This window comes from Desulforamulus aeronauticus DSM 10349 (assembly GCF_900142375.1).
Classification (GTDB): Bacteria; Bacillota; Desulfotomaculia; order Desulfotomaculales; family Desulfotomaculaceae; genus Desulfotomaculum; species Desulfotomaculum aeronauticum.
Genome location: NZ_FRAR01000021.1, coordinates 1 through 57671 on the forward strand (window position 1 = coordinate 1; position 57671 = coordinate 57671).

Sequence of the window (57671 nt, forward strand, 5' to 3'; positions counted from 1 at the left end):
CCCATTCCCATGCCAGGCCCCATTCCCATGCCAGGCCCCATTCCGGGGTAGCCAGGTACCGGGCATTCAGAACCAGGGCAAGCACCGGGGTGGTGACCAGGACTTGCTGAAGCCGCAAAGGCTCTACATACTTCCGCACAATGACAACAAACACGACCACAGTATTGAGACTCCTGATCCGGGTGCCTTAAGCAATGATTTCCACATACTTCACAAACCTGTGCACAAAGAGCTGCCATTTCCCTGGCAAAGGTACTACACCGGGCTATCAGTTTCGCAGTTAAGGTACAAACGTCAGCGCAGTCATGTAGTAATTGCAATTGCTGCGTACGCATGTGAACATCTTGTCTTCCCAGAATGACGGTATGGGTATACTCACATACCACTTCACAGTGTTGTACAGCAGGCAATACCATTTGACTAGTTGGCTGAACCGGATGTTGATTGCGGTAAAACATGATTCATTCCCCTTTCTGAAGGGTTTAACTGATGCAGTTTAAGATTCGCACCAACCCTTAATGCCATAATATTCCATGTACAAATAAAGTGTTACAAATTGAATGCCAAAGAATACCCTATAAAAAAGAACCGGCAACAAAATGCCAGTTCTTGCTATGATTTACCCTAACACACCTATTACCCTATTGTTTTTTAAAGGTGATGCCGTTTGGCCCTTTGCCTACTTGAATGTTCTTGACCACTTCATTTTTATTTGTATCAATTACGGAAACCGTATTTTCATAGATATTGGTGATATAAGCAAACTTCCCGTCGGGGGATACCACCACTCCGTGGGCCCCTTTGCCGGTTTCTAAGGTTTTAACTACCGCCATCTTTTGGACATCGATGACACTCACTCGGTTATCTGGATCTTCTTTGGTTCCCTGGTTGGCCACGTAAACATATTTATTATCCGGGGTTACAAAGAGCTGGATTGGTACTTTTCCCACAGGTATGGTCATGGTTTTCTTCCAGGTGCCAGTGTCCACCATTGCTACGGCATTTTCCGCCGTTAAGGAGACATACAATTGTTTTCCATCTGGGTCGAAGGCCACCTGGGCGGGTTTATTACCTACCTTCACCTGAGTGACTTTCTTGGTAGTTGTATCAATAACCGATACGGTGTCTTCCTTCAAGTTGGCCACAGCCACCACCTTGCCATCCGGCGAAGGGCGCAAACCGTGGGGGCCCATGCCTACTTGTACCGTTGACTTTACCTTGTAGGTGGCGGTATCAATAACACTAACATTATTGTCCACCCCATTGGTTACATAGGCTTCCTTGCCATCCGGCGTTAAAATAACATGGGCAGGCCCATTGCCAATGGTAATTTTCTGAGTGACTTCATTGGTTGAAGTGTCAATCACCCATACTTGCCCGGCCATGCCCGTTGCCCCATGCTCCATACCAGACATGGCTTCCATACCTGGTTGTACCACTGCCACCCATACTTCTTTCCCATTGGGCGATATTTGCACATTATGGGGCATACTCTTGACCTCAACGGATTTCACTACTTTATTTTCCGTTGTATCAATTACACTGACGGTATTACCATCCTCATCGGCTGTGTAAATACGGCCAGCCGGATAAGATACTTCCGCTGCTTTCTGTGGTGCCGGTGTTTCTTGCTTTTTCTCCTGGGTTTGAGGTGCCTCTTTCGCACAACCAACCAAAGTTATGATGAATAGGGTAAGTAAAATGAAGATAGCATTGAATTTCTTAAGATTGTACAATGACAAGCCCCCTTTCACAGAAAATTATGCTACAAAAATACAAGCTTTATGCAAAGCAAACAGCTATTGGCTAATCAATATAATACCTGGGTATATTTACCTATGTAATTTTTTACCCAAAATGGGTAATCTAATTCTGCCTTCGAGGCATATAAAACTACTCTCCGTTAGAGAACCCAGTCCTTATTAGACTGGGTTCTAAAAAATTACAACAACATCCCTATTACCCCAAAAACATCAATGGTACGGATAATACCAATTAGCTTTCCTTTTTCTAATACTGGCAAAGAATTAACCTTTTTGGTTAAAAACAAATCCACCGCTCTGTATAGGTCATCCTCGACATCCACAAACACAATTTTAGTGGCCCGCATTACACTCTTAACGGGCATATTGGAGCCAGAAGAACTAACCGAGTAAATCCATAAATAACTCTCTGGCAAATCATACTTGGTTAGCACTGCTTTAAGAATATTTCGCAGGGTTACGATCCCCACCAGTTCATTTTTTTATTGGTCACCAGCAAAGAACGGTGACCCACAATACCACCGTTTTCATCCTTGTAGAAGGACTTTTTCAAGACCTTGATGGCCTCTCGAACCAATGAGTTTTCATCTACCACCGAATACTCAGAAATGGGAACCATAATTTCTCGTATGGAAATCATGTCAAGTCACCCTTTACTACACAGTAACCAGAGAGTTTCTTACCAATAATGGCTGTTTTACAACCTGCGGTGCTGCTTTTTGAATAGGAATGAAATCGTGGCATACGGTTGGAAGCACTGTCACATCAGTAATAATAATATATTCCAACTGGTGGGAAAATTACCTTGCTGTTACAGAACCCAGTCTCTATTTGACTGGGTTCTGCTAATTCATTATTTATTTCGATAGATTTTCTGAATGATGAACGCCTAACTAAAAAAAGAAAATGCAGCAACATATGATCAACACAAAAAACAGGAACAGTAAAAAGCAACAGCAAACGGGCAGCCAGTTGTGTCCTCCTAAGCCCTCAATTTGGTTAGTCATCGTGCAACGGCCCCCTTTCTAGTATCAATGCTTCACTAATAACCGTTACCTCTCACGCAATTTAACGAATAGAGATAGTTCCATTTTGTTGCGTGTTTCAACTCATCGGTATAAATTTCTGTAATCATATTCCGATAGGGTAAGAATTCCAAGCCAAATAAAATCTTGCGATATCTTTCTACGGCGGACAATTCTCCAAATAAAGCCCGGACAAGTCCATCACAATAGCTTTGAGGTTGTTGAAAGGGTTCCTCCTGGGCTGGTAGTATGTCTTGCCCGGTTAATTCCCAATACAACTCCCTAAGCATTTTGTTATGTTTGATTTCATCATCCCGAATGGCTGCGATAATTTCCTTTTGACCCGGCGGTGCCACATTGAGCATGTAGGTATAAAACAATTCATCCTCCCGCTCCCCGCCAACGGATTGAACTATTAAGTTTAACGCTTCGGGATAGGCGTATTGTGCCACAAACATATAGGTCGGGTAGTACTTATAATTTACACAGGGATATCCCGGATAGGGTGGTTGTAAAGGATTCGCTCCTGGGCCGCAGGAGGGACAAAAATAGTTGGCAGCATTGGTTTTAATGGGGCCATTCTCCTGACTTTTTGTCTTAATATCCTCTGTCATTGGCAAAACCTCCTCTTGTTTATTCCATATTATGTAATTTAATTAGAAAGGTTCCAGCATTTAACATATCATTTCCGCTACTATATAGTTAATTAAAAAAAGAGGCAAATCAAATGCCTCCTTTTTAGCTGATATTATTAAATTCCTAATCTTCCTGGGTGGCAAGCTTTATACAAAAGACATCTCAGCACGTTACTGACTGCCCAAAAAGCAACAGAAAAGCTATCCTTTATCAGCATCTGCTTTGTAATACCGAATGGCCTGCAACCCCAGAATGCAACCTACCAACCAGAAGCCACCCGCAGCAAAGCCTGCCAGCACGTCACTGGGATAATGGACCCCCAGGTAAATACGGCTGATTCCGATGGCCACTGCCAATAGGACAAGGGTGCAGGTTAGCAGGTAGCGCAGGAGCGGTTGACGAAGGTTAATCCAGGCCAGATAGGCCAGCAGACCAAAGACAGTCATGGAAACCATCGCATGCCCGCTGGGGAAGCTGTAGCCAGTGGCCTCCACCAGGCGAGCAACATTCGGCCTGTCTCGCCGAAAAATCCATTTCAACAATTCATTGAGGCTGTAACTGCCAATTAACGCAACTGGCACCATCAGGGCATCCCAAAAATGTCGTTTTACCCACCAAAGCAGTAGTGCTGCCACCAGGGCTACTCCAATCATGACCGTTGACGAGCCTATGGTACTAAGTCCCTTCATTACCTCCGTGGTAAGGGGGCTGTCCAGCCGATGAACCAAATCAATCACTGCATTATCAAACCATTTTAGTTCATTCTCCAACAGTTCACTGGCCAATTTGGCAAAGAGGAGCATACTGCCGATTCCCAGCACTGAACCCACCAGCAGGTAGTTACCAAAGGCACCCAGGGGGGACATCTTTTCGTTGTAATATCGTTCCAAACGTTCCCGTAACTTTACCCAAAAACCATTTAAATACTGCATGGTTTTGGTATGTCGTAAAACAAAATAGAGCAACAGTATCACCAGGGACAGACCGATGGTCAGTATTTCTAAATAACTGCTTAAAAAATGCTTGGCAGCCGACCCCAGATAGAAAATCAGTAAGCCTTCCAGGAAAAAACGGGCACTTCGGCTGAGAATAGACGCCACCACAAATACCGTTTTTTGAATCTGAAAGACCCCTGCCCCAATGGTAAATACCTTGTAGGGGATGGGTGTAAAGCCAGCAATGGCAACAGCCCAACCACCGTAGCGTTGAAATAGCGACTCAATCTGGGCCACTCGCTTGGCAGGCACCCAGCGGTCTAGTAGAGGCCGACCTGCCTTAGCCCCAATAAAGTAGCCGAAGATACCACCCAATACCGAAGCCACCGAGGTAATCAGGGCGTACCACAGGGCTAGCTTGGGCTGGCTTAAGGACATAGCAATCAGTAAAATATCCGGTGGCACTGGAAAAAAGGAAGACTCTGCAAAGGACATCAAAAACAAACCCACTGTGCCGTAAATTTGAAAAAACGCTACGGAGCTCTGAAACAACTGGCTAAGCACCCTTTATCCCCCCTGGTACCTTTGTATTGGGTAATTCTATAGTAAATACCGTGCCGCTTCCCGGTGTACTGGCCAACCAAAGAACTCCCCCCTGCCGTTCCACCAGGGTTCGGGCAATGCTAAGCCCTAGCCCCGCTCCCCCCAGCTCTCTGCTACGGGATTTATCCACCCGGTAAAAGCGATCAAAGAGTTGGGGCTGATCTTCCAGGGGAATACCTACACCGTTATCCCTTACTTCGATCAAAGTTTTCGCCAACTCCTGCCGTGCCACAATCTCCACCAACGAAGCATTGGCATATTTAACGGCGTTGTCTAACAAAATTTTGAGGACCTGCTTCAGTCGGTAAGGGTCAAACAGTACTTGCATTTCCTCGGGAATTTGACTTTGAAACTGCATCTCGGGTGCCAAAGTCGTAAATGCCTGAAGGCTTTCCTCCGCAACTGGCTTTAATTGCACCCACTGGTTATCCCAGGAAGGGATTCTTTCCAACACAGATATCTCTAATAATTCATTGGCTAAATGCCGCAGGTGCTCGATTTCTTGATGAATGGTTTGAAAAAATTCCGCCTTCGTGGCTGCGTCCAATTCCCTTCTCTCCAGGGTTGAGATAAACCCTTCTAGAACCGTCAGGGGTGTCCGCAGTTCGTGGGATGCGTTATCAATAAATAGCTTTTGTTGTTCAATGGAGTTGTTTACTCTTTTTAATAGATAATTAAAGGTTTCTGCTAACTCATAAATTTCATCCTTCGAGCGTGGCAGTGGCAAACCCTCGGATAATTGTGTAAGTTCCTTTTGCTTTACGCTGCGGATTAAAGCATGTACCGGAGACAAGGCCAGCCGTGATACCATATAGCCACTGACCGTGGCCACTATTAAAAAAACGCCACTGATCATGGCAAGCAAAGACCAAACCTTCTCCATCACATCACTAAAGTACTCGTTTTCTGAAAGAATCTCCAGGCTATAGGCATGGCCCCCTACATCTAGCTGCCTTCTCTGTATATAGAGGGAATCTCCTTCCTTGCGAAAGACTTGGAAATTCCCTTTACGATCTAGGGGAAAGTCATACTCAGCGGATTCAAAATCGTCTTCCCCTGCGGCCACAATTTGTTGCTTTCCATCTAAAATGCGGATTTGCTGGTGTGGCTGCAGAAAGGTTTTGAGGGTATTGCCAGAAGGTAGCTGGCCTGTTTCAACCATGTTCTTTTCTAATAAGCTGAGCTGAATTGTGAGGATTCGCTGCTCATAGACCGTATCAAAATTACTCAGGACAAAGTAAAGGACCACGGACAATACTAGAATGGCCAGGAGAGAAAAGAGTGAAGCAATTAGCGTAAGTCTCCACTTAATTTTCAAGGCTTCTCTCCTCCAGCACATAGCCTACACCACGGACGGTGTGAATAAGCTTGGTTTCCTGGGCAAATTCAATTTTGTTTCTTAGGTAACGGACATATACATCCACCACATTGGAATCGTAATAATCATAGCCCCAAACCTGCTGTAATAATTGATCCCGGCTGAGAACGGTCCGTTGATTTTCCGCAAAATATTGCAGCAGATTAAATTCCCTGGGGGTCAGCTCGATTTTTCTCTCATTCCGGGTTACTTCTCTGGTTCGCAAATTGATGGTTAGATCCGCTATTTTGATCGAGATGTCGTCTGGCACGGGAAGTTTATTTTCTCGAAAGTAAACCCTTACCCGGGCCAGCAGTTCTTCGATGGAAAAGGGTTTGGTGATATAATCATTGGCCCCGGAATCCAGCCCGGCAATTTTATCCGGCACCGCTGCCCGAGCAGTTAACATCAGGATGGGCGTGTTTTTGACCTGTCGAATCCTACGGCAGACCTCCAGGCCGCTTAATTCCGGCAGCATAATATCCAAAAGGATCAGATCCCAGGCTTCCTCCACCGCTTTCTTTAATCCTTCCCTGCCAGTATAAGCAGATGCCACCTCATAACCTTCCAGGGTTAGTTCCATTGTGACAAACCGTTGGATATTCTTATCATCTTCGATTACTAAAATTCTTCCCATTCCAATATCCCTCTCCTGTTTATTGGCTCTTTTCATTATAGCCAATACAGCAATGCTGAAACATTAGAAAACTCTCATTTTTCAGGTTAATATAGCTGTACTATCAAAGGTGCGTCTGTGAACTCAAGTGATTTAAATAAAAATGCAGTAGCTGAACGAAAAAGCCAAGCCCGGTACCATAATAGCACCGGGCTTGGCTTTTTTTCTAACATTAACTGTTTACAGGAGCAGCGGCACTGGATTGTGTTTCAGAACCTCTAGTTTTCAACATTTGGATAACCACCTGATTTAAAGCGTCTGCTTTAGGGCTCTGCGTACCTTTGAGGTCTGCTTCTCCCTTAAACTCATGCTCCCTCTCGTCATCATGTCTGTCTTTGCCATCCTTTTTCACCCTAACATCACGATGGTCCTGCTTATTCTGTTCTGACACTGCTTGGTATTGGTCGGGGGTTAGGGTTTGGTAAATTTGTTTAGCTAAATCGGTTCTGGAAGTGGCGTCCGAGGTAGTGGATATTTTCTCTACCAGTGGCAAGAGAGTCTTTGCTTGGTCCGGGGAAAGCTTCAGTGTTTCCTGCTTTTCAAGATAGAGTAAATCTTCTACGGCCTCCCGACTAGCCTGCAGACTCACCCTTTCGGTCTTTGCTGCAGCAGCTTGCTGATCGAAATAATACTCTGCCCCTGCACTTCCCGTCGCCCCTATGACCAGGATGGCGGCCAATGTTAGGTACCACTTTTTGTTGATCTTTTTAAGTTTTTCAAATAATTGCATGTTACCTCTCCTTTCCTTTTCCTCAGTATAAACAGCAAAACTTAAAATTCCCTTTGAAAAAACTACTATTTAAAGGTGATTTAAAGGAATTTGTTATATCATAAGCATGGGGTGATGTGATGAGACTACTATTGGTGGAAGATGAAAAAAGGTTAGCGGATGCTCTAACCTATATTTTAAAGAAAAATAATTACGGCGTGGATACAGCCTACGATGGGGAAACCGGCCAGGCTATGGCCGAGACCGGCGTATATGATGTCATTATTCTGGATCGGATGTTGCCCTACAAAGAGGGTGTGGAAATCGTCAAGGCTTTACGCACGCAGGGTATTAGCACCCCAGTGCTCTTATTAACGGCCAAAGATTCCGTGGAAAATCGCATCGAAGGGCTGGATGCCGGGGCTGATGATTATCTGATCAAGCCCTTTTCCACCGGGGAGTTACTGGCCAGGGTGCGGGCTTTGGGCAGAAGAAAGCTTGCTCAACTGGGAGGCGAAAAAATTGAGGCCTATGGCTTGACGTTGGACCCACTCCGCTGCGAGCTAACCAAAGGTGAAGAAGTCATCAAACTCACTTTAAAGGAGTCCTTGCTCTTGGAGCTTCTGATGCGCAATGTCGGCCAGGTGATTACCAAAGAACAAATCCTGGATCGGGTATGGGGCCTAGACTCAGATGTAGAAATCAGCAATGTAGAAACTTATGTCCATTACCTGCGTAAGAAGTTAACTTTTTCGGAGGTTTCCATTGGAACGATTCGAGGTGTTGGCTATTGTTTAAAGGGGATCTAATGTTTCGCAACCTTCGCTTAAAGCTTACTTTGATCAACATCTTGATCATGGGCATTCTTTTGCTGCTGTTTATCCTGGGCACCTATTTTCTGATGGAGCGGCAGATTATCAAGCAGTCCGAAGGGGTCCTGCGGAACCTAGTGGCAGCCATCGAGTCTGGTTCAGCGGATCGGTTAGCGGAATTTGACCGTACAGAATATTTTTATGTAACCACCAACCAATCGGGTATCATCCTTAAGACTTATTTTGCTAGGTCGGATCTAGATCAGAGAAAGTATAGTGAAATTGTGCAAAAAATAGTTTCTGGCAAAAGAGACAAGGGTGATTTTGACTGGCACGATCATTCCTATAGCTTTTTAAGGGTTCCCCTGCAAAAAGGGTCGGGATTTTTGGTGGTCTTTGTTAGCATTGAGCGGGATATGGAAATCCTGGGCTTTCTTTTAGCAGCCCTGGCCATTGCCGGTTTGGTCTGTCTGGCATTGGCATTTTATAGCAGTCTGTTTCTGGCGGATAAGGCGCTGGTCCCCATAAAAAAATCCTGGCAGAGGCAGAGGGATTTTGTGGCTGATGCTTCCCACGAGCTGCGTACCCCTCTGGCGGTGATGCAAACAAACCTGGAATTAGTGCTGGGAAATCCCAAGGAAACGGTGGAGGAACAAGCAGTCTGGTTAGAAAATATTGGCACAGAAGTCACCCACATGGCCAAGTTGGTGGATGATTTGCTTTTCTTAGCCAGAGTGGACTCGGAACAGCAGTTACTGGAACTCAGTCGGTTCTCCCTGGACAGGGCCATTGGCGAAGTCATTAGACCGTTGCTTCCCTTAGCCGCGGCTAAAGGCATACAGTTGAAGCAAGAAATCGAGGCAGACGTGGATTTTAGTGGGGATGAAAAAAGAATCAAACAGCTGGTTGTTATCTTAATTGACAACGCCCTGAAGCACACCCCTGCTGGCGGTGAAGTTACCCTAGCGTTAAGAACCCGTGGCACCTGCCTGGAGCTTCTGGTAAAGGATACCGGAGTGGGCATGGCCTCCGAGCATTTAAGCAAGATTTTTGAACGTTTTTACCGCATCGACAACGCCCGCTCCAACAACCTGGAAGGCACCGGCCTTGGGCTCTCCATCGCAGATTGGATTGTGAAAAGCCACCACGGCTCCATCCAGGTAAAGAGCTCTCCTGGCAAAGGAACCTCTTTTCTTGTTACTTTGCCATTATAAAGTGAGCTAGATGAGAAAACTCTCATTTTTCTCCCCCTGTTTCTCCGAGTATTCTCAGAAACCCCTGCTAGAATGAAGGAGAATCAAAAAACAGGAGGTCATCCATAATGAACAAAAAAATGTTAGGTACCATTGCCGGTTTAGGTCTCGTTGCTTCCAGTATGCTTGGTGGCATTGCTTATGCTGATAAGGGCATGGGACAAGCTAATTTGTCCGAGCAAAATGCCCAGGCCATTGCCCAGAAGGCACACCCCGGAGCAAGCATTCTGAATGTCGAGCAGGAAAAGGAAGCTGGTAAAGTGATCTTTTCCGTAGACTTGGCCGACCAGACCCAAAAGTACGAGGTTACCATAAATTCCGTTGATGGTAAAATTCTGCAAGACAAGGCTGAAAAGTTGGCATACCGCTCCAGTGTTCTGGTACAGGAAGCAGCCGGTCAGGAGTTAAACGACCAGGAAGAATCCAAATTACTCCTGTCCCTCACTAAAATCAACCTGACCGATGCCATCAATAATGCCTTAACCGCTTTCCCAGGCCAAGTTGTGAAGGCTGAACTGGAGGAGGAAGATGGTCAACTAATCTACTCCGTAGATGTTCTCACCAGCGCTGGTCTGCAGGAGGTTGTTGTAGATCCTGGTAATGGCAAGGTGCTGTATAACGAATTAGAGTCAGCGGATAAGGAAGATACTGATATCCAAGATAATGACAGCCAAGATAACGATAGCCACGACCAGGACACCGAACAAAGCTCCAATGAGCAAGGCGACCAGGAAGATGATGATGATCAAGACTAGCCTAATCGGTTAAAACAGTACGCATAGGCTATCATTTCTTGCCGAAATGATAGCCTATGCTTCATTTTACATATAACAAGGAGACCGCTACCATGAAGTCCCTAAGCAAAAAAATCCCCCTCTTATTGGGCGTTACATTGGCTATCATTTTTCTTCTAGTGGGCTACTACACCTGGCAACAGGGCAAGGAAGAAATTGATACAATGGCCCAGGAACAGGCCCAAAGTATCGTGACTGCTTTAGATGCCAGTATTGGCTCGGCCGACCGCATGGCCGACCACCTTTGGCTGCAGGGTTTAGTGAAACGGCTGGCCACCAGAGGCATTGTAGAAGAAATTAGCTTGCATGAAGCAAATCATAACTATGAGGTAACAGCTAGTTCCGACCCTAAAAAAGTTGGTGAAAAGGCCGATCCGGAGGACATTGCTGCTGCGAAGAAAGACCAAGTGGTGATGCTTGAGACGGTAGAAAACGGTCAACGGATCATGGATATTACCGCTCCTCTCCATGAGGGCAACCAGTTAATTGGCTCAGCTGGCATTAAAATTAGTATGGCCTCCGTGGCACGCAAAACTTCAGCGATTATCAGAGCCACCTTTATTACCATGACCCTGGGCTGGATTGTATCGATTCTTTTTCTTTCCTGGCTGATTTTAAAATTAGTGGTTAAGCCTGTTCAGAATTTAAGCCTGCTGGCCGATCACGTTGCAGCTGGTAATCTAACCGTAGGGGATATTCATCTTAAGGGACACCCAGATGAAATAGGCCGTTTAGCACAGTCCTTTAGTAAAATGAAAAACAGCTTAAAGGATATTATGAGTCAGCAAGTTGGCATGTCTAAAGCCCTCACAACCTCTGCCCTGGAGCTTACACAGCAGGTCAGGTATATTAAAGAAGGGGCAACCAGAAATGAAACCGTTTCCGAGGAAATTTTATCTACAGTGGTTCAGGTGGCTCAGGATGCTAATCAAGTTTCCTCAACTGCCGAGGAGGTTTCTCAAAGTGCCAATCGAGGCATGCAAAATATGGAGCAGGTGAATCAACAGATGGACGCCATAATTCAGTCCAGCGAAGAAACGGTTCGAGTCATTGGTGATCTAAATAAAACCCTAGGGAAGGTAAATCAAATTGTGGTGGTTATTCAAGAGATTACCGAACGAACCAACATCCTAGCCCTAAATGCCACCATTGAGGCCGCTCGGGCCGGTGAGCATGGCTATGGTTTTAGCGTAGTAGCTGAAGAAGTTAAGCGGTTAGCAGAGCAATCGTCCACAGCAGCCGGGGAAATTGACCAATTGATCGCAAGGGTTCGCCTGGATTCCCAAAAAGGGTTAGAAACCATAATGGGTGGCAATACCCGGGTAAAAGCTGGAGTCACGGTTATGCGAGAAGTGGGTCAAGATTTTCAAAATATTATCCAACTGATGGATCAAGTGGTCACACAGTTTCAAAGTTTAGCGGCAGCTGTTAAGCAAATCCCTGAAGGAGTCGAAAACATTGTCGACAGCACCAGGGAGCAGACCGCCGCATTAGAGAATGTGGCCTCTGCTTCTGTGCATCTTTCACAAATATCAAATGAGATCGATCGGGCAACGGAAAAATTTAAAATTTGACATACGACGGATCACTTCCGAAATATAAACACGAACCTCTTTTGAAAGGATGTTCGTGTTTTATATTATCGGTCATACGCATAGAACGTTAATTCCCCCTACGCCAGCTTTTACCAGGGTATCTATTCTAGAACCTTTTTATCCTCACCATCATGTTAGTTTCTTTCATTTCCATCGGTCACCTGCGGCAGCGTGCCTTTTAGGGTATTTCCCTGGGTCTGACACCCTGCCTTTCCTCCGGGTCCTGGCCTTCGTGCCAGCCCACGCTGGCTGGTCTTCTGGGTCGGCACAAAGGCTCACAGGTCGGCAGACATTGGGGGTGGGGCAGCGGTAGCGCTATTCACCAGTACTGGTTTTCCAACTGGCAGGTGAAGGATTTCAAGCCTACTGACTAACTCCCCTTGAATGAGCAACCTACCACAACATCGGCAAGCCAGCTCTCCTTCTGTAAAGTGGGGCGATAGCTGCTGGCCGGGTTTAGCTTTCTTAGCTACTTCCACTGCTCCCTCCTAGAGGTTATCGATCAATTCGTTAATCTCTTTCATGTCCATTTGCCGGGCGATGGTGATACTTAAGAGGTTAATACTTTTTTGCAATTCCCGAATGGTGGTTCCAGGCGGAGTAGCAGGTAACCCACCACCACCATTGGGAAACCATAGTTCGAGGCTAGTCTAAAAAGTTCCTCCATTGCTTTTCCCTTCTTTATTGTATATTCCGCCGTGTCAGAGCCACCCATTAGCTCATTTTAGCCCGGAATGTTGTTGGTGATCATTCAAGCTGATCTAGATTTGGACTATACACTACAGTGTCAAAGTTCCCTTTTGGAGATTTCTTCAATAAATAAACAGGTCTACCCAATTCTTTTGTTAAATCATCAAAGTAGACAAGAATTCTGTTTTCTTTTTGTACATAAGATTGACAACGCTTATAAAGTTTAAGGAATGCCCATGCTAAAACGTTATTAATTGTTAGCTGGGCAGTATTATAATCTATATCCCCTTCAACAAATTGTTTTTGAATACTATATATATATCCTATACAGTTTTTGTCAGGTATGTAAGAACCTTCATCTATTTCTTCCGGGGGCCAATTTTCAGGTTTTTTATCAATGCGATAAAATCTATCTTTCTTTTCAACTATACATCTGAAATAGACATAACTGAACGGTTCTAATATAATTTCTTCAGTTCCCCAGGTTGTAATATTATGTAAATATCTCTGGTGTTTTTTATTGATAATTTGTTTTCTTATAAATCTGCAAACCGATTTATATATTTTCCAATAACAATCATTTATATCTATGTATTGACTCTCATTTAGTCGAGCCGAAAACTTATTGCGGCCAGTTTTTACATTAAAATATATTATATTAGAACCAACTTTAGAGAAATAACTATTCACTGCCCAACTAGAACTCTTATCAATAACTAATTCATTGTCAAGCAACAATATATTATGAATAAAGAATGAAGTTGTTTTTGAAGCTATACGGTCTTCAAAAGAGGAGGGGTTTTTTATGTTTTTAACATTTGATAAGGGTCCAAAACAATTTAAGCAGATGTTTGTACACTCTTCCATTGAATCAATGCTTAACTTATTAATAGCTTTAATGTTATAATTATTTATTATATATGGAATAGGTTTTTTGCAAGTGGGACATACTGAATGTAATTTTTCGTTATGAATCAAGCAATTCTTAACAGATTTAGTCTGAAAATAGGTATAGTGATGCCCCATTGACATACAAATTGGGCAATACCTAAGATTATGATCTGTGTAGTTATTTAAAAAATTTGATTGAAATTCCCTCACTGGTCTATATCTTCCTAAATAATAGTTATTTTCCTCTAGATATTCTAATATTGGGGCATAACTACTATTCCTTATTATTTCCAAGTCAAAATTAAGTCTTTCAAAAAATGCAATATTTCTAGTGCCTATTTTCAAGCACATCTCCTCTTCAAAAGGATCTTTTGCATTTAGTATTAGTTTTCTAAGATCCCTAACATTCCACATGTTTGAAAACGCTAATTTTATGATTATATTTCTTAGAGATTCCCCATTTTTTACCCATGCATTATTCCATGTAATTGAACTTTGATTACTGCTAGATGGACTTATCAACTTAAAGAACATTTATTGCTTCACTACCTTACCCTTGGAGTCCTAGTTCTGCCTGAATATAACCAGATTGCCTTATGGATTCTTCAAGCATACTGTGATTAATCCATTCGGATGGCTTTTTACTGTGCAGTCCGTATTCCTTGAAGAGATACTCAATCGTACTAGTGAGATATTTCATGGGTATCTCAGGTTTTCCACTTAACTTTACTTCAATTCTTTTATTAGTAAAAATATTGAACATTTTTTCAGAGAATGTACTAATTCTATGCCCAGTACTAAAAGCCTCCGGAAAGAAGTAATTTGTAAAAGAAATATTACTCCCTTCTGGATATTCAGTCAATTCATCGTAGCCTTCGAGTAATTCTTTAATATCTTCTTCAGTTCTGATACCACTAAATGCATACTCTCTTACCATGAATCTACCAACTATCTGTTGGCGTTCTTGCTCAATAAAAGTACTTCTACGGTGTCGTAATTCTTTTTGACCCACCAAAAGGTAGAACACGTAATACCCCTTAGATTCTAACGCATTATAGATATCCATAAGCCAATAATAGTGAGGTTCAAGAAGATGTTGGGCTTCATCAATAAACAAAACCATCATACCCTTTTGACTTTTATCAATTTCATTAGAAAGATGGTTTATTAACCTTCTCCTTTTTTCATCGGAGTTTCCTTTACTTATCAGGTCATGTCCTGAAGAAGCTAGCAAATCTTCATAAAATCTTTTTTCTCTTGCATACTGCTGCCATGTTTGGTTTATGGTGAAAATTGGAATATCACCATAGCCATCCTGTAAATATACCTTTAGAGCCCTCAATGCAAAAGTTTTTCCTAAACGTGGTCGTCCGTATATTATTGCACCTGTGTCTTTTTTATCAATACAGGCAGATATATTCTGGATAACTTCATTGACAGGAGGAGTTGATAGGATATATCTTTTGGTATTAATCGGATGAAGTTTAGGGTCTAGTAAATCTATATTGATTCCGTTTAAAATGCTTGGTTTTACCAATCGAATCTCACCTCTTTAAAATACTATTGCTTTTTTCAACAATCTTAACTTAGGTGTATTAACCGAATTATTATCACCGTTGTCTATTTTGTTAAAGTTTGTTTCATTTGATCTCTCACTTGCTTCATCTTTTGTAATATTATTTTCTGTATTTGCTTTTTTGGATTTATTATTAGCGTTAGTGGGGGTTAGGTTGTCTTCATGGACAATATTATCATAGTCTCCAGATTCTTCCGCACCTCTTATTAAAGTGACCAATGCATTAGCGGAAGCTCTATCTTTTTTGCTTTTCTCGCGTAGAAAATTTTGATATATTATAATAGGGTCATCATTTGAAAGGTAATGTAGTTGTTTTTCATTATATAGCTGTATTATAGTTTCTCTAGTTTTTAAACTGTGTTTAGTTCTCCCCCACCCACCTACAGCATATAATTCTCCAAGTTCTGCGCCACTAGGTAAATATGCACGAATTCTTCTTACATCGTCAATATCAATCTCCAGACTCAAGGTTTTGCCAATTAGATCTGGGGAATCAGCTAATATTGAACTGGTATATCTTGCGTTCTTCCAATTAATATAAGGTCTTCTGCCTTGCTTAATATTACCTACGACTTTTCTCTTATCAGTCATTGTGAAAAACCTAAGATTATCTCTCTCAGATTCAGGCAATATTCTTATCTCAAATCTGGGTTCCTCAGATTCATACGGTGTTAATCTTTGTTTTAAAGTCTCAAGTGGGGAATGCCAATACAGTTCAGAATGGGGCTCTCCATTATAATTTGCTATAACTACATCTGATAGTTCTTCCAATTCATCGTGGGTTATTTTATATTGTAAAGCCATTTTTTCGGGATTCTGTCTTCTTATATCACTTGTTGAAGATCCTGTAGTGCTTGGCAACCTATGACCAAAACTTTCCTCCAACGTTCGGTAAAAGGTCTCTTGTATTGATCTAAATTCCGGCGTTTCAACAGGACCTCTAATTACGGATGAATATAAGTAGTTTTCTAATCTGTCTACAACGATCTGAGAAATATTTGATTTTGCATTATCATAACTTATCTCATCCCATAGGCCCCAAGCACATTCTTTAATATCCGATGGCATGCCAGCATCTTTATTATATGTAAGCCCAGGTATTTGAAGTTCCTTTTTTTTCCACGGAACTATTGCATTTTGAATGCACCTTAACACATCTTCAGATGTGTAATTTTCGTGAAAGGAAATGTATTTACCCAATATGCACCGTGTTGCAGTATCTATAATAGTTAAAATCCATAGTCTTTTTAATAATTGAGTTTGAGTATCTCCGTTGGGTAATTTGAAAATTACCATCATTAAGTAATCTATTCTATGAGCGTCAAATTCCACTCTATGATATGGACGGTCAACATAGTACCTCTCTTCTTGCGGTACATTTCGGGCTAGTCTTCCAGCTCTTTCTCCATAACGTGATTTGGCAGCAGTTGCGAAATGTCGTTCTTCAAGAAGTTTACAAAAAGTTCTTAATGAACTCCACGCGATTTTTTTAGTATTAAAAGGATACATATGACTCTCAATACCAAGCGCCCGGCATTTATCCCTAAACCTTCTGTGCATAACCTTAAAACTAATTCTATTCTCTAAAAGAAGTTCAGGATCTTTGTGCTTTTTAATTCCGAGCCATTCTTTTTTTATATAATCTTCTAATTCTGGATAAGAGTCTAATAGGTTTCTAAATGCACCTGACAGGCCTCCATATTTCGAATGCGGTTTGCATTCTGATAAATCTTTGCTTTTTCTCTCTTTAACAGTTGTGTTTGGTATTAATGCACGATATCCCCAAATATCCCCATCTGGATGTTCCATTAAACATCTATTTACGAGTGTACTTAGCCATCTTCTGGAGATCCCGTGTATTGTAGCAATATCCTCCACTTTCCTTTTTCCCTGGAGATAATCATCAACAGCACTTTTTCTATTTAAATAAATTTCCCTTTCCTTTTCTGGTAATGAATCAGGAAAAACTTGTTTCCAAACGGAAGTATCTATTCTGTCAATGCTCATTAAAGCTTTAGAAGTTACTCTTGGTTTTGGCACAATCTAACCTCCGTTCTAGGTCCCAGTGGTTGATTATCTAAATCTGCTTGAAGTCTTCTTTTGTAAAGCAGGTAATATACGGCGTATTTAAGCGATTCTTCATTATAATTGATATTCTTGTATAATTTATAAATGCTGAGTTGCTCGAATTTCATCAACTCTTTAAGAACTAGCTTTTCAGCTTCTTTGCAACGTCTTTCATCCCTACCAAATGGTATTAAAAACCTCAAATTAGTAATGAGTAGTCGTTTATCTCTAATATTTTCATCTGTAAAGACTTCGTGATTGTAAGAGTTTCTAGAGCAGTATTCTTTTTGTGCCGATATTTGCCGGAGTGCTTTTCCAAATTTTTTTGAGGAAGGTTGTAGATCAGCAGAGTATTTTATTTCACGATACACTTCTGTTCCATCTGCATATAACAACCAATAATCAATGATAGATTCAACCAACTCCCCATTCACGACTCCCTGTATTCTTTCGCACTGTTCACAAAAATCAATTATTTGGGGAGCGGTTTCTACTAACACAAAATGATCTCTTTCCAGTGAACTGTATGAACGAACAATTCTTTTTAACTTTGGACTATAGTCTTCATATATGGTACTCCCATACTTACCTCTTGGGGGTATCCAAACAGGGATCTTTCGGCTCATTCAATACCTCTCAAATTTTGTTTTTCGACTTGATATGACTTTTTATATGCTATTTCGACTTTCAATTATACAGACGTTAAAATTATCCAAAATGTTCATAACTTATTGGAATTTTTTATAAAACTCTGTTTTAATACCAAACATATGGGAATAAATTTACTTATTTTTTACGCTATGGGAACATATTAAGTTATTCGGTTTTATAAGAAATATATTCTCATATAAAAACTAAAAAATCCTCAACCCTTGATATTGCAGGGCTGAGAACTTTCGTAAACGGGAACGGTTTTACTAATATGATGTACTCATTAATGCTCTGTATACCATAAACTATACCAGAGACAAAACCTCCAACGATGGAAATATAATAACAATAAAAAACTAAGGAAGGCTTACCCCGGCTCACACAGTTATTTGCGCCTTCCCTTCCACCCTGAATAAACTAAAAAATACGCACACAAAATATTGAAATTATAAAACCTCAAGACTTGATCCTATTAATCCAACTAGATCTTATTGTGATACTTCTAGAAGCTCATTGAATCATTTTTTACAAGAAGTTTTGTGTCGTCACCCATATGCCCAATGACACAAATAAACCACTTTTGTTCATTAGTTAATAATTAATCCGTAAATGTTCCAGCTTATCGTTCACTTATATCTTTCAGTTCTTTAATTAAATAATTTTTAGTAAGCACCCTTTCCTGTGCATTTTGATTGTCTAATGAAAGTTGTTCAATAAACTCCCAGATATCTTCCAGTTTTCGTCTGACCTGATAAAACTGCAGGGCATCAGGATTAATTTCAAAAGAATCATGGAATTTCCGATAAATATTTAAAAATTTATCATAGTATGGCTTGTCAACTAAAAACATCAAATCAGCTTCAACAGGTGCTAATTTCAGCCCTTCCCAGTCAATCAATATCAGTTGTTGCGCGGATTGCATCAGATTCCAATTATGAAGATCGGTATGGCACAGGGCCATTCTTACATAACTGTTTTTTAAACGTACGGACAGTTTTTCTAGGATATCAATAAGGCCATTGATTTGGTCATTATGGGAATTTATCAATTCCCATACATCATCCGGAATAAAGTTGTGTTCTTTACACAATGTGCTCCTTAGCTGCTGCAAAAACGGAACATAAAAATCTTCCTTAACGGCATCCGTGTCTAGCGGAACATCTTCTCCATATAAATGAAGTTCGGCTAGGATCTCAGAGAGCTCTCCTACTTGCTTTTCTGTTAATTTGTTTTCGCCAATTGTTTCTCCGTTAATATATTCATAAAGAAGATAAATTCCATCAACATCTTCACACTTATAATCGCCGTTTATTGTTAACAAAGGTACTGGAATTTTACCTTTCAAGCCAGTATTATCCAGCAGCCAAGCCATGATTGGAACATAATGATCTATTAAAGCTGTCCATTTTAGTGTGGACACTCTACTTTTCTCATATACCTTTAAGAAGTAGCTATGCTTGTGATTAATCACTTTAAATGCGAGTGCTGACCAACCTCCTTGCTCCGGTGAAACGGTGATATGATCTAGAGCATAGTGATCTTTCAAGATGGTCTTTATCTTGTTCATAAGATAGTCCTCCATTTAAAACCCTGTCTTTGTAACCTTTTTAATAGTCATGAGCATATTTTTCTTATTCGACGTTGTGTTTTATACTCCTTGCCGTCTACCCTGCCAGGTAATGCTGTAGATAGTTTGTTTCTTAAGTACAAAAAATCCCGCACCACTTTTATACAGTAATACGGGATTTTTTTTGCATCTTTACATTCTATGAGCCATCGGCAACAGGAACAGGTAGATGTTAAAGGCTACCAGTACCAAGATGAGGACGGAATAAGGAATCACGGTACTCCTAACCTCTTCTCCTTTGTAGTTAGCCTTAGCAATACGGTATGCTGTATAGATAGAGGCTAGAGTACCCAGAGCCAGTAGAGCATACTGCAAGAATACAATAGTTTCCATACCCACTAGGGCAGCAGATGCCCCCTCGTTCTTGATACCCAATAAAGCCAATCCAGTGAATAGCACGGACTTTCCTTCAGCCAGCAGGTGGAACAGATTGTGAGCCATATGACCGGCAAAGTCCAGCGGGATTAACGCATATCCAAATTTGGTTAAATTCATCAACGCATTGTCAGAGTTCTTTAAGGAAGCAAACCAACTTGTTAGGTAGAGAATAAGTGCTGGGATAGCCATTGCCACAATAAAGGTGACGGTAAAGATAACATCGTTATTGCCGGTACCCAGTAGGTTACCCATCCACTGCTGAATTCCCCCCCACACTTCTAACATGGTGATGTTCTGTACGAACACAATACCCATGATAACAATAGCCAGGAAGGATTCTTCTAGCTTAGGTTTGCGAATAAACCATAGTTCCTTGGTAGGAATTCTTGTAGAAACAGTGATCGAATCATTAGGGCAGTTTTTTACACAATCACCGCAGAAATTACAGCGGGCACTATTATCCATTGTTTTAGGGAATTCAAACATGGGACACCCTGGAGCCTTTTCACTGCCTTTATAGCAAGCAGAAACGGTACACTTGGCGCAGATTTCCGGTGTACCCCGTAGCTGAAGTGCACCAGCACGGGAATAGTTGCCCGCCAAACCACCGATAAAGCATAGGTAGCGGCACCATGTTCTCCTTTCAAAGAAGGCTCCAGCTACAATGACACCGGTAGTAAGCATTAGAAGCAATACCCCGGAACCTCTGGGAGACCCTACAATACCCCAAATATGGTCCGCCCAGGTAATCAAAATGAATAGCGCATCGATAATCCAGATACCATATTTTTTCAAAAACTTGGGTACCGGACGCTTATTACCAACAAACTTTTGAACCAAATCACTTACAGTGGCAAAGGGACAGATGGCACACCAGAAACGACCGACCAATAGAAAAATCAACGGAATAATGGGCCACCACAAGACCCAGGTCATGGCTGTACCAAAGTTGTCGTGGGCTACCGGAATGCCAATTAATAACTCATACATAATTACAGCAAACACAATTAGCGTAGGCCATTGGAAGATTCCCGGATACCACTTACTCTTTAATATATTTTTCAGTAGTTGACTGCCTTTATGTTGACTCAACTTAATTCACCCCATTTACACCCTTGTTTTTCAATAACGCAGCAGCAATAATCACCATTAAGTTAAAAACACCAAAACCATAAATCACTGGCCAGTTAGGAGGCGCGTTGGGGTCTTGGGAATCATGACCACCATTGCCACCTATGTCATGGCTGTCGTGAGAGGAACCTTGGTCTCCTCCTACATTTCCTCCATGCTCACTTGCAGAAGTATCATGGGTCATGCCTTCCATATCATTCATATCATTCATATCATGTTCGCTCGTTTGATCCGAGTGGTTCATAGTACTCATATCATGGCCAGCATGGGGATCCGCGTGATCTCCTGCCGCCATTGCGCTGCCTACTAAGGGACCCGCCGCCAGCATAAATGCTAGCAATAAACTAAACCATTTTAACCTCACATCTTGCCACCCTTTCTATCCATTTTCTTTTTCTAACTAGCTATCCGAGGGCTCGTATATTTTCACATGGCTATGATACCTGATAAAGTTCACAGGGCTGTTACAAAAGTTTCACGTTTTTGTGATATAAATAAAAATTCGATTGTAGAATACTTTGTTCTCTGATAACAATTGGCAAAAGTTTTACAAAAAGAAAAAACGTCCTTTTACAAAGACGTCTCAGACTGTCAAAAAGCCAGCTTTCATCTTAATACAAAGCTGGCTTTTCCTATTTATGAGAGAAAACATTGTACTATGCAAAGAAGCCGAGCGTTTCAAACGCTCGGCTTCTTTGCATAGTACAGGCTATTATTCTACTGATTCAACGGGAAATCCCATCGTTGTCCAAGCTGCAATACCACCCGTCAGCTCAAGAACATCATAGCCATTCTCCAATAGTATAATCGCTGCTTTGGCAGCCATGTTGCACCATGTTTCCCAGCAGTACACAACAATTGTTTTATCTTTCGGCAGCTCACCCAGCTTTTCCGCAAGTTGGGCCAAAGGAAGGTGCTTTGCTCCCGCAATTTTCTGCTTCATAATATGTGGCGGCGCATTACGCACATCAACCAGCAAGAACTTGTCTGGTTCGGCCTTTGATGCATGGGTAAAGTCCATAGGACTGATTGTAGCCTCAACTTTTGCTTTGAAATAATCCATTTTACTCATTGCTTCCTACTCCCTTTCAATTTTATCTAACAATTTAAATAACTGTTCGATTTCATCCTGATTGAGCTTTTGCAGAAAAGTAGCCTCACAACGCTTCATGTCGGCCCACAATGATGTAATCAAATCTTCGCCAGCATCAGTTAAGACGAGGCAATAGGCTCTCCTGTCCGTTGGATGCTTCACACGCATTACAAACTGCTTTTTTTCAAGCTGATCGATTATCTGTCCCATTGTTGTCTGGTCAACCCGTTGAATGTTGGCAACCTCTTTTTGCGTTAAGTTTGGGTATTCATGGATAATCAGCATAGCTCCATTTTGCTTGGATGTGATGTCGGCCCGTATTAGATAGTCTTCAAAAAGCCCAAACATACGCTGTGATGCTTTTGCCAACTTAAATCCCAGAGATTCTTCTATTTTCATCTGCATTAATCACCATGCAATATAATAAGTATTACTTATTATAAGTATCACTTATTATATTTGCTTTGTCAAGTTTTTGGTTTCAATCTAGTAATGCCCTCCGTAAAAATTTCTATTTACACAAATAACTGTATATAGAAATTGTATAGAAATATCTACCTTTATTTATTGATTAAGGTTTTAAATATCACAAAAAAGTAATCTTCCTGTGACAGGATTGTAACAACCTTGCTATATATTTAAAAATGTAAGACCTCCGTTACCATCTTTCATATGAGTTGGCCCTTGCATAGGGCCATCTTTTTAAAACAACCCAGTTGGGTAAACAATAAATATCCGACAAATATAAACGGTTAAAAGAAGAAGTTTCCTGTTAGAGCAGACTTACAGTGCTGCTTTCTTTATAACTGCAATCGATCTATAGTCTTACAAACAACAACCTTATGTTAAGGAAGAAGCCAACCTCAGGCAGGAGGTTGGCTTCTTTGCTCTCTTCTCTATTTATTTATCAAAGCCCCTATGGCCACTGGCCATTGGCTGTCCGGTCATTGCAGAACCAGACATGGCTTGATGTTTATGGGTCATTCCCTGGTGGTTATGAGCCATCGGCTGACTGTTTTGGCTCATTGGGTAATTCATTGTTTGCTGGTGCATGGCCTGTCCAGCAGGTATTGTCTTAGACATTGCTTCCTGCATATCCTCAATACTTACTTCAGCCGTCGGCCCGGTAGCATTTTGCCTCATGGTTATAGTGGCCTTGGCAGCATCGGTATGCTGGCCTGGCATGGGGGTGTTGGTCATGGGCAGGGCGTAGGCTGCTCCCACCACTGAAATAGCCAAAATTAAAGTGGAAGCTCCGATAATCAATTTCTTTTTGCTTAGCATTTGTTAAACCTCCTGATGATTTTTTGGGGGAACTCCGGGTTTTCAGATCCCCCTTTTTCCTTTTCACCTACTCGTTCGTATGTAAAAACATTTTTTGGGTGGGTCAGATGTTGGAACATTGTACCAGTTCAAATTATCACGTAAATGTAACATCTATGTAAAAGTTTTGTGAAACCTGCCTGCTACAATTTTATACTAGGGGCGATTTGTACTTTTTCCTAATTATTTTAGTTAACCCACCGAAACAGACTGGTCCATTGCGAATGTCTAATAGCGGAGGAAAACAATGTTTCAATTTACACTCAAGCGATTATTGCAAAAAGCAAAAGACGGCGAAGCAAGGGCCAGAGAGGAACTCATTGTAAAGCACCGGGACTACATCGCCCGGGTAAGTTCCCGTATCTGCAAACGTTTTTTAAACTGGGAAAATGATGATGAACTAAGCATTGCCCTGTTGGCTTTCAATGAGGCCATTAACAGCTATGATTTTAACCAGAATGCTTCCTTCTCCTCCTTCGCTTACACCGTAATGCAACGACGTCTGACGGATTACTTTCGAAGAAATCCTGCTAAATACGAACTGTTGCTAGCAGCGAGCCCCGATCAAGCTGAAAATAATATGCTACTCTTGCTAGAGCAACAATCTCATAACTCCTATCAAGAAGGTTTGCAGCAGGAAAGAATGGCCGCAACCATCGAACTATTCCAACAGCATTTAAGCAAGTACAGCATTACTCTGGAGGATCTGGTGCAGTGTTCCCCCAAGCACCGGGATAGCCGAGAAAAATTGTTTCAGGTGGCCATGACCATTCTCCATAACGAAGACCTGCTGGGCTGCCTGCGTAATACCCGGAAGCTCCCTGCTAAAGAATTGATTGATATTACCGGCCTCAGTACCCGCGTACTGGAAAAGGGGCGTAAATACATTATTGCTACGGTACTCCTGTTCACCGAGCCGGACCTCTTGGCCCTTCAGAGGTTCACCAAACCATTCAGCCCCGAGACAGAGAGGTAATAACATATGGCAAAAGTAAAAGCAGTGGTTATGACCCACAGAGAGAACTACAAAAATGTATTGGTCTACACTGAAGACGGTCAATACCTAACTACCCACATCAAACCGGCCCCGCCAGTGGGCTCTACCGTCTATGTAAAGCCTCCGGCTTTACTAGCCAAGCCCAAGATGTTAGCCGTGGCAGCGGCGGTACTTTTAATCCTCTTCACCGGCCTGATACCCAATTTCGCTCCTACCCCGGCAGCGGCAGCCTATATAAACCTCGCCTGGCAACCGGAATTTGGGTTATGGGTGGATGCAGAGGGCAAAGTCACCCAGACTAATATAGTCGGTCAACCAGATAATGATTTTGCCACCACCCTAAAGGGGCAGGACCTTTATGCTGCCCTGGGTAAGTTATTACAATACAGCCTGGAACAGGATTATTTAGAAAAACAGACTATGGTGATCGGCACTTTGATTAAAATAAATGAGCAAAACCTTCCCCATATAACTGAACAGCAATTAAAAGACTTCCTTTACGATCAACTTGAAAAGCAGGGCTACCAGGGGTCACTGGTGGTAACCAGCCAGCCCCAAGGAATGATCCAAGCAGCCGAAAAGGCCGGAATGCCCCTGGGTAAGTACGCTGTCTACGAAGAATGCAAACAGCAAAATCAACCTGTAAAACTTGACCTGCTGAAGCAACAGGATGTACCCACCGCCTTATCTCAGGCAGGTGTCAAAGCTGGCGACGTCTTTGGCCATCATTATATGGAAGTTAAGGGACATCTGCAAAACCAGCAGGGTCACATGGAAAAGGGAACGATGATGCCCGGCGCATCTGATCAAACCCCGATGCATTCTCCCCAGGGACCTATGAACCATCACTCTATGCCGGATAGTAGCAGTTCCGGTTCCTCCCCCCACACAGACCCTGCTCAAGGCGGTCATATGGGAATGAACAGGCACAACTAAAACAACAAGCCAGGTAGTAAAATTTTCGCTACCTGGCTTGTTGTTTTTATACTATCATCCTTTTAGATTTATATTTGCCACAGGCCTAAGTTATTGGTTCCTTAGTCTTTGAAAATCATCCACTGTAATCTCTCCCTTGTCCAGCCGTGTGGAGCCACTGGTTTTCCTTTCAGCAACTCGTTCCCCCACGGCTGACAGAGCCCAAATCATCAGAAGTATCGGTAAAGTCATACCTACTATCATCATCAAGGACCAGAGAAAACCTGTGATACCATCAGCAAACGTCATCATCATAGTTTGCTCACTCCTTTGTTTCAAAGTGTAACTTTGATTTCTTAATCCATAGGATAACAAAGAAGTTTTACAAAGCTATAACAACTGTTTCACATTTTTGTAACACATTACTCCTTACAGTGTTTAACCGGCAGAACAATATTGAAGGTGGTTCCTTCGTTTAGCTTACTAGCTACATTAATCTGGCCTCCGTGGCCCTCTACAATCCTCTTCACGATGGCCAACCCCAAACCAGTGCCGCCTTGGATCCGGGCACGGGACTTATCCCCTTTGTAAAAACGCTCCCAGATCATGGGTAGATCCTCCGGTGTAATGCCTTCACCGGTATCGCTGATGCGCAGGTGCACTTGATTGGCCTTAGTGGTCACACGGAGGCCAATTTTACCCCCGGCAGGGGTATGTCTGATAGCATTCGCAATTAGGTTAATCAACACCCTTTCGATACGGTCACTGTTACAGATGACAGAAGGTAGCTTCTTCTCTATATTGATTTCCATTTGCAGACCTTTTTCAATAGCAAATTGAGCTAGCTTTCGCTGCACCCGGTCAATAATCTCTCGTAAATCACAAGGTTCTTGATCAAAATCAAAGTACCCCTCTTCCATACGCTTTAAATCCAATAAATCGTTAACTAGGCGCCTAAGGCGATTAATTTCCTCCAAAATGTTCTGAAGATACTCATCCCGTTCCTGTTCCGTTTTCACCAACCCGTCAATCATGGTCTCGGTGAAACCCTGCATGACCGTCAGGGGAGTTTTGATTTCGTGAGCAACATTGGTGACGAACTCCCGGCGGATTTGCTCCTGTTGTTCCAGTAGGCTGATTTTTTCCTGCAAACGAGAAGCTAGGGTATTAAGAGAGTTGGCTAGTAGGCCAATTTCATCGTTGGTTTGAATGTCCACTCGTTGTTGATAATTGCCACTGGCCATTGCCAGAGCCGCTTTGTTCATTTTCACCAGAGGCTTCGAAAGGAACCTAGAGAAAAACAAGCTTAGCAAGGCAGCTAGAATAACACCTCCGACGGCGGTGTAGATGGTTATCCTTTGCAATCGTTTCAGTTCATCTGCTATGGGATCTAGGGGAGCATGTATCATGACCGCTCGCTCGATATTATTAGCGTCTTTAAAGGGAATGCCCACCGATAATACGTCAGTATTAAGGAAGGGGTTGTTGCCCTTGTGGACCACCGCCTGACCCTGGTAGAGTTTTTCTAAATCCTCCATCCCCATGGGCCCGTGATGAGGGTTGTTCATGTCCATCGGCATATTCTTGGTACTAACGCCCATGCCCTGGCACTGCATGACAATGCCCTTTTCATTTAAAATCATTACATTGGCATTATACAGGTCGGCAATGAAAGCTACTTTCTGATCCAGAGCAACCGGGTCTTGCTCCGCCCGGGCAATATCTGCTACCTTATCACCCAAGGTTGTCAGTTGCTTGACCTGCTGCTCGTAGTACAAACCTTCCATAAAACTACTCTGGGCAGCACCGACGATGCCGATTACCAACAACAGCAAAATGGTCATGATCACCCACAGTTTGGTGACAATGTGGTTAATCTTCATGATTCCACCTCAAATTTATAGCCCACACCCCAAACAGTTTTAATATAGGAGGGAGCACCGTCCGTCCGCAGCTTGTCCCGCAAACGGTTAACGTGGGTATCAACGGTCCTAACGTCTCCGTAGTAGTCAAAACCCCAAACCTCCTCTAAAAGCTGCTCTCGGCTATAAGAACGCCCGCTAGACCGGGCCAACAGTGCCAGCAGATCAAATTCTTTGGGGGTCAGTGTAATGGGTTTTTCTTTAACCAGTACTTCCCGACTAATTAAATCAATGCTCATGCCAGGTAACTTTAAAAGGTGTTCTTCTTTTTTCTCCCCCGCCTCTGTCCGGCGCAGTACCGCTTTAATGCGGGCCACCAGTTCCCGGGGGCTGAAGGGTTTACCCATATAGTCATCGGCTCCAAACTCCAAGCCTAGAATACGGTCTACCTCATCATTTTTGGCCGTCAACATGATGATGGGTACCTTGGAGACTTTGCGGATTTCCTGGCACACGGTTACTCCATCCAGTTTAGGCATCATCACATCCAGCACGATTACATCCCAGGCTTCGGCCCGGAACTTACGCAGAGCTTCCTCACCGTCTTTCGCTTCCCCCACCTGATATCCCTCATTGGTTAAATAAATGCCAATGACCTGGCGAATTTTATCTTCATCATCTACCACTAGTACATGTAAAGGGCTCATACTAGAAACCTCCTTCATTAATCCCTTAAGGATTCCTGTGTCTATAGTAAAGGGAAAAATATACCCTGTCAAAGCTTGCAAATAATTGTCACAAAAATGTTAAATTTGTTAGAAAAACTTGGCTTGTGCCAAGTCTTTGACGCAGGCAGAAGCATTAGTTTTTCTTATACTTTCGTCAATAGAAATTTTATACTTTCTGAAAGTGCGAGAAGGTTGCTAGCCCAACCAATTAGCAAGGATAAACCATTACTAAAAAATTACCTTGCTACTTTTAACCTTTTTATTTTTTATGGGGGCAAATATAAACAAAATGTGATATTCCTGAAACAGTTTTGTGAAACTTCTTTGCTATAGTAATACCTGTAAGAACAACAACTGGTCGGGAGGTGAGCCAAATGTTTACAAAACACTGGATGCTCCCCGCAGTGGCCCACTGCAAGGGCGGCTGCTGAAAACGTCCAGAAATGAGACGGTAATGGCTACAATTAAATATAAATTAAAAACTATTAGATGGAGGAATGAATCATGAAACGTAAAATTACTGCCGGTATTGTAACTCTTGCCTTAGGTGCCCTACTGGTACCTGCTGCTTTCGCTGCCAGCGATAATACCCAAGGAAACACACCACCCAGCACCCAAAACCAGCAATACTTTAATCAAATGTTTGACTGGCACAAAACCCAGCTGGACAATGCAGTTAAAAACAATCAATTGACCGAAGATCAAGCCCAAGCCTGGAACCAGCACTTTGACCAAATGAGGGATTTTCATAATCAGTACGGCATGGGTATGGGTAGGGGCTCTGGCATGATGGGTAACTGTAACGGTTTTGGCCCCGGTATGATGGGTAATTTCAGCGCCCCTGCCAATAAGTAAATGTAGCCATCAGGAAAACGCACGAACCCCTGTTTCAAGGGTGTTGGTGCGTTATTCTTATAGAGACGACATTTGCTTTATAAACAAAGTAAGAGCTGTTTTTCCTACTGAAGCCCTGCCTGTATAAGAAGCCCTCTTCACACTCTGCAACACTAGGTTGTGTCATAAAAGATATTGTGAAACATTTTTAAGTAATAACCGTCTAGTAAGATGTAAGTAATTTTTCGAAAAGGAGACGACAGAATGAACTTAAAAAATGTACTTGCAGGATTTTTATCGGTTGCGATTTTATCAACTACATCCGTAACAGCTTTTGCGGCGACCACAGGAGATCTACAAATTACTAACGATATAGCGAGCACTGAAGTAAGTGCAAAACAATCATATTTCAACTCTTTTACCGGCACAGTTAAAGAAATAAGAGAATCTGAAAATGTGAAAGGTTCAAAATTCATTACGGTGGAAAGTGAAGGCGGGTCAACAGCCAACATCGTAGTATCTAATGAAACCTATGTTGTGAATAATGCGGAAATCATTGTAGGCTCGGTAATCACCGGATTCTATGATGCCAACGCTCCCATGTTAATGATTTTCCCGCCACAATACAACGCCAAAGTTGTTGCTGTTGAAAACAAAGAGCAAAATGTTAAAGTAGATGTATTTGATAAAGACTTAGTTAGTGCTGACCATTCTTTAAAACTCAATATTAACGAGGATACAAAAATTGCCTTAGAGGATGGAACAGTTTTTGACGGCGAACTCGCAAATAGAAAGCTGGTCGTAATTTATGGAGTAACTACTAAAAGTATCCCTGCTCAAACAAACCCAACCCAAATTGTGGTATTGTATGAAAAGGCAGTTCCTCCCATTCATAACGTAACAGATGAGGAAAAAGCCTCCCTTGTTGGAGATGTTTCAACCAAAGAGATCATTGTTAATAACAAAAAAATAGAAGCCCCGGCTGCTTATACTAATAACCAAGGCACTGTCATGGTACCGCTTCGTGTCATCTCAGAAGCACTAGGATTTGACGTGACTTGGAGTGACGAGTCGCAAAGTATTATGCTTGGCCAAGGTATCTCTTTAACACCAGGGAAAGATAACTACGTTTACATGAAAACTTCTCCTATTCAACTGGGAACAGCCCCGGAATTAGTTGAAGGAACTACCTTTGTCCCCTTAAGCTTCTTCAAGGAAGTAACTCGCATGAATAATGCCTATGTGTTTGAATCCCAAATTGTCATAGATAATGGTACCCCTATGCAATAACCTACCCTTAACGTAGCAAAAACCCCTCTTCACTTGTAGATGGTTTATTTTACCATCCAGTTGGAGAGGGGTTTTTTACATATTTATTACAGATCAAAATCTCCCGCCGCCTCAGGCTGATAAAGCAATTTCTCTACTCTCAACTTTACCACACCATCCGGTACTTTCCATTCCAGCACATCCCCTATCCGGTACCCTAGAATCGCGGTACCTACCGGAGCCAATACAGAAATTTTATCATTAAGCAGGTCTGCCTCTTCGGGGTAAACCAGGGTATAAACCATTTCTTCTTCGGTATCTAAATCTCTTAATAATACCTCTGAATTCATCGTAATAACATCAGGCGGTATCTCTTGCGATGTTACTATATTCGCTCTATCTAATTCCTGTTCCAAGTTAATCAAATATTCTTTAGTACCAACATTAAACTCTTTTTCCTTATCAATTAGCTTCTTTAGCCTAAGTTGGTCAGTATTTGTGATATAAATGATTCTGGACATGGTATCAACCTCTCTTCTTTTCCTTATTAACTTACCAAACTAAAAAATTCACAAAAATTCATAAAGATACAGCGACTATCATATAGAGGATAGTCGCCGATAAAAAATATATCTAGTTAGCCGTTCCGAGGTAACTTACTTTAGGTCATTATATTAAATATTGGTGCTTAAGTAAAGCTAAATAATAGTGTTTATAATTATCATCTTTTGTCGGTACTATTTACATAGTAATAATGGTTTTATTAGCTTATCAATATAGTACGCTTCTTTTCCCATGGGGATTTCTTCGGAGAATCACAACATTGAACTTACTACATCCTGTTTAGAATTGAAAGAAGAAATATGAAGATATTTGTCGAAATTCTTTGGTATAATCATAGAGAAAAGTACTTGGGACAAAAATTATTGAAACCAGCCCCTTTATTCATCTAAATCTTACATGGAGTGATCAAACTTGCTGATATTTGTCATTAATCCTGGCTCTACCTCCACTAAGATCGCCGCTTTTCAAAATGAACAAGTTCTCTGGAAAGAAGTTATAGATCACCCGGATCAAGATATTTGCTCCTTTGCAAAAATCGCTGATCAGTACCGTTACCGAATGGAGGCGATAATAACTGTCCTCAAAGAAAAGGCATACCAATTAGAACAATTCCATGCCATCGTAGGCCGGGGAGGTTTATTAAAACCCATGCCCGGCGGAACCTACCTTGTGGACGAGTATTTAGTTAACGAGTCGCACAATGCTCCCGGCGGAGAACATGCTTCTAATCTGGGTGCCGTTATAGCCTACCATCTAGCCCAATCGGTCAATATTCCTTCTTATATCGTAGATCCGGTAGCTGTGGATGAAATGGAGCCGGTAGCTCGCCTGTCCGGACACCCTGAGCTACCACGTATAAGTCTATCCCACGCATTAAATATGAAAGCTGTAGCCCGTAAGGTAGCCCGGGATCTTGGCAAAAGTTATGAAGATATGAATTTTCTTATCGCTCACCTGGGAGGGGGTATTTCGGTAACCCCCCACCGTCGGGGCCAAATGATTGATGTTAATAACGCCAATCATGAAGGACCCTTTTCACCGGAGCGCTGCGGTACCCTGCCCTCTGCTCAGTTGATCAAATTATGTTATGCCGGCAAATATACTGAAAAAGAAATGTTGACTAAGGTTCTCAAGGAAGGTGGCCTGTATGCTTACCTTAGAACCAAAGATGCCCGGGAAGCAGAAAAACGCATGACTGAAGGAGATGCCCAGGCTAGATTAGTCCTGGAAGCAATGTGTTACCAAGTAGCCAAAGAAATCGGTGCCATGTCTACGGTGCTAGCTGGACAAGTAGATCGTATCGTCCTTACTGGCGGTCTAGCCCATTCCCAATTTATCACCGAGGAAATCACCCGACGGGTCTCCTTCATTGCACCGGTAACTCTGGTTCCCGGTGAGGAGGAAATGGAAGCCTTAGCCTTGGGAGCACTAAGAGTATTAAAAAAGGAAGAAACAGCTAAAATTTATCGTGTGTAAAATAGATACCACTCAATTTGTCAGTTTAGGAGTGTTGTTGATGCAATTTAAGAACTTTGATCAAGTTCTGAAAGGCGTAAAAAGTTTACCCAAGCTACGGGTCAGTGTAGCCAACGCCCAAGATGAAAAGGTTTTACTGGCTCTCAAAAAAGCCATGCAAGAAGGTTTTGTGGAACCTGTCCTCGTGGGTTCCCGTAGCGAAATTGAACGAGTTGCTTGGGATATCAACTTTGATTTAAAAGGTATTGAAATTTGGGAAGCAGACGCCCTGGGGGCTCCTGAAGTAGCTGTTAAACTAGTCCGAGGTGATTTCTGCCAGGTATTAATGAAGGGACTGGTGAACAGCAGCACTTTCTTGAAGGCGGTATTAAACAGTGAATGGGGTTTACGTACAGGGAAGGTTCTTAGCCATTTAGCTGTTTATGAGGTAAAAGGCTATGACCGTCTACTATTTTTAACGGATGGTGGCCTGAATATCGCTCCGGATCTTGAAATGAAAAAACATATTTGTCAAAATGCCATTGATTTTGCCCATTCTCTGGGCATTACCCTACCCAAGGTAGCTGTTCTCTCCGCCAATGAGCAAGTTAACCCTAAAATGCCAGTCACCCTGGAAGCCCAGCAAATTAGTCAAATGGCCCAAAAAGGTGAAATTACCGGCGCCCTGGTGGATGGACCCCTAGCCTTGGATATCGCCATTAGTAAGGAAGCTGCTGAACACAAGGGAATTAAGAGTCCGGTGGCTGGACAGGCAGATATTTTGCTGGTTCCTAATATTGAAGCAGGTAATCTGTTAGGAAAATCCATTACATACTTTGCCGGTGGTTTAATGGCAGGGGTTGTTTTAGGTGCCGGAGCACCGGTGGTCCTCCCTTCCCGGGCAGACACTCCCCAGGCTAAACTGCTTTCATTAGCTCTCGCCTGCCTGGCCAAACATGGCATGAATAATCAGGATAAATTTCGCTGCGAACAAATAACCGGATAATCCGTTCTTGCTAAATAGACTATAATCTACAAGGCTCAATTCTTACAACAATGACTTATTTTGAACATAATATCATTTGCTTAGAGGAACTAAGCATAATATGACGAATTTTAAAAATAGCATAAATTATGAATGTTGACTAATTCTTCCTAAGTAAATTGCCCCCCATGTATACAAAATATTTTAGCCGGTATTATTTAGTAAATTGGCATAAAATTTTTATGACAAAATTTCTCTTTCTGATAGCCTAAAAAAGAAAATGCCGAAAGATTTAAAAATAATGTCCGATATTATTTCTAAAAGAGAGATTTGAAGAGGGGTAATAATGTATGGAAAATACCAGTGGTGATAAAAATTTAACCTCCCCAAATCTACAGGCTTCGGTTCCTAATTCTAGCCCCACTGAAAGAAAGGGCTTGGCCTGGGTAAAAGATGGTAAAATATTTGTCCAAAACCCAATAGGTGATGCTCCTAAGGCTACTTTTACACCATCCCCAGAAGTTCAGGTACTGGTTAATGGCAACCCCATTATCAGTAAAACGGAATTGTCTCAGGAAGATAGCATTGAAATAACATGTATTAGTCATACCGAACCTGGTCAGATCAAAGTACTGGTTTCCCCAGACAAAATGAATGGGATTCTTGAACTAAGCAACGAATATATAAGTACTTTTGAATTGGTAGATAGCCAACCAGCCAATAATTTAACAGTAAAAACAACACGCAAAAGAGAATTGGCTTTTGCCCATACTAAAGAATCCTTGCTTAAATTGCTTCATACCAACAACGTGATTTATGGCATTGATGTAGCTGCCTTGGATGATTTAATCAAGAATCCCCAGGATGGCATGGTGGTAGTAGCAAGGGGCCTCGCGCCAGGTGCTTCCACCGACGATTATATCGAACTATTATTTGACCAAAAAAGCAACGTACCCTTAGAAGATTTTTCAGGAAAGATCAGTTTTAAAGAACAAAGTAATATCCAATCGGTAACATCTGGCGAAACCTTAGCCCAAAAAGTTCCCGGAAAAATCGGTACCCCTGGTATCAACGTTTTTAATCAACCCTGCGTAGCCCGAGAACCAAAACGAATTGACCTAGTAACGGGACCTGGTGCAGAACTCTCTGAGGATGGTAGCAAAGCCATTGCTACCAATGATGGACAGCCAAAAGTGAAGAAAGCTGCCAACACCATGGTTATTTCTGTGGAACCAGTGCTATCGATAAATGGAGATGTTAACGTAAAAACCGGCAACATCCGCTTTAAAGGTGATGTTAATATCATCGGCTCCGTGGAAAATGATATGAGTGTCAGTGCCACAGGCAATATTACAGTTAATAACCTTATCACCAAGTGTACCATTATTGCAGGTGGTGATATTGTCATTAAAGGAAATATTGTTAACTCTGAAGTTGTCAGCGGTGGTTTTATTGTATTGTGTAATACGTTAAAACCTCTGTTAGGGGATTTATTAAAAATCCTGGAAGACATCTATATTTCAGCCTCTTTAATGATGGAAAAACTTCCAGCCAAGTCAAATGTTATCTTTGGCAATGTGTTGGTTTTATTAATTGAGAAGAAGTTTATTCACTTCCCTTCTTTACTTGAGCGTACCAATAAAAAGTTAAAACAACTGGATTTAAAATTATTGGGTAACTTCGAAAATACTTTGGAAAAAATAATTGCTAGCTTGACAGGGATTAACATCCTAAATTATAAGACTCCTGCGGATTATCAGCAAGTATTACATGAATTAAACAAGTTCTTTTATTTCATAGATTCCTTAATTAGCAAACGAAGCTTAGTCAATGTAAAAGTAGCCTTAAATTCTGTCATCCGCAGTTCTGGAGATGTTATGGTCAGTGGCGGATTATTTAATACCCATGTAGTGGCCGAAGGAAATGTAAAGGTTGATGGTATTGTGCGAGGGGGCATTATTGAGGCGCTAGATGATGTAACAATAAAGCAAATTGGCTCAGAAATGGGTACAAAATCAATCGTTAAAGTAGCAAGTGGTAAAAAGATAAAATTAGATCATGCCCTCGATGGAGTGACAGTTCAGGTTGGCAAAATGAGTCGCATTCTGGACAAACCTCTGAAAAATATTGAAGTTTCTTTAGACGAAGAAGGCTATCTACAATTTAAAAACAAATAAAACGAGCCAGTTGGCAAAAACCAGCTGGCTCGTTTTATTCTGTATTATCTCTTTTATCGTCATTATTAAAAAAAGTATATAAAACCACGATACAAGCTGTTATGGGAATCAGCACCCAGGCATCCTCGTAGCTATAACACCTTATGACAAAGTAAAGCAGCATTGCTATTAAAAAACAAGGGAAAATACTGACTAAATACATGACAAATTCTTTTAGTGTGGGATCAAGAATTATTTTCATAGTCATGCCCCGTTCCTAAAATAACAATCTTAATAGTTATTTTAGCATAGAAAAATTTCTACACAAGGCATTTGGCAGAATATTTACATATTTGACAAAATTAATTGTCTTAATAATGACAAATTTATTTTATAATTAACAATGAAGTCTTTCCATCAGCAATTACCTTTTCTTTGACTTTGCTAGATGTATTACCCGGGGACTTGGGCTTTGTACCGAGAATTAATAAATCGTAGCTTCCTTGTCTTATCTCACCGGCAATTACGTCCCCAGGTTTGCCATCCCTCACCTTCCATTCCATTTTAATTTCAAGAGTATTGGTCAGCTTACTAAAATAATCATACACCTCTTTTTGTTTGGCATTGGCCATATCATGGATGTATTGAATGAATTGATCCTTCGTAATTGCACTGGCCAGTTGATCCACATAACCGTAATGGTCGAGACCTGTTTCAGAAATATGGAGTATTGTTACGTTGGGCTTGATAAGCTTAATAAATTCTGTAAGCTCTATCGTAAAGTTCTCTTTTTCTTCTCCGTGAACTGCAATTAAAATATTTTTATACAAGAGCCTCCTCCTCCCCCACTTTCACCTTAGAAAAACTTAGCTTGTTCTTTCATCAATAGAAATTTTATACTTTTTGAAAGTGTAAAGATAGTATAGCAGGGTAGGTTAAAATTTAACCTACCCTGCGTTTCTGGGAAAATTCTAATTTAAGCCATTATCTTAGCTACAAGCAGTAATACTATACCCAAAGAGATAACCATATAATCTTGCTTTCTAACCTTACGGTCAGCAGCTCTTTGTTCATCAAGCGCGCTATTTTTTTCAGTCATTTAGAAGCACCTCCACTTTTATATTCCAACTAATCAATTACCTAAAAGGGAAGCAGATATTTTACGATCAGCAGAGCGATTACTGCCTTAATGGCACCTACTATAAAGCCTAAGATAATACCGTCTTTACCTGCTGCTTTCATATCGGAGAATTTAGTGGTCAAACCAATGCTAGCAAAACCTAAAGCAAAGCACCAGTTCATAGTTTCACCAGCAAACTTTACTTCTTCTTTGCTAAAGAGACCAGCAGTGTTAGCTAAAACTGCAACTAAGAAAGCCAGTACGAATACGGGGAATTTATCCATAATAAACTGAGATTTGTTGATGCTGCTAGTAGCTTGAGTATCGTTTTTCAGCACTAACATAACTACATACAGTACAACAAAGGGCAGTAATACAACACGACCCATGTTATAGATACCAGCCATTAAACCTGCATCATGACCATACGCCATACCAGCAGCCAGAACTTGAGCAGAGTTAACGATACCTACACCAACCCAAGCACCAAACTGGTTTTGAGTTAAGCCCATCAATTTACCTAAAGCAGGGAAAGTAAACAAAGCGATCAAACCAAAGATTAAGATGGTAGCAATGGTGTAAGCCATTTCTTGGCCTTTCGCTTTAACTGCAGGACCAGTGGCTACAGTGGCGGACACACCACAGATAGAGAAGCCAGCTGCTAAGCAACCTGCTAAGGAATCTGTCATTTCATAACGTTTGCGGAGCCAGAAAGTCAACATAACCGTAGCAAACAAAGCAATCGTAATAAAGATCATACTCACAGTACCTACCTTAACTAAAGAGGCCAAGGTATATTTGGTACCCATAATAACAATACCTGTCTTGGTTAAAATGGTAGAATACTTAAGACCGGGTTCTAAAACGGAAGGAACACCCATGGTGTTACGAATAATCATACCAAAGATAATTGCTAATAGGATATGATTTAAAAGTGTTGCTTCAAAAAATGCTTTGTGGTTGGCTTTCAGGTATCCTTCACCCCACATCGCTGCCACTGCCAATAATGCTACTAGAATTAGGCCGGGAATTGCTTTAATAAACTGTTCACTAATGCTTTGACTTTTGACCTGACCAATTTGTGTTTGTGCCAAGATCAATACACCTCCATTTTTTGTCTTCCCTTTTTGCTGGTTAGTTATTTAATGTCTTTTCTCTCCTCCCTCCAGGTAATAAAGTATTAATATACTGAAACTAAAGGTGCTGTATCATAAATCTGTTTGGTATCTAGGTTGCGAATGCTACGGACTAAGAAAATATCCTCTTCATATTTACCAGTCAACCCCACGGGATCTTTGAGTGAGACATCAATTGTTTCGTTATACTTAGGTCCTACATATTTACGGAAAACAGTGTTAATCTGGCCCCGTTCCTTTGTATCGATCAACATTTGACCTTCAATGCAGATTATATCTCCATCAACTATCCTATTCCATTGCACTTCCAATACTTCGCCATTTATACTATCAGTTTCCGGTATTTGAGATTCCCTCAGTATTTTGTTTATTCTACCAACATTAAGCATTAGTTTAGGCAGGATGATAATTACTAAAGGAGTCACACACAATAAAAGGATGATAATCCAACCATACCATTTAACAAGCTTTTCCTTTTTAGGTTGTGAGACGTTGTGTTTAACCACTACGTTATCAACTCCTAATATTTGTTCTTGCTTGTATTCACTTGCACAATCTGTTCTGCAACAGCGATGACGTTAATGAAATCTTAATATTTCCCAAAATAATAATCAATAATCAAGGAAGACTATGAATGTAAGTACTCATAGGATGACACTTTTGTGTCAGTTTACCGATCTTTATTGTGTATTTTACAAGACTTATATTATGTCTTGTAAAATACACTTAACCAAGCAATCCTTGCCAGCATCCAAAAGGATTCCGGTATCACCTTGTCGAAACAACAGCATAAAGACACTATGCTTTAGTAAGGGTAAACTGCTAAAATGGACGGGATAAAATGACAATTAATAAAAAGTATTTGACTATATCCATCATACTGGTTGTACTATCGATTGCTTGTTGCTTATTTTTGTTAAAAAATATTCGTCAGACCGATCGACAAATTAATGCCTTCCAACAGAATCAAGAGCGTATTGCCCAATTGAATCAATTTATTTTTCACTTAGATCAAGCCAGTGGCAGCTTAGGTGACTATATTCTTTTTCAGGATAAGCAACAGTTAAAAAATTACTATCAGTCTGGCTCCGACTGGCTTACGAATGAAGCCAGTCTCTACGATCCTGAGAATCCTGATCGAAATAAAAAAGTTTTAGAGCTTATTGAAACCTATCAAGCCTATTTATCTTTTGTAGAAAGTAAAATCTTAATTAATCAGGGTAACTTTAACGAAGGTGCTTTATTTAAAGAAAACGAAGAATATACTAATAGTCTTCGGAATAAAGTCAATATTCTCTTAAAATCTTATCAGCAAGAGATCCATGTTTTCTCCAGGGAAATTAATAGTAACAGTAATCATCTAAAATATATTGTGCTTTTTATCCTAATCTCTGCCCTGCTACTGCTGCCCTTTGTGGTATACTTAATGTTTAGACCCGCCATTAAGAAAGGGGTCTATTTAAGTTATTGCTTTCGTAATACAACGACCGCCCTTCTTTTTATCAATACTACAGGTGTTGTAAAGGATTTAAACAAAGCAGCCCAGGACTTATTTGAATTATTCCCAGAGGCGATACTGGATAAAAATATAGATAAGTTTCCAGAACAGTTTCCTCATCTACAAAGAATTACCCAACCACTATTTCATGCTTTGCTGTATCAAGAAGAGCAACTTAAGGCAAGAGTAACTCTTTATAAGGATGGGCGTCCGCTAGAATTAGCCGTGGATTATATTCCCGTCTTTTTAATGAATCGATTAATCGGCGCCTTATTAATGGCAAGACCAGCCACTGATCAAAAGGACAAACCTCTTTTGTTAGATACTTTGGAAAAAGAAAGAAAGAGAATTTCCATTGAAATTCACGATTGGATTGCCAGATATATGTCTACCATCATTCATTCCCTAGACTTTACCCTAAAATTGCACCAAAACGGGGATTTAAAAGGTGATGAGCTGATCCAAAGGCTGTCCGACCTGCGCAATCACTGTCAAAATGCAGCCATCGAAATGCGAGGCATTATGAATGATATCCACCCCTACCTTATTGATAAAGTAGGTTTAATTTCTGCTTTAGAATCTTACATCCCGACCTTTGAAAAACTAAATAAAATTAGAGTTTTTATTTTCTATCAGGATCGTGCTTTAAGAATAAAAAAGAAAGATGAGATTATCATTTATAGAATTATCCAGGAAGCTCTCAGTAATATCGTCAAACATGCTAAAGCCACGGAAGTCGATATTAATTTTACCTTAGAGAATGAGACTATGGTTATTGAGGTAATGGACAACGGAGAAACCCAGGGGGATTTTATGGCCGGCAAGGGACTATGGGGTATGAAAGAGCGGGCTGGTCTAATCGGTGCTGAGATTCACTTTGGGCACTGTGAAACAGGTTTTTGTGTTACTCTTACTGTACCTATTCTACCAGGAGGTAAACCAGATGGAGAAAATCAAGATTATGTTAATTGAGGATCACAATGTCTTCCGCCAGGGACTTAAGCAACTTCTGGAACTGGAAAATAATATGACAGTGGTGGCTGAGGCAGGATCTTGCCAAGAAGCCCTGGCCAAGCTAACTTCGGATATTGATGTAATTTTGCTGGATATTGGCTTACCCGATGGGGATGGTCTCGATTTAGCTGTGCAAATCAAGAATATATATCCTGCCATTAAACATGTAGCCCTTACCACCTATGATGATCCTGTTTTTATTAAGAAAGCTATGGAGTGCGGTGTTAAAGGATTTGTCCCCAAATATGCGTTCTTTGATGAAATAAAATCCGCGGTACTGATGACCAGCCGTGGTAGTTCCTATCTATATCCCGGTTTAAATACAGAAACTCTGCTACATCTTTCAGATTCTGGCTTATCTGAAAAGGAAATGAGTATTCTATCATTATTAGCCAGTGGTAAAAATCAAAAGGAAATTGCTGCCGACCTCTATATGAGCCTTTCTACCTTTCGCAGAAGATTACGGGACATTTTTACTAAATTAAATGTTCACTCTGTTGAGGAAGCCCTTACTATTGCAGTAAAACGGGGCATTATCAAGTAAACTTTTCGGAGGAAGCTCAATGAAACAATCCCCTTTAATCCGAACTTTTTTTCCTAGTTTTTTTACGGTATTTCTAATTAGTATTTTCTTAGTTTTTGCCATCATGGAATTTCGCCATACCAAAGACTTAATTACTCAATATGAGGCTGGCATTCAACAAATTGCTTTATATAATACAAACCAATTTCTGAACGAAATAAAAAACTTCAGTACTGATACGGCAAAAAAAATCGACCTGGAAAAACCACTAAATATAAATCAATTTGTAGCCAGTGTGCAAAAAAATCCTCTCGTTAAAGATGTGTATCTGCTTGATAAAGCAGGGAACCTGCTTGCTACCACCAATAGTGAACCTGACATCAATCGCTCTATGGTGCAGGAAGCAGCAAACCTAAAGGGCTACATCACTCTTTTATCTCCTGTACACATGGATAGCCTATCGAAAAATAAATTAGTTACCGTTCTAACGCCCCTGCAAATTCTTGACAATAGAATTTTGGCCATTGATTTTCATCTGGAGAACTTTCAAAATGAAATATTACAAGAATTTCTCAGTAGAAACTACGCTGTTGCTGTTTTTGATCATTACGGAAATGCCGTTGTCTGGCCCTTTGAAGACAAACAACTGAGTAAGCTTAGTTTCAATCAAGAGAGTTTTGTTTATGAAAACAAACGATACAATGTACTTTCAGTAGAAACTGAGAATAACATTTGGCAAGTCCATTTTTTCTTCAAAGCTAACAATATCGAAATATTTCGCGCCCTCACCATCCTCTTGCTAGTTTTCGCTTTGTACGTCTGCCTATACGAACTACTGGTCGAGTACTGGGGGGTTAATACCGCTAAAACCTATTTTGAAAACATTGATTTTGCCATCTTTAATCAACTTAATGAAGGGGTCATGATAGCTAACAATTCTGGACGCATTTTATTTGCCAATGAAACTGCCCACCGCATGTTTGCAGATAGAAAAAGTCTGTTAAGAAATGTACGCCTTAAGGAAATTTTAGGAAACCTTGATTTACAAAAAGAACATTATGGTTCCTTATCCTTCTCTTTAAAGTTATCTGATAAATTATTAAAGGCTATCCACTCGCCGATTATTAAACATAATAAAATCTTAGGTTCCCTTACGGTAATCAGAAATAAAGACGATGGTGACAACAGCATCGCTCCTATTATGGATAAGGTCTTCGAGAGCATTCCACAAGGAATCATTTTTGTTAGTAAACAGCACGAAATTTCCCATGCTAATCTTATTGCCAAATGTTTCTTTACCAACTTAATTAAGGGTACCGGTATAGAGGTGGTGGACCGAGAGCTTGCAGATTTTATTTACAAGAATATTGACTCTTACTCTGTCAAAAGGGTTACTCTTTCAACCGGCATTTCCTGTGAGATCACCCCGGTACATGATGAGGATGGTATCTACGTAGGTACGGTTGTCTACATCCTTAGTGATACTCCAGCAATATAAAAGTCCTTACCTTACCACAACTGGTAAGGTAAGGACTTTTGTTTTATTGGTGGATAACTAACACCATAATAATGATTAAGGTGGCTAAAGACAAGGCCGCATAATCTTCCATTCGCTCAGTAACAAAGGGGGAAAAAAGCCTCGGCTCATGGTCTTTTGCTGGTCTTTTTCTTCTCAAATTGCTACTTTTCAACTTATCAGTCTTCACATCATCATCACCTTACGGATTCTCTGGTATTAGTAAAAATACAACAATAAGTGCCAAAATGGCTTTAAAAAGTGCTGCTGCTGAACCCACTAGCAAAGGCTTGCCCCCTGCCCTGGTTAACTCTGAAAAGGATATTTGCATTCCCAATCCTGTTAGGCCAATGGCAAAGAACCAGTTGTAAAGTTTACGAATGGTAATTAACTCCTGTGAGGGTGGAGAAGTTTGGCCGAAAAATCCCAACGAAGTTAAAAATACCATGGCTAAAAAGCCAAGCACAAAAATCGGAAATTTACTGGCTAAACCGGTATGCACATTTATCTCATCGTCTGGTAACTGAGCAGTGCGGCTGGTTATGGCTGCCAAACCAAGCACCACAAAGGGTAGAAACACCACCCTGGCTAAATTATAAATTTCACCGGTCTTAAGGCTTACCGATGCATGATTAGCAGTCCCCGGATCATAGATGAGGCAAACCGCTAAAACCTGTCCTGAACTCAAAATTCCTGTCCCAGACCATACCCCAAATTGGTGGGGGCTTAATTCTAAGAGGTGACCAATAAAAGGAAATAAAAAGATCGACACCACTCCGTAGGTAAGAATGGTCGCGATGGAAAAAACCACATCCGTCGTTTTCGCCCTGACTGCAGGAGCGGTAGCTACTATGGCAGATACCCCACACACTGCTGTACCGGCAGATAATACCGCGGCAGAGGCTGGATCCATCCCGGCACGTTTCCCTAGCCACAAAGTAAAAAGCAGGGTTAAAATGACAAAAGAAGTGATTAAAAGAATCGCTGTAAAACCCAGTTTTGCCACATCCGCCAGGCTGTATAAGGAACCTAATAAAATAACCCCTAATTTAATGAATAGCCTTGATGTCGACACCCCTGCCATAATCCAATTCGGCAGTGTAAATAGATTACCAATTAACATGCCTATGAGAATACTAAGCAATATATAGTTTAAACGAAGTGCATCAATAAAAAAGGTCTTCGTCATAGGATTTAATTTAAGATAGGATTCTAAGCCTGGCCAAGGTATGCCGAGGTCCTGGCCACCCATCGTTAGTATTGCAATGGCAAACATCAGCAGAATACCGGGAATAGTCTTAATCAATCCTGACGGTTTATTGGAATATGCCATCTAGTTCTCCTATAAATTATTGATGTCCATATTTCTCATACTATATTATACCAGAACTGTGTATATTTCGATATCAAACAAATAAAAACCCATTCAAAACCGCCGGTTTTTAAAATCTTTCCTCCAAACCTTAAAAGCAATGCCAATAAGCCAAACTGTTTTCATGTTAAAAAAGCTTACAGTTGTTTAACCGTAAGCTTTCGTCAGCAATTTATCTACTCTTTGATTAACCTATTTTTGCCATGTTGGTTCTTACTGAATTAATGGAGTTACGTAAAGCAGTTATTTCTGTCTCATCTAAATCTAATTCAATAATTTTCTCCACACCGTTACCGCCGATAATAGCGGGAACACCGGAAAATACATCACTTTCACCATACTCACCTTGCAGATAAGCCGATACAGGCAGAATACGTTTTTTATCCTTCAAGATACATTCCGCCATTTGCATAACCGAAGCACTGGGGGCGTAGTAGGCACTTCCTGTTTTCAGGTAGTTGACAATTTCAGCACCGCCCTTTCTAGCACGGTCAACCATAGCAGACAGGCGATCGGCAGGAATTAGTTTTTCCACCGGAATACCACCCACATAGGTATAGCGTACCATCGGTACCATATCATCACCATGGCCGCCCAGCACAAAGGAAGTTACATCTTCAAAGGATACATTTAATTCCCTGGCAATAAAGGTACGGAAACGGGCAGAATCCAAGACACCGGATAAACCAAAGACACGGTTTGCTGGGAAACCACTGGCCTTGTAAGCTATGTAAGCACTAACATCCACCGGGTTGGTTACCACTAATAAATAGGCATTGGGTGAGTATTTTACCACTTGCTCGGTTACATTACGCACAATCCCCGCATTAATGTTTAAAAGATCATCACGGCTCATGCCAGGCTTACGAGCCATACCGGCGGTAATAACCACCACATCGGAATCGGCCGTGTCAGCAAAATCATTGGTACCAATAATAATGCTGTCATAGCCCTCCACGGGAGCAGCTTCCATTAAATCCAACGCTTTTCCTTGGGGAATACCTTCTGCCACATCGATCAGGACAATATCGCCCAATTCTTTAGCAGCAGCCCAGTGGGCACAGGTTGCCCCAACATTTCCTGCACCGACAATGGTTATCTTATTTCTTTTCATGGGTTGTTCCTCCTATGATTCATTATTGTAAGTCCAACTAGAATTTTTAGCGACCTAACCATCTTTTTACACCATGGATGGTAGTATCTCTGTTAAGTTGGGCAATGGATTTCGTTAAGGGTATTTGTTTCGGGCAAACCTTAATACAGTTCTGGGCATTGCCGCAGTCGGTAACTCCCCCTACTCCCATGATGGCATCCAATCGTTCTTCCCGATTCATTGCTCCGGTAGGATGGGCATTAAACAGCTTTACCTGAGCCAACGGAGCCGGGCCAATAAACTTGGACTTATGATTGACGTTGGGACAAGCTTCCATGCAGCAACCACAGGTCATGCAGCGGGATATGGGATAATGCTCTTCTTGAACTTTCTGAGCCATACGGGGACCCGGTCCCAGGTCGTAGGTACCGTCAATGGGAATCCAGGCTTTCACCTTTTTCAAGTTGTCAAACATTTGGCTGCGGTCAACCATTAGATCCCGTACTAAGGTAAATTTGCTCAGAGGTTCCAGCTTAATTGGCTGAGTAAGCTGATCCACTAAAGCTGAGCAGGCTTGTCTGGCCTGGCCGTTAATGATCATGGTACAGGCCCCACATACTTCTTCCAGACAATTGCATTCCCATACTACCGGAGTGGTGGCTTCTCCTTTAGCATTGATCGGCTTCTTTTGAATCTCCATCAGAAGGGTAATCACATTCATTTTAGACCTATAAGGAATTTTAAATTCTTCCCAAAAAGCAGGCTCCTCAGGCCCCGCTTGACGTTTAACTTTTAAGGAAACAAACTCCTTGCTCACTTGTTAGCCGCCTCCTTATCCACATCATACCGCCGGGGTCTGGGTTGAATGAGGGATACATCTATGTCGTCATAGCTAAATACCGGCCCCTCTGCAGTATAGCTGGCTTTGGTGGTTTTTAACCAATTGGCATCATCGCGCTCCGGGAAATCAGGCTTATAATGAGCCCCCCTACTTTCATTACGGTTCAACGCTCCTAGGGTAATAACCCTTGCCAACTGCAGCATATGCCACAAATGGCGGGTGAAAGCAGCTTCCTGGTTGGCCCATTTACCTTTATCCACTAGGTTAATGTTGTGCCATCTTTGCAAGAGTTCTTGAATTTTTTCGTCAGTTTCCTGCAGCTTTTTGTTGTAACGAACCACTGTAACATTCTCGGTCATCCAATTGCCCAGTTCTTCGTGCAACTGATAAACATTTTCCTGGCCGTTCATCTGATAGATTTGATCCATCAACGCCTGCTGCCGCTGCTGCTCCCGGGCAAAAACAGTGGCTGGTAGATCACTGCAGCTCTTCTTAAGGGATTTACTATACTTTACAGCATGGGGGCCAGCCACCATGCCACCGTAGATGGCCGACAGCAGTGAGTTGGCTCCCAAACGATTCGCCCCATGGTACTGGTATTCGCACTCGCCACAGGCAAATAAACCAGGAATATTGGTCATTTGTTGATAATCTACCCAAAGCCCCCCCATGGAATAGTGTACCGCAGGGAAGATTCGCATGGGCACTTGGCGCGGGTCGTCTCCCACAAAGCGCTCATAAATCTCCAAGATACCGGCAAGTTTTTTATCCAAAATATCCCGGTTAATATGGGACACATCCAGATAAACCATATTTTGCCCATCAATGCCTTGTTTCAGTTCATAGCATACTTTATAAATGGCCCGTGTGGCAATATCACGGGGCACTAAATTACCATAGGCTGGATACCATTCCTCTAAAAAGTACCAGGGTTTACCATCTTTATAAGTCCAAACCCTTCCCCCTTCACCCCGGGCAGATTCACTCATAAGTCTTAGTTTATCATCTCCGGGAATGGCGGTAGGGTGAATTTGCATCATTTCCCCATTGGCATAATAAACACCTTGCTGATAAACTGCGCTGGCTGCAGCCCCGGTGTTAATGGTGGAGTTGGTGCTTTTGCCAAAAATAATGCCACAGCCACCCGTGGCTAAAACAACCGCATCAGCCGGGAAGGCTTGGATTTCCATAGATTTTAAATTCTGCGCGGTGATGCCCCGGCAGACTTGATCATCGTCTAGAATAACCGATAGCAAATCCCAACCCTCATATTTATCCACCAGCCCCGCTACTTCATAGCGTCTTACCTGTTCATCCAAGGCATAAAGCAATTGCTGGCCTGTGGTAGCTCCGGCAAAGGCCGTCCGGTGATGCTTACTGCCCCCAAAACGCCGAAAATCAAGCAATCCCTCGGGCGTACGATTAAACATCACGCCCATACGATCCATTAGATTGATAATGGCCGGTGCCGCCTCACACATATCCTTAACTGGGGGTTGGTTAGCTAGGAAATCTCCCCCGTAGACGGTATCATCGAAGTGAATCAGCGGAGAATCACCCTCCCCTTTGGTATTAACTGCTCCGTTAATACCTCCCTGGGCACAAACTGAGTGGGAGCGTTTTACCGGTACCAAAGAGAATAATTGAACTTTAACACCCATTTCCACAGCCTTAATGGTTGCCATCAGGCCCGCCAGGCCCCCACCAACGATAATAATGGTATTTTGCATGCTGAAACCTCCTGCACTCACATTACTAGATAAAGGCCAAAATAGCAGACAGCCCTAGGGCAGATATAGCGACAAACAACAGCATACAGGCCTTCCAAACAAAATTCTGGGCCTGTTCTCCTACCACGATACCCCAGCTTACCGTAAAATTCCATAAACCATTGGCAAAATGAAAGGTCGCTGCCAAAAGCCCCACCACATAAAAGGCCAGCCAAGCCGGGTTGGACAACTGGTTCTGCACTGTCAGATAGTTAATCTCCAGGCCATATAACGAATGGGCTATGCGAAGGAACCATACATGAATCACAACAAAAGCCAACGTTAGGAGTGCCGAAATGCGCTGCAGATAAAACATCCAGTTCTTACTATAGGAATACCGAGAAATGTTGTTTTTTGTCACATAAACAATATAAAGTCCATACAAGGCATGAATGGTTAACGGTAAAGCAATCAACAGGATTTCCACCGTACCTAGATAAGGAATACTCTGCAGTTTACTGACCGTCGTATCAAATAAGGCCGGGCTGATAGCCGCAAGTGAATTGGCTATTAAATGTTCGACCAAGAAAAAACTGATAGGAAAAACTCCCAAAAAAGAGTGAAGTTTACGAATAAAGAAGTGATAATTGGCGAAGCCATTATTTTGTGACTGCGATATGATCACTTGCGTCATGAATACCCCCCCAGAATTACAAACTTTGATTAGAAAATTATATCACATTTCTTTGGACAAACTTAGTGAAAAACCGCTAACCTTCTTGTATACATGCTTTGTCTGTTAACACGAACTTTACCTTGGACATCCATCTACTGGAAAATTTAAACTTAGGAAGGCTCTACCGCTAACAAAATTTCATCCTTAAGTCCCGGATATTTATTTAACCATTCCCTTCTTTCTTGACGTAATTTGGCAACCAGTTCGTCATAGGTCTGGGTATCGTAATACTTTCTTGGTTGATACTGAGACATAGCAAGGCCTGGAATTTCTGCCGCAACCTCATAACCCCAATCATCGTCTCTTTCCCAGCGAATGTTTCCTTTCGCGATGGCTTTCATGATCTCGGTGGAAAGCTGAATGGTAATTTTCTTGCCACCCACCGCACCGGTATTGAGAATATAGCATTCTATATCAGGATTTGTTCGTAGTATTTCCAATAAACGGTTACCTTCTTCCGCTTCCGGTCCCATGATAAAGGGATTGGTACCAACTTCTCGCTTGGATTGTCCGGCTTTGGTAGGATCTCCTGCGGAGGTTTCTATGGATTCCCCCAGCATGAAGTAAGCCGCTGCTTGTTCCGGCGTTAACCTAGCCACCGGAGGGATGATATCATTTCGTCTGGTGATGAAAATAATCTTATCGGCCTTTTCCAAATCAATTTTATTATCGGTACCCAATACTTCACCCCTTAGGATGACACCACGACCATTGGAAGTTAGCTCAACATTATTAAAATCAATCGTACCATCTTCCTGTACCATTACGTTTTCAAAAATAGCTTGGGGAGAAACAGCCGCCTGATAAAGAACCCTTTGGGACTCATCCAATCCCTCTGTCTTAATATAAAAGCCGTTTTCTGTACCAAAACAGTAACCCTGTTGATTCATCAAAACAACATCATCTTGCCGAATCATGACCCTCTCTGGTTCCATCAGCTCATGATCGTGCATGGTTAAAGTAGTTTTTCCCGTGCCTGATAGGCCAAACATGATGAAGCCCACTTCACGTAAATTACCCTCTTTGTTAACAATCCTTAAAACTTTACTGCCCGCATGAAAACCCAGTCCACCCCGTTCTTTGATGGCATACATGGCCTTGCGCAGAAAGGATTTTTTGCACTCGCCAAAATAATCCGGACCCAGGATGTAGGTGATTTTTTCTTGGGGGTGACAAAAAATAATGCGTTTCGGCCATTCAGGAACATAAATACTGACAAAATCCGGCTCCTGCTCTTTATTCGGTAGTTCGAAGGTCATGTTTTTCCACTGGAACGGGATGCTGGCAAAATCCTTCGTAATATATAATCGACAATGAAAACTACAGGATGGGTGTAGACAAAGTTGACGATCCATCCTTATCACATCTTTATCCTGTAAAAACTCATGGACTTGCGTAGCCAGCGCCAGTGCTTTTTCTGGGGCCATCCCCTGTTGATCAACTCCCAATGGGAATCCTTCACAAGTAACAAGAAAGGTAGCTTTGGCGCTGCGATTTCGCATTTGGGATAGATAACTGGCACTGCCAAACTTAGTCGTCCTTTCTTTAGCAGAAGCCATTTTCCGTAGTTCCTCCAGGGAAGGATTATCGATGATGCGCCGGGCATCCACCGTCCGTTTTAGAGTCTCCACATGAATTACCCCTTTCATTTTAGATTGGGTGGTTACTTTTAGTTTTTTGTATACTGTATACAATACATGTAAACAAGGTGACTAAATTTACCAACTATTGGTGGGTTTTTTAAGCCCTTGGCTAAAAGCAAATGGCCAGTTATTTTTCTCAACTAACTAGAATGCAAGTAGTATCTTCCTTTATCTTATTTGATATAGGAAGATACTACTGCTTACTCCTGGCAATATAGCTTTCTGCCCTCCTGATACAAATCGCCACCAAAGGCATCGTTTACCACGATGGCCGGAAAATCCTTCACCACCAAACGGTGAATAGCTTCCGGACCCAGATCAGGATAAGCAACTACTTCCGATTCTATGATACAGCGAGAAATGAGTGCAGCAGCACCACCGATGGCGGCAAAATATACTGCACCGTGTTTCTTCATAGATTCCACCACGGCTTGGGAACGGGCTCCTTTACCAATCATACCCTTTAAGCCCTGTTCTATAAGTCTGGGGGCGTAAGAATCCATTCGCCCGGCTGTGGTGGGACCAGCTGAACCAATGACCCGCCCTGGTGAGGCTGGTGATGGCCCAACATAGTAAATAATTTGACCCTTCAAATCGATGGGTAACTCTTTACCTTGATCCAATAACTCTACCAAGCGTTTATGAGCAGCATCACGTCCGGTATAAATTACACCATTCAGCAACACCTGCTGCCCAATACGCAGGTTAGTCGAAGTTTCCTGACTTAAGGGAGTGGTTAAGTGAACACGGGTCAACTTTGCAGTCCTCCTATATGACAACAGTTTTATGCCGAGCCGCATGACAATTTATATTCACTGCCACCGGCAAGCTGGCGATATGTGCACCAAATATTTCGATGTGAACAGCTAGGGCTGTGGTAAGGCCGCCCAGACCGGCTGGTCCAATGCCCAGACGATTAATCTTTGCTAACAGTTCCTGTTCTAACTTGGCAATATCGGGCAGGGAGTGGGGCTGACCCACTGGCCTTAGCAAGGCTTCCTTGGCCAGTAAGGCGCATTTTTCCATGGTCCCGCCAATACCTACCCCAATAATTAAAGGTGGACAGGGATTAGGTCCGGCATTTTGCACAGTATCTAGCACAAATTTTTTAGCTCCCTCTACCCCTTCTGCCGGCTTCAACATTTTTAAAGCACTCATATTTTCACTACCGCCACCCTTAGGGGCGACGGTGATTTTTACTTTATCACCGGAAACCATTTTTAGATGGATCACAGCTGGGGTATTATCTCCGGTATTCACCCTTTCCAGAGGGTGACCCACCATAGATTTTCTCAGATAGCCCTCCCGGTAACCCTTTCTCACACCTTCATTGATGGCCTCGGAAAAATCACCATTCACAAGCTGGACATCCTGACCCAACTCCACAAAAACCACCGCCACCCCTGTATCTTGACACATGGGAATAGATTCGGTGGCAGCAATAGTGGCATTCTCCACCAATAGATTCAGAATCTCTTTACCACTTTGAGAGACTTCACTTTCACAGGAACGCTTAAAGGACTCTACGACATCCTCTTCTAATTTGAAGTTGGCTTCCTGGCATAGCCGTGCTACTTCGTCTATGATGATGTTACAATCTACGGTTCTAATCGCCAGCGACCTCCTTGAATAGGCTAATGTTAACATAAATCATTGCAATATAGATGCCAACCATTACGTTGTGTCCAGCAACCCCTAGGTATAGCATTTTTCTTGATTTAATCGCTATATTGCCCTAACTATGTCATTCTAATTACCAACGAACTTCTAAATTTTAGAATAATTCTCCTAATCTACACACAATACAAGCCTTCTTGATTCTAAGATTTAGAAACATTCTAATTCTTAGAATCAAGAAGGTGATATTTTTTAATCTTATTATAAAGAGTTGCCAATGAGATATTCAATTGCCGGGCTGCTTCCTTTTTGCCATCTAGACTCCCGCCGCATTTCTCCAAGGCCCGTTCAATCATCATCCTTTCCAACTGATCCAAAGGAGTAATGGTAGTTTCACAGGTACTTACAGTCAATGAGTTCAAACTAAGGTGCGGGGCCAAGTGTCGTACGGTGATACGATCGCTATCCGAAGCTACCATCACTCGTTCCAACACATTCTCCAATTCCCGAATGTTGCCCGGCCACTGATAGGTATCTAATTGAGTCAGAGCATCCGGTGAGAGTCCCACCACTTTTTTGCCCAATTTGCGGTTAAGTCTTACAATGATGTAATTGGCCAGTTCAGCCATATCCCCGTATCGCTCCCGTAAGGGTGGTAGGTTAATCTCCACCACATTAAGGCGATAGTAAAGATCTTCTCGAAACAGACCTTCCCTCACCAATTCTTTTAAATTACGGTTGGTAGCCGCGATTAAACGCACATCAATGGCTATCGATCTGGTACCACCAATACGTTCAATCTCTTTTTCCTGCAACACCCGAAGAAGCTTGGCCTGTAGCAACAGATTCATATCACCTATTTCATCTAAAAACAACGTTCCTGCATGGGCTAATTCAAATTTACCGATTTTATCTTTAACAGCGCCTGTAAAGGCTCCCCGGTGATAGCCAAACAACTCACTCTCTAATAAAGTATCGGGAATCGCTGCACAATTAAGCGCTATGAAAGGGCCTTCCCGTCGGGGACTGGCATGGTGAAGGGCGTGGGCAAACAGTTCTTTACCGGTGCCGCTTTCTCCCAATAGGAGAACTGTGCTGCTGCTTTCGGCAGCCATCTTGGCAGTTCTGATACAATCCTTGATGGCATTACTGCTGCCAATAATGTGTGCAAAATCATATTTACTTTTGGTTACCTGGCCGTACTTATCGGAGAGGTTTCTAATAATGTTACTGCTACGTCTTACTTCTTCCGTTAACTTGATAATATCGGTGATGTGCTGGAAAATAACCACTGCTCCTACGATCTCACCACTTACTCGAATAGGAACAGCATTGGAAATTACCTCTGCATTACTCCCACCTACCCTGGTACGATGGCCTTTTACTGCTTCTCCTGTTTTTAGAGCCAAGGCCAAAGCCCCTTCAGGTGATACTTGAAAAATATTTTCTTTGGTGCGTTCCGCTAAGGAAATACCCGTAATCTGGCAAAAGGCGGGGTTCACATAAATTATCTGGCCATTGCGATCCGTTACTTCAATAGCTTCTTGCACCGAATCCAGAATGGCAGATATCATTTCCATTGGCAACATAAATATCACTTCCCCATTTGGATAATTCGTTCGTATTCTGCAAAACCCTTCTCGATTTGACAAAGCTTTTATCGAACAAATGTTTTGCATTCTTAGCAAAGTGATGTTATAATATACCAAATATATTGTTTCATGTTGCATTAACTGGAAAGGTGTGAAAGGTACTGTGTTAAATCCCCGAGAAGAAGCTGTCTTACAAGTCATTATAGATAACGTAAAATCAAAGGGTTATCCCCCATCGGTTCGAGAAATCGGCGAAGCCGTTGGTTTATCTTCCAGCTCAACTGTCCATTCTTACCTAAAACGGCTCGAACAAAAGGGCTATTTACGCCGAGACCCCACCAAACCACGAGCCATTGAAGTGATCACAGAGAATAAATTAAAAATGACCCAGCAAGAAAGCTACGATCCTGATGAAGAAATGATCAGTGTTCCTATGCTTGGCGAAGTTGCTGCGGGAGTTCCCATCCTTGCCGTGGAAAACTATGACGATAAAGTAACGTTACCCAGAAGCTTCACAGGTTACGGAGATTTCTTTATGCTGACCATTCGTGGTGTAAGTATGATTGAAGCCGGTATTCTGGAAGGGGATTTGGTCCTGGTTAGAAAACAGGACATCGTAAACAACGGTGATATCGCAGTTGCCTTGGTGGAAGATGAAGCTACCGTAAAAAGATTTTATAAAGAGAAGGACAGAATTCGCTTACAACCGGAAAATAGTTTAATGGAACCCATCTATGTGCAAGATGTTAAAATTCTTGGCAAAGTTGTCGGACTGATGAGAAAACTATAATTGAGCAGAGTCAAAGGCTGTATACATAAGAACTGGGTCGTTCTTATGTATACAGCCTTTTTTGTTTTAATAATAAAACTGTAGGCCCATAAGCGTTGACTGCCTCGTTATTATTAGACACAACCGCTACGCTTTTTCCTTGAACCGCTACGAGGTTTGCAATAAGGTTCAGGATTGTCTGGGTTTTGCCAGTGCCGGGTGGCCCTTCGATAATAGAAATAGAGCTTGTAAGGGCATTTTCAAGTGCAGCTTTTTGACTAAGATTAAACCGGAATGGAAAGATGATACTGTTGCTGTCGGGAGTTCGAGTTTCAATTGACTGTCGGTTCAGGTAACGGCCCAGTACACTTTCCGGGTGAACAAATGTAAGCTGCTCCATTTCCTGCTTTAAAAAAGCCTCTTCTTCCGGGTTGTCTGACGTATATTGAGAGATATCCCTTAGATAGGTCAGTATTTGTTGGGCACCCTGATTGACGGCTCCATCCTTGACCAACAAAAATGACTGTGGCCTTACCGTACAAAATTTACCGTTATATTGGATGATTCGGATGCGTTCTCCAAAATCCAGAATAAGTCGCGGTTCATAGACAGGTATGCCATCCACATAGACGGCTTGGCCATCTAGTTTGATTACTTTCGGCTTATTAATAATAACCACATCATTCTGATTATATGGGTAGCTGATACTTGCTCTTCGATAGGTAATTTTCACTTTCTCTTTTTTGAGGTCATAGTCGATATTACTTATTTCTTCGGTTTTATCTTCTCCCTTAACCAGAACCATTACTTCTTTTATATCTATATCGTTTGTCCTCTGTCAAAAGTTCTAAGTTATGTGTTATCTCTATAATGAGCACTTCCCGGCTCATTTTCCCCAGTTCACTGTATGCCCTTCAGGGATGTAGGTTTCCATATATCTGCCACCTTTATACAAAACACTTGTTCTGCCCAGGTTCTACTACTATAATAAGAATATGGAATATACATGGCAACTGTAAGTGAGGTGAATTTTCTATGTACAATCCCAAGGAACATAGGAACTACAAGTTTCGGATATACCCAACCAAAACACAGGCAGAAACCTTGACAAACTGGTTAACACTTTGCCGTCTCTGCTATAATGCAGCCTTGGCGGACAGGAAAAACCACTACCTAAGAAATAAAGCCAGTCTAACCAGAACAAAACAGCAGACAATCTTGAAATTGGATAAGGACAAACACCCTCAACTAAAAGAAGTCCACTCCCAGGTACTGCAAGAAGTGCTGCTTCGGGTAGAAAAAGCATATCAGGCATTTTTCCGCAGAGTAAAGGCTGGAGAGAATCCAGGCTACCCAAGATACAAAGGTATGGGGCAGTATAACTCTCTGACCTATACCCAATTTGGCGAGGGCCTCGGAGCCTGCTTCAAAGAAGAAAAACTAGCTCTAGCCAAGATAGGCTTAGTAAAAATCAAACTGCACCGGGAAATACCAGGTAAAGTAAAGACTTGCATCATCAAGAGAGAGACTACCGGCAAATGGTATGCAGTGCTATCGGTTGAAGAATACCCGGTACTATACTCACCGAACTGGAAAAAAACCGGCCTAGATGTTGGGATAGAGAAACTAGCCACCTTATCAGACGGCGAGCAAATCCCTAACCCTAAACCTATACAGAAATCAGAGAAAAAGGTAAAGTGTGCCCAAAGGGACTTATCCCGTAAGAAAAAAGGTTCAAAAAACAGAGATAAGGCAAGGCAAAGACTAGCCAAAATCCACGAAAGAATTCGCCATCAACGTCAAGACTATCTCCACAAAACAGCCAATTATTTGGTTTGGAAGTATGGCAAGATTGTAGCAGAAGATTTGCAGATACAAAACATGCTCAAAAATCACCATTTGGCAAAAAGCATTGCTGATGCAGGCTGGGGCTATCTCTTTTCAATGCTCTCGTACAAGGCTGAAAGTGCTGGTCGGGAGTTTATAAGAGTAATAGCCCATGGTTCCTCTCAGGAATGCAGTCAATGTGGTGCTATCGTAAAGAAAGACTTGGCAGAACGGGTACACCGTTGCCCGCACTGCGGTCTGGTGCTGGATCGTGATCACAATGCGGCAAAGGTATTAGAGAAAAGAGTTTCTTAGTCAATAGATATTCTGTACCGTAGGAACTACGGCAAATGCCTGGGGAGTTGGGGTGGGTGCATCCCACAATGAACCAGGAAGCCCCTTCCCGAACATCCGTGAAGGTGAGGGTGAGTTCACTAATAGAATTTTATCATCTTATATATGAGAATGTTTAAAAAATATGTCGAATAATATTAACGCAAATCTGTATAGTACCGCTCCTAATAATAACGAATGACCCCCAATCTTTCTAAGGATGGAGGTCATTCTAAATTTATAGATACACTAGTATACATCTGTATTTTTTAGTATCAAACTTTATTTTCTAACAACGGCTCGCAGTTGACGTATAAGTTACTGATGCCACATCATGTCCCTGAAATTTAGAATTACTGTCAAAAAACTATTTTCTTGATGCTGGTTGGTCTTTTTAATTTTAACAAAATAATTCGTTTGTTTTTAAAAGGCCTGGAATCGTTTGAAAGGCACTGGTAGTTGCCAGTTCAATTTTCCCTTCTTCGCATATCGATAGGAAGCTGAGGTCAAAGGGGAGAACCTCTAGGACAGGTAACTGTGATAATCCTGTTAAACGTTTGGTTATTAGTTCATTCCGTAGCCCTACTTTAGATTGGCAGCTGGGGCACTGGAAAGAGGCCATGTTCATAACCAGGCCAAGAGTATTGATGTTATATCCCCCGGCCAATTCGTAGACATTCTTGGTTGCTTGAATCACTGCCCTTTGATGATTTGTTACCAAGATAAGTCCATCCAGGGGAAATTCCTGAAATACGGTCAGTTGCAAGTCACTATTATTAGGCAGATCCAGAAATAAGAAATCTAAATCGCCCCAATGGGTGGTCTGCCAAAATTCTTTAAGCATCGTACAGGAAGCGATACTTCTCCACACTAAAGGTTGTTCTAAATTATTTTTAAGTAAACCCATTGATAAAATCTTAATGCCTGAGATACTACTATCCGGATACTCACTATCTTTACTTATCGTACCTGGACCTAGTCCAAAAATGTCTGCGATAGAAGGAGAATAAAAATCACAATCAAGAATGCCAATCCGGTAGCCAATGTTACTAAGGCTAACGGCCATTAAGGAGGTTATGACAGACTTTCCTACGCCACCCTTGCCGCCAGTTATGGCGATTATCTTACCAATGCGGCTTCGCCCACCAATTAATAGTTTTTGGTGCGTTTTTTTACCGCAATTTAGCTGGCAGCTCATTTCTTACACACCCTTAGTCCTTTTCTCTAAAATTAAGGCAGGACTAATTAAATGATGCAAGTGAGCTAGCCTAGCATCTACCTTAAAGTGTTTAATCGTGTCGGTGAGCTGATCCCAACAGTTATGGCAGGGGCAAGCTACAATTTTACAGCCTGTGGCAGTAATTTGATCGGCCTTTAACTTACCCTTGGCCAAGCGATAGGGTTGAATATCTTTACCCAAAGCCAATAAACCGCCACCACCACCGCAGCAATAATTGTACTTGCCGCTGGGAGTCATGTCTCTAAATTCCATAACAACTTTCTTTAAAACATAGCGCAGGATCTCTCCCATGTCTTCTTTACGTACCATATTACAAGGATCATGCAGGGTAACAGGCTCCGTGTTTACAGTCGGGTCGACATGTAAAATGCCTTCATCAAACCACTCTTTATATTTCTCTATAATACTTTTTACCGGATAAAAGGGATCTTTCGTCCACACCTTAGGACCCCATTTTTGGGCTCTGGTGGCGTGGCCACACTCAGTCACTACCAATTCCTTCACCTTTAGCCGCTTAACTTCGTCACCAATTCTCTTCATAAGTATGGTAGATTCTTCGTCATTTCCGTTAAATAATCCGTAATGTGTAGCATCCCACCACTGGCTGCTGCAGGTCCAATTGGCACCTACGTACCAGAAAATTTTAGCAATACTCTGGATATCCTGGGGATAATATTTTACTTCCCTTGGGTCCCAAAGGAAAAGGAAATCTGCGCCTTCCTTATCCACCGGTATTTTAGCG

59 protein-coding genes (1 of these 59 running past the window's edge) are annotated in these 57671 nt (G+C 41.8%); 16 read left to right on the forward strand and 43 right to left on the reverse strand.

Going from position 1 to position 57671, the window contains the following annotated elements:
• The 9 genes from BUA78_RS19725 to BUA78_RS13585 form a co-directional block, all read right to left on the reverse strand.
• On the reverse strand, window positions 1–458 hold a 458-nt coding region (locus BUA78_RS19725), incomplete at its 3' end, for a four-helix bundle copper-binding protein (protein WP_207650506.1).
• A gap of 183 nt (window positions 459–641) precedes the next feature.
• Window positions 642–1736: a YVTN family beta-propeller repeat protein gene (locus tag BUA78_RS13555; RefSeq protein WP_072915520.1), complete on the reverse strand. Its 1095-nt coding sequence runs from the start codon at window positions 1734–1736 to the stop codon at window positions 642–644.
• Between the two features lie 206 nt (window positions 1737–1942).
• Window positions 1943–2233 (reverse strand): CBS domain-containing protein, encoded by a 291-nt coding sequence (locus tag BUA78_RS20670; protein ID WP_238456826.1) that lies wholly within the window; start codon window positions 2231–2233, stop codon window positions 1943–1945.
• Window positions 2221–2403 carry a hypothetical protein gene (locus tag BUA78_RS20675; RefSeq protein ID WP_238456827.1) on the reverse strand — a complete coding sequence of 61 codons (183 nt, stop codon included), beginning with the start codon at window positions 2401–2403 and terminating at the stop codon, window positions 2221–2223. The genes BUA78_RS20670 and BUA78_RS20675 overlap by 13 nt, the downstream gene beginning before the upstream one ends.
• A 402-nt stretch (window positions 2404–2805) precedes the next feature.
• Window positions 2806–3402: a ferritin-like domain-containing protein gene (locus BUA78_RS13565; RefSeq protein WP_072915523.1), complete on the reverse strand. Its 597-nt coding sequence runs from the start codon at window positions 3400–3402 to the stop codon at window positions 2806–2808.
• A 222-nt stretch (window positions 3403–3624) separates the two neighbouring features.
• Complete coding sequence (locus BUA78_RS13570; protein WP_072915525.1) at window positions 3625–4923, reverse strand: phosphatase PAP2 family protein; 1299 nt, start codon at window positions 4921–4923, stop codon at window positions 3625–3627.
• Window positions 4916–6280, reverse strand: coding sequence for a sensor histidine kinase (locus BUA78_RS13575; RefSeq protein WP_072915528.1), 1365 nt, complete (start codon window positions 6278–6280; stop codon window positions 4916–4918). Before BUA78_RS13575 ends, BUA78_RS13570 begins: the two co-directional genes overlap by 8 nt.
• Entirely contained in the window at window positions 6270–6956 is a 687-nt protein-coding gene (locus BUA78_RS13580) for a response regulator transcription factor (protein WP_072915530.1), read from the reverse strand. The genes BUA78_RS13575 and BUA78_RS13580 overlap by 11 nt, the downstream gene beginning before the upstream one ends.
• A 211-nt stretch (window positions 6957–7167) precedes the next feature.
• The gene (locus BUA78_RS13585; protein WP_072915538.1) at window positions 7168–7725 is read right to left on the reverse strand and encodes a hypothetical protein; all 558 of its coding nucleotides are present in this window, start codon (window positions 7723–7725) and stop codon (window positions 7168–7170) included.
• Window positions 7726–7844: 119 nt separating this feature from the next.
• Between BUA78_RS13585 and BUA78_RS13590 the strand changes: the two genes are divergently transcribed.
• The 4 genes from BUA78_RS13590 to BUA78_RS13605 all read left to right on the forward strand — a co-directional run bounded on the left by BUA78_RS13590 (window position 7845) and on the right by BUA78_RS13605 (window position 12137).
• On the forward strand, window positions 7845–8513 hold the full coding sequence (locus tag BUA78_RS13590; protein ID WP_072915539.1) for a response regulator transcription factor: 669 nt from the start codon (window positions 7845–7847) through the stop codon (window positions 8511–8513).
• A complete protein-coding gene (locus BUA78_RS13595; protein WP_072915541.1) occupies window positions 8513–9730 on the forward strand; it encodes a sensor histidine kinase in 1218 nt (405 codons plus the stop codon). Before BUA78_RS13590 ends, BUA78_RS13595 begins: the two co-directional genes overlap by 1 nt.
• Window positions 9731–9837: 107 nt before the next feature.
• Window positions 9838–10524 (forward strand): PepSY domain-containing protein, encoded by a 687-nt coding sequence (locus BUA78_RS13600; protein WP_072915542.1) that lies wholly within the window; start codon window positions 9838–9840, stop codon window positions 10522–10524.
• Between the two features lie 92 nt (window positions 10525–10616).
• Entirely contained in the window at window positions 10617–12137 is a 1521-nt protein-coding gene (locus tag BUA78_RS13605) for a methyl-accepting chemotaxis protein (protein WP_072915544.1), read from the forward strand.
• A gap of 155 nt (window positions 12138–12292) precedes the next feature.
• Here BUA78_RS13605 and BUA78_RS20880 read toward each other — a convergent pair whose 3' ends face one another.
• The 13 genes from BUA78_RS20880 to BUA78_RS13665 all read right to left on the reverse strand — a co-directional run bounded on the left by BUA78_RS20880 (window position 12293) and on the right by BUA78_RS13665 (window position 23546).
• Window positions 12293–12427: a hypothetical protein gene (locus tag BUA78_RS20880; protein ID WP_274377397.1), complete on the reverse strand. Its 135-nt coding sequence runs from the start codon at window positions 12425–12427 to the stop codon at window positions 12293–12295.
• 6 nt (window positions 12428–12433) lie between these two features.
• Window positions 12434–12637: a hypothetical protein gene (locus BUA78_RS13610; RefSeq protein WP_175549027.1), complete on the reverse strand. Its 204-nt coding sequence runs from the start codon at window positions 12635–12637 to the stop codon at window positions 12434–12436.
• A 71-nt stretch (window positions 12638–12708) separates the two neighbouring features.
• On the reverse strand, window positions 12709–12873 hold the full coding sequence (locus tag BUA78_RS20985; protein WP_338011623.1) for a YvrJ family protein: 165 nt from the start codon (window positions 12871–12873) through the stop codon (window positions 12709–12711).
• A 32-nt stretch (window positions 12874–12905) separates the two neighbouring features.
• The gene (locus BUA78_RS13620; protein WP_139257390.1) at window positions 12906–14084 is read right to left on the reverse strand and encodes a hypothetical protein; all 1179 of its coding nucleotides are present in this window, start codon (window positions 14082–14084) and stop codon (window positions 12906–12908) included.
• A gap of 205 nt (window positions 14085–14289) precedes the next feature.
• Complete coding sequence (locus BUA78_RS13625; RefSeq protein WP_072915547.1) at window positions 14290–15276, reverse strand: AAA family ATPase; 987 nt, start codon at window positions 15274–15276, stop codon at window positions 14290–14292.
• Between the two features lie 15 nt (window positions 15277–15291).
• Complete coding sequence (locus BUA78_RS13630; RefSeq protein ID WP_072915549.1) at window positions 15292–17355, reverse strand: hypothetical protein; 2064 nt, start codon at window positions 17353–17355, stop codon at window positions 15292–15294.
• The gene (locus BUA78_RS13635) at window positions 17337–17882 is read right to left on the reverse strand and encodes a TnsA endonuclease N-terminal domain-containing protein (RefSeq protein ID WP_139257392.1); all 546 of its coding nucleotides are present in this window, start codon (window positions 17880–17882) and stop codon (window positions 17337–17339) included. Before BUA78_RS13635 ends, BUA78_RS13630 begins: the two co-directional genes overlap by 19 nt.
• Window positions 17883–18652: 770 nt before the next feature.
• A complete protein-coding gene (locus BUA78_RS13640) occupies window positions 18653–19600 on the reverse strand; it encodes a phosphotransferase family protein (RefSeq protein ID WP_072915553.1) in 948 nt (315 codons plus the stop codon).
• 192 nt (window positions 19601–19792) lie between these two features.
• Window positions 19793–21130: a 4Fe-4S binding protein gene (locus BUA78_RS13645; protein ID WP_084082433.1), complete on the reverse strand. Its 1338-nt coding sequence runs from the start codon at window positions 21128–21130 to the stop codon at window positions 19793–19795.
• Between the two features lies 1 nt (window position 21131).
• Window positions 21132–21533 carry a hypothetical protein gene (locus BUA78_RS13650; RefSeq protein ID WP_238456828.1) on the reverse strand — a complete coding sequence of 134 codons (402 nt, stop codon included), beginning with the start codon at window positions 21531–21533 and terminating at the stop codon, window positions 21132–21134.
• Between the two features lie 348 nt (window positions 21534–21881).
• Entirely contained in the window at window positions 21882–22241 is a 360-nt protein-coding gene (locus BUA78_RS13655; protein ID WP_072915556.1) for a rhodanese-like domain-containing protein, read from the reverse strand.
• Between the two features lie 6 nt (window positions 22242–22247).
• Window positions 22248–22661 (reverse strand): MarR family winged helix-turn-helix transcriptional regulator, encoded by a 414-nt coding sequence (locus tag BUA78_RS13660; RefSeq protein ID WP_072915558.1) that lies wholly within the window; start codon window positions 22659–22661, stop codon window positions 22248–22250.
• Between the two features lie 501 nt (window positions 22662–23162).
• Window positions 23163–23546 carry a hypothetical protein gene (locus BUA78_RS13665; RefSeq protein ID WP_072915561.1) on the reverse strand — a complete coding sequence of 128 codons (384 nt, stop codon included), beginning with the start codon at window positions 23544–23546 and terminating at the stop codon, window positions 23163–23165.
• A 286-nt stretch (window positions 23547–23832) separates the two neighbouring features.
• On the opposite strand from BUA78_RS13665, the gene sigI reads away from it, so the two are divergent.
• Window positions 23833–24561 (forward strand): RNA polymerase sigma-I factor, encoded by a 729-nt coding sequence (gene sigI / locus BUA78_RS13670; protein WP_072915564.1) that lies wholly within the window; start codon window positions 23833–23835, stop codon window positions 24559–24561.
• Window positions 24562–24567: 6 nt separating this feature from the next.
• Window positions 24568–25518 carry an anti-sigma-I factor RsgI family protein gene (locus tag BUA78_RS13675; RefSeq protein ID WP_072915566.1) on the forward strand — a complete coding sequence of 317 codons (951 nt, stop codon included), beginning with the start codon at window positions 24568–24570 and terminating at the stop codon, window positions 25516–25518.
• A gap of 90 nt (window positions 25519–25608) precedes the next feature.
• Here the strand turns inward: BUA78_RS13675 and BUA78_RS13680 are convergent, their stop codons facing one another.
• From BUA78_RS13680 to BUA78_RS13690, 3 genes are all read right to left on the reverse strand, one after another.
• Window positions 25609–25812, reverse strand: a complete 204-nt coding sequence (locus BUA78_RS13680) for a hypothetical protein (protein WP_072915569.1) — start codon at window positions 25810–25812, stop codon at window positions 25609–25611.
• A gap of 107 nt (window positions 25813–25919) precedes the next feature.
• Window positions 25920–27380, reverse strand: a complete 1461-nt coding sequence (locus BUA78_RS13685) for a sensor histidine kinase (RefSeq protein WP_072915572.1) — start codon at window positions 27378–27380, stop codon at window positions 25920–25922.
• Window positions 27377–28066, reverse strand: a complete 690-nt coding sequence (locus BUA78_RS13690) for a response regulator transcription factor (protein ID WP_072915574.1) — start codon at window positions 28064–28066, stop codon at window positions 27377–27379. Before BUA78_RS13690 ends, BUA78_RS13685 begins: the two co-directional genes overlap by 4 nt.
• A 525-nt stretch (window positions 28067–28591) precedes the next feature.
• Between BUA78_RS13690 and BUA78_RS13695 the strand changes: the two genes are divergently transcribed.
• Both BUA78_RS13695 and BUA78_RS13700 read left to right on the forward strand, forming a co-directional pair.
• Window positions 28592–28942 (forward strand): hypothetical protein, encoded by a 351-nt coding sequence (locus BUA78_RS13695; RefSeq protein ID WP_072915577.1) that lies wholly within the window; start codon window positions 28592–28594, stop codon window positions 28940–28942.
• 243 nt (window positions 28943–29185) lie between these two features.
• Entirely contained in the window at window positions 29186–30211 is a 1026-nt protein-coding gene (locus tag BUA78_RS13700) for a copper amine oxidase N-terminal domain-containing protein (protein ID WP_072915580.1), read from the forward strand.
• Between the two features lie 86 nt (window positions 30212–30297).
• On the opposite strand, the gene rnk is transcribed toward BUA78_RS13700, so the two are convergent.
• Window positions 30298–30711 (reverse strand): nucleoside diphosphate kinase regulator, encoded by a 414-nt coding sequence (gene rnk / locus BUA78_RS13705; protein ID WP_072915583.1) that lies wholly within the window; start codon window positions 30709–30711, stop codon window positions 30298–30300.
• 454 nt (window positions 30712–31165) lie between these two features.
• Between rnk and buk the strand changes: the two genes are divergently transcribed.
• From buk to BUA78_RS13720, 3 genes are all read left to right on the forward strand, one after another.
• Entirely contained in the window at window positions 31166–32230 is a 1065-nt protein-coding gene (gene buk, locus BUA78_RS13710; protein ID WP_072915585.1) for a butyrate kinase, read from the forward strand.
• A gap of 37 nt (window positions 32231–32267) precedes the next feature.
• Window positions 32268–33215, forward strand: coding sequence for a bifunctional enoyl-CoA hydratase/phosphate acetyltransferase (locus tag BUA78_RS13715; protein WP_274377398.1), 948 nt, complete (start codon window positions 32268–32270; stop codon window positions 33213–33215).
• 329 nt (window positions 33216–33544) lie between these two features.
• Window positions 33545–35371 (forward strand): DUF342 domain-containing protein, encoded by a 1827-nt coding sequence (locus tag BUA78_RS13720; RefSeq protein ID WP_072915590.1) that lies wholly within the window; start codon window positions 33545–33547, stop codon window positions 35369–35371.
• 365 nt (window positions 35372–35736) lie between these two features.
• Here BUA78_RS13720 and BUA78_RS13730 read toward each other — a convergent pair whose 3' ends face one another.
• The 4 genes from BUA78_RS13730 to BUA78_RS13740 all read right to left on the reverse strand — a co-directional run bounded on the left by BUA78_RS13730 (window position 35737) and on the right by BUA78_RS13740 (window position 38112).
• Complete coding sequence (locus BUA78_RS13730) at window positions 35737–36180, reverse strand: universal stress protein (RefSeq protein WP_072915595.1); 444 nt, start codon at window positions 36178–36180, stop codon at window positions 35737–35739.
• A 146-nt stretch (window positions 36181–36326) separates the two neighbouring features.
• The gene (locus BUA78_RS20885; RefSeq protein WP_274377399.1) at window positions 36327–36449 is read right to left on the reverse strand and encodes a hypothetical protein; all 123 of its coding nucleotides are present in this window, start codon (window positions 36447–36449) and stop codon (window positions 36327–36329) included.
• 41 nt (window positions 36450–36490) lie between these two features.
• Window positions 36491–37564: a YeiH family protein gene (locus BUA78_RS13735; RefSeq protein ID WP_072915755.1), complete on the reverse strand. Its 1074-nt coding sequence runs from the start codon at window positions 37562–37564 to the stop codon at window positions 36491–36493.
• 86 nt (window positions 37565–37650) lie between these two features.
• Window positions 37651–38112 (reverse strand): hypothetical protein, encoded by a 462-nt coding sequence (locus BUA78_RS13740; RefSeq protein WP_238456829.1) that lies wholly within the window; start codon window positions 38110–38112, stop codon window positions 37651–37653.
• Between the two features lie 335 nt (window positions 38113–38447).
• On the opposite strand from BUA78_RS13740, the gene BUA78_RS13745 reads away from it, so the two are divergent.
• Genes BUA78_RS13745 through BUA78_RS13755 form a run of 3 tightly spaced genes read left to right on the forward strand, consistent with a single transcriptional unit; the run spans window position 38448 to window position 42139 of the window.
• Entirely contained in the window at window positions 38448–40076 is a 1629-nt protein-coding gene (locus BUA78_RS13745; protein WP_072915600.1) for an ATP-binding protein, read from the forward strand.
• The gene (locus tag BUA78_RS13750; RefSeq protein WP_072915603.1) at window positions 40048–40662 is read left to right on the forward strand and encodes a response regulator transcription factor; all 615 of its coding nucleotides are present in this window, start codon (window positions 40048–40050) and stop codon (window positions 40660–40662) included. The genes BUA78_RS13745 and BUA78_RS13750 overlap by 29 nt, the downstream gene beginning before the upstream one ends.
• Window positions 40663–40681: 19 nt before the next feature.
• The gene (locus BUA78_RS13755; RefSeq protein ID WP_072915604.1) at window positions 40682–42139 is read left to right on the forward strand and encodes a PAS domain-containing protein; all 1458 of its coding nucleotides are present in this window, start codon (window positions 40682–40684) and stop codon (window positions 42137–42139) included.
• Between the two features lie 43 nt (window positions 42140–42182).
• Here BUA78_RS13755 and BUA78_RS20280 read toward each other — a convergent pair whose 3' ends face one another.
• The 10 genes from BUA78_RS20280 to BUA78_RS13800 all read right to left on the reverse strand — a co-directional run bounded on the left by BUA78_RS20280 (window position 42183) and on the right by BUA78_RS13800 (window position 52757).
• A complete protein-coding gene (locus BUA78_RS20280; RefSeq protein WP_175549026.1) occupies window positions 42183–42347 on the reverse strand; it encodes a hypothetical protein in 165 nt (54 codons plus the stop codon).
• Window positions 42348–42359: 12 nt separating this feature from the next.
• The gene (locus tag BUA78_RS13760) at window positions 42360–43490 is read right to left on the reverse strand and encodes a YeiH family protein (protein ID WP_072915607.1); all 1131 of its coding nucleotides are present in this window, start codon (window positions 43488–43490) and stop codon (window positions 42360–42362) included.
• A gap of 226 nt (window positions 43491–43716) precedes the next feature.
• Entirely contained in the window at window positions 43717–44643 is a 927-nt protein-coding gene (mdh, locus tag BUA78_RS13765) for a malate dehydrogenase (RefSeq protein WP_072915610.1), read from the reverse strand.
• 46 nt (window positions 44644–44689) lie between these two features.
• Window positions 44690–45439 carry a succinate dehydrogenase iron-sulfur subunit gene (sdhB, locus tag BUA78_RS13770; RefSeq protein WP_072915612.1) on the reverse strand — a complete coding sequence of 250 codons (750 nt, stop codon included), beginning with the start codon at window positions 45437–45439 and terminating at the stop codon, window positions 44690–44692.
• Entirely contained in the window at window positions 45436–47193 is a 1758-nt protein-coding gene (sdhA, locus tag BUA78_RS13775; RefSeq protein WP_072915615.1) for a succinate dehydrogenase flavoprotein subunit, read from the reverse strand. Before sdhA ends, sdhB begins: the two co-directional genes overlap by 4 nt.
• A 25-nt stretch (window positions 47194–47218) precedes the next feature.
• Window positions 47219–47866, reverse strand: coding sequence for a succinate dehydrogenase cytochrome b558 subunit (locus tag BUA78_RS13780; RefSeq protein ID WP_072915617.1), 648 nt, complete (start codon window positions 47864–47866; stop codon window positions 47219–47221).
• A 152-nt stretch (window positions 47867–48018) separates the two neighbouring features.
• Entirely contained in the window at window positions 48019–49539 is a 1521-nt protein-coding gene (locus tag BUA78_RS13785) for a phosphoenolpyruvate carboxykinase (ATP) (protein WP_139257394.1), read from the reverse strand.
• A gap of 212 nt (window positions 49540–49751) precedes the next feature.
• Window positions 49752–50306: a Fe-S-containing hydro-lyase gene (locus BUA78_RS13790; RefSeq protein ID WP_072915619.1), complete on the reverse strand. Its 555-nt coding sequence runs from the start codon at window positions 50304–50306 to the stop codon at window positions 49752–49754.
• A gap of 13 nt (window positions 50307–50319) precedes the next feature.
• Window positions 50320–51198, reverse strand: a complete 879-nt coding sequence (locus BUA78_RS13795) for a fumarate hydratase (protein ID WP_072915621.1) — start codon at window positions 51196–51198, stop codon at window positions 50320–50322.
• Between the two features lie 191 nt (window positions 51199–51389).
• Window positions 51390–52757 carry a sigma-54 interaction domain-containing protein gene (locus tag BUA78_RS13800; RefSeq protein ID WP_072915624.1) on the reverse strand — a complete coding sequence of 456 codons (1368 nt, stop codon included), beginning with the start codon at window positions 52755–52757 and terminating at the stop codon, window positions 51390–51392.
• 166 nt (window positions 52758–52923) lie between these two features.
• Here BUA78_RS13800 and lexA point away from each other — a divergent pair, with 166 nt between their 5' ends.
• A complete protein-coding gene (gene lexA / locus BUA78_RS13805) occupies window positions 52924–53550 on the forward strand; it encodes a transcriptional repressor LexA (RefSeq protein ID WP_072915626.1) in 627 nt (208 codons plus the stop codon).
• A 43-nt stretch (window positions 53551–53593) separates the two neighbouring features.
• Here the strand turns inward: lexA and BUA78_RS13810 are convergent, their stop codons facing one another.
• Window positions 53594–54334 (reverse strand): AAA domain-containing protein, encoded by a 741-nt coding sequence (locus BUA78_RS13810; protein ID WP_072915628.1) that lies wholly within the window; start codon window positions 54332–54334, stop codon window positions 53594–53596.
• 230 nt (window positions 54335–54564) lie between these two features.
• Between BUA78_RS13810 and BUA78_RS13815 the strand changes: the two genes are divergently transcribed.
• Complete coding sequence (locus BUA78_RS13815) at window positions 54565–55671, forward strand: RNA-guided endonuclease InsQ/TnpB family protein (protein WP_072915631.1); 1107 nt, start codon at window positions 54565–54567, stop codon at window positions 55669–55671.
• Between the two features lie 418 nt (window positions 55672–56089).
• Here the strand turns inward: BUA78_RS13815 and BUA78_RS13820 are convergent, their stop codons facing one another.
• Both BUA78_RS13820 and BUA78_RS13825 read right to left on the reverse strand, forming a co-directional pair.
• The gene (locus tag BUA78_RS13820; protein WP_072915633.1) at window positions 56090–56887 is read right to left on the reverse strand and encodes a P-loop NTPase; all 798 of its coding nucleotides are present in this window, start codon (window positions 56885–56887) and stop codon (window positions 56090–56092) included.
• Between the two features lie 3 nt (window positions 56888–56890).
• Window positions 56891–57671, reverse strand: the 3' portion of a protein-coding gene (locus tag BUA78_RS13825) for a (Fe-S)-binding protein (protein WP_072915636.1). 458 nt of this gene lie beyond the right edge of the window; 781 of the gene's 1239 nt are visible here — the last part of the coding sequence; its start codon lies off the right edge, out of view; the stop codon is at window positions 56891–56893.

Excerpts from the sequence above, each read along its gene's own strand:
- BUA78_RS20675 (WP_238456827.1), bottom strand. The coding sequence starts at position 2,403 with ATGATTTCCATACGAGAAATTATGGTTCCCATTTCTGAGTATTCGGTG.
- BUA78_RS13565 (WP_072915523.1), bottom strand. The coding sequence starts at position 3,402 with ATGACAGAGGATATTAAGACAAAAAGTCAGGAGAATGGCCCCATTAAA.
- BUA78_RS13580 (WP_072915530.1), bottom strand. The coding sequence starts at position 6,956 with ATGGGAAGAATTTTAGTAATCGAAGATGATAAGAATATCCAACGGTTT.
- BUA78_RS13585 (WP_072915538.1), bottom strand. The coding sequence starts at position 7,725 with ATGCAATTATTTGAAAAACTTAAAAAGATCAACAAAAAGTGGTACCTA.
- BUA78_RS13590 (WP_072915539.1), top strand. The coding sequence starts at position 7,845 with ATGAGACTACTATTGGTGGAAGATGAAAAAAGGTTAGCGGATGCTCTA.
- BUA78_RS13595 (WP_072915541.1), top strand. The coding sequence starts at position 8,513 with ATGTTTCGCAACCTTCGCTTAAAGCTTACTTTGATCAACATCTTGATC.
- BUA78_RS13600 (WP_072915542.1), top strand. The coding sequence starts at position 9,838 with ATGAACAAAAAAATGTTAGGTACCATTGCCGGTTTAGGTCTCGTTGCT.
- BUA78_RS13605 (WP_072915544.1), top strand. The coding sequence starts at position 10,617 with ATGAAGTCCCTAAGCAAAAAAATCCCCCTCTTATTGGGCGTTACATTG.
- BUA78_RS20985 (WP_338011623.1), bottom strand. The coding sequence starts at position 12,873 with ATGGGTGGCTCTGACACGGCGGAATATACAATAAAGAAGGGAAAAGCA.
- BUA78_RS13640 (WP_072915553.1), bottom strand. The coding sequence starts at position 19,600 with ATGAACAAGATAAAGACCATCTTGAAAGATCACTATGCTCTAGATCAT.
- BUA78_RS13655 (WP_072915556.1), bottom strand. The coding sequence starts at position 22,241 with ATGAGTAAAATGGATTATTTCAAAGCAAAAGTTGAGGCTACAATCAGT.
- BUA78_RS13660 (WP_072915558.1), bottom strand. The coding sequence starts at position 22,661 with ATGAAAATAGAAGAATCTCTGGGATTTAAGTTGGCAAAAGCATCACAG.
- BUA78_RS13665 (WP_072915561.1), bottom strand. The coding sequence starts at position 23,546 with ATGCTAAGCAAAAAGAAATTGATTATCGGAGCTTCCACTTTAATTTTG.
- sigI (WP_072915564.1), top strand. The coding sequence starts at position 23,833 with ATGTTTCAATTTACACTCAAGCGATTATTGCAAAAAGCAAAAGACGGC.
- BUA78_RS13675 (WP_072915566.1), top strand. The coding sequence starts at position 24,568 with ATGGCAAAAGTAAAAGCAGTGGTTATGACCCACAGAGAGAACTACAAA.
- BUA78_RS13680 (WP_072915569.1), bottom strand. The coding sequence starts at position 25,812 with ATGATGATGACGTTTGCTGATGGTATCACAGGTTTTCTCTGGTCCTTG.
- BUA78_RS13685 (WP_072915572.1), bottom strand. The coding sequence starts at position 27,380 with ATGAAGATTAACCACATTGTCACCAAACTGTGGGTGATCATGACCATT.
- BUA78_RS13690 (WP_072915574.1), bottom strand. The coding sequence starts at position 28,066 with ATGAGCCCTTTACATGTACTAGTGGTAGATGATGAAGATAAAATTCGC.
- BUA78_RS13695 (WP_072915577.1), top strand. The coding sequence starts at position 28,592 with ATGAAACGTAAAATTACTGCCGGTATTGTAACTCTTGCCTTAGGTGCC.
- BUA78_RS13700 (WP_072915580.1), top strand. The coding sequence starts at position 29,186 with ATGAACTTAAAAAATGTACTTGCAGGATTTTTATCGGTTGCGATTTTA.
- rnk (WP_072915583.1), bottom strand. The coding sequence starts at position 30,711 with ATGTCCAGAATCATTTATATCACAAATACTGACCAACTTAGGCTAAAG.
- BUA78_RS13720 (WP_072915590.1), top strand. The coding sequence starts at position 33,545 with ATGGAAAATACCAGTGGTGATAAAAATTTAACCTCCCCAAATCTACAG.
- BUA78_RS20885 (WP_274377399.1), bottom strand. The coding sequence starts at position 36,449 with ATGACTGAAAAAAATAGCGCGCTTGATGAACAAAGAGCTGCTGACCGT.
- BUA78_RS13745 (WP_072915600.1), top strand. The coding sequence starts at position 38,448 with ATGACAATTAATAAAAAGTATTTGACTATATCCATCATACTGGTTGTA.
- BUA78_RS13750 (WP_072915603.1), top strand. The coding sequence starts at position 40,048 with ATGGAGAAAATCAAGATTATGTTAATTGAGGATCACAATGTCTTCCGC.
- BUA78_RS13755 (WP_072915604.1), top strand. The coding sequence starts at position 40,682 with ATGAAACAATCCCCTTTAATCCGAACTTTTTTTCCTAGTTTTTTTACG.
- BUA78_RS13760 (WP_072915607.1), bottom strand. The coding sequence starts at position 43,490 with ATGGCATATTCCAATAAACCGTCAGGATTGATTAAGACTATTCCCGGT.
- mdh (WP_072915610.1), bottom strand. The coding sequence starts at position 44,643 with ATGAAAAGAAATAAGATAACCATTGTCGGTGCAGGAAATGTTGGGGCA.
- sdhA (WP_072915615.1), bottom strand. The coding sequence starts at position 47,193 with ATGCAAAATACCATTATTATCGTTGGTGGGGGCCTGGCGGGCCTGATG.
- BUA78_RS13780 (WP_072915617.1), bottom strand. The coding sequence starts at position 47,866 with ATGACGCAAGTGATCATATCGCAGTCACAAAATAATGGCTTCGCCAAT.
- BUA78_RS13795 (WP_072915621.1), bottom strand. The coding sequence starts at position 51,198 with ATGTTAACATTAGCCTATTCAAGGAGGTCGCTGGCGATTAGAACCGTA.
- BUA78_RS13800 (WP_072915624.1), bottom strand. The coding sequence starts at position 52,757 with ATGTTGCCAATGGAAATGATATCTGCCATTCTGGATTCGGTGCAAGAA.
- BUA78_RS13810 (WP_072915628.1), bottom strand. The coding sequence starts at position 54,334 with ATGGTTCTGGTTAAGGGAGAAGATAAAACCGAAGAAATAAGTAATATC.
- BUA78_RS13815 (WP_072915631.1), top strand. The coding sequence starts at position 54,565 with ATGTACAATCCCAAGGAACATAGGAACTACAAGTTTCGGATATACCCA.
- BUA78_RS13820 (WP_072915633.1), bottom strand. The coding sequence starts at position 56,887 with ATGAGCTGCCAGCTAAATTGCGGTAAAAAAACGCACCAAAAACTATTA.